Origin of the sequence: Litoreibacter ponti, assembly GCF_003054285.1 — a bacterium.
In the GTDB taxonomy this organism is placed as follows: Bacteria; Pseudomonadota; Alphaproteobacteria; order Rhodobacterales; family Rhodobacteraceae; genus Litoreibacter; species Litoreibacter ponti.
Genome location: NZ_QBKS01000002.1, coordinates 389,118 through 442,648 on the forward strand (window position 1 = coordinate 389,118; position 53,531 = coordinate 442,648).

The 53,531-nt window shown below is 64.5% G+C and carries 64 protein-coding genes (2 of these 64 cut by a window edge); 30 read left to right on the forward strand and 34 right to left on the reverse strand.

Going from position 1 to position 53,531, the window contains the following annotated elements; all coding sequences use genetic code 11:
- Positions 1 to 339, forward strand: partial view of a CE1 family esterase gene (locus C8N43_RS15775; protein ID WP_245913056.1) — the 3' end only. The gene continues 489 nt to the left of window position 1, outside the view; the window shows 339 of its 828 coding nt (coding positions 490-828); its start codon lies off the left edge, out of view; the stop codon is at positions 337 to 339.
- Here C8N43_RS15775 and C8N43_RS15780 read toward each other — a convergent pair.
- Both C8N43_RS15780 and C8N43_RS15785 read right to left on the reverse strand, forming a co-directional pair.
- Positions 311 to 1,072, reverse strand: coding sequence for an ABC transporter permease (locus C8N43_RS15780; RefSeq protein WP_107846717.1), 762 nt, complete (start codon positions 1,070 to 1,072; stop codon positions 311 to 313). The genes C8N43_RS15775 and C8N43_RS15780 overlap by 29 nt on opposite strands.
- Positions 1,069 to 1,998: an ABC transporter ATP-binding protein gene (locus C8N43_RS15785; RefSeq protein WP_107846718.1), complete on the reverse strand. Its 930-nt coding sequence runs from the start codon at positions 1,996 to 1,998 to the stop codon at positions 1,069 to 1,071. The genes C8N43_RS15780 and C8N43_RS15785 overlap by 4 nt, the downstream gene beginning before the upstream one ends.
- A 255-nt stretch (positions 1,999 to 2,253) precedes the next feature.
- Between C8N43_RS15785 and C8N43_RS15790 the strand changes: the two genes are divergently transcribed.
- On the forward strand, positions 2,254 to 2,592 hold the full coding sequence (locus C8N43_RS15790; protein WP_107846719.1) for a hypothetical protein: 339 nt from the start codon (positions 2,254 to 2,256) through the stop codon (positions 2,590 to 2,592).
- Between the two features lie 96 nt (positions 2,593 to 2,688).
- Here C8N43_RS15790 and rpe read toward each other — a convergent pair whose 3' ends face one another.
- Entirely contained in the window at positions 2,689 to 3,363 is a 675-nt protein-coding gene (gene rpe, locus C8N43_RS15795) for a ribulose-phosphate 3-epimerase (RefSeq protein WP_107846720.1), read from the reverse strand.
- 101 nt (positions 3,364 to 3,464) lie between these two features.
- On the opposite strand from rpe, the gene deoC reads away from it, so the two are divergent.
- The gene (deoC, locus tag C8N43_RS15800) at positions 3,465 to 4,451 is read left to right on the forward strand and encodes a deoxyribose-phosphate aldolase (RefSeq protein ID WP_107846721.1); all 987 of its coding nucleotides are present in this window, start codon (positions 3,465 to 3,467) and stop codon (positions 4,449 to 4,451) included.
- Positions 4,452 to 4,711: 260 nt separating this feature from the next.
- Positions 4,712 to 7,012, forward strand: a complete 2,301-nt coding sequence (locus C8N43_RS15805; protein ID WP_107846722.1) for an aldehyde dehydrogenase family protein — start codon at positions 4,712 to 4,714, stop codon at positions 7,010 to 7,012.
- 60 nt (positions 7,013 to 7,072) lie between these two features.
- On the opposite strand, the gene C8N43_RS15810 is transcribed toward C8N43_RS15805, so the two are convergent.
- From C8N43_RS15810 to C8N43_RS15860, 11 genes are all read right to left on the reverse strand, one after another.
- Positions 7,073 to 7,732: a DUF1523 family protein gene (locus C8N43_RS15810; RefSeq protein ID WP_107846723.1), complete on the reverse strand. Its 660-nt coding sequence runs from the start codon at positions 7,730 to 7,732 to the stop codon at positions 7,073 to 7,075.
- A 12-nt stretch (positions 7,733 to 7,744) separates the two neighbouring features.
- Positions 7,745 to 8,014 (reverse strand): hypothetical protein, encoded by a 270-nt coding sequence (locus C8N43_RS15815; protein ID WP_342748730.1) that lies wholly within the window; start codon positions 8,012 to 8,014, stop codon positions 7,745 to 7,747.
- On the reverse strand, positions 8,011 to 9,375 hold the full coding sequence (locus C8N43_RS15820; protein ID WP_107846724.1) for a DUF6638 family protein: 1,365 nt from the start codon (positions 9,373 to 9,375) through the stop codon (positions 8,011 to 8,013). The genes C8N43_RS15815 and C8N43_RS15820 overlap by 4 nt, the downstream gene beginning before the upstream one ends.
- Before the next feature lie 3 nt (positions 9,376 to 9,378).
- Positions 9,379 to 9,615: a hypothetical protein gene (locus C8N43_RS15825; protein ID WP_107846725.1), complete on the reverse strand. Its 237-nt coding sequence runs from the start codon at positions 9,613 to 9,615 to the stop codon at positions 9,379 to 9,381.
- Complete coding sequence (locus tag C8N43_RS15830) at positions 9,612 to 9,923, reverse strand: hypothetical protein (protein WP_107846726.1); 312 nt, start codon at positions 9,921 to 9,923, stop codon at positions 9,612 to 9,614. Before C8N43_RS15830 ends, C8N43_RS15825 begins: the two co-directional genes overlap by 4 nt.
- Entirely contained in the window at positions 9,923 to 10,483 is a 561-nt protein-coding gene (locus tag C8N43_RS15835; protein ID WP_146174238.1) for a hypothetical protein, read from the reverse strand. Before C8N43_RS15835 ends, C8N43_RS15830 begins: the two co-directional genes overlap by 1 nt.
- Positions 10,484 to 10,561: 78 nt before the next feature.
- Complete coding sequence (locus C8N43_RS15840) at positions 10,562 to 11,266, reverse strand: putative phage abortive infection protein (RefSeq protein WP_158269994.1); 705 nt, start codon at positions 11,264 to 11,266, stop codon at positions 10,562 to 10,564.
- 140 nt (positions 11,267 to 11,406) lie between these two features.
- On the reverse strand, positions 11,407 to 13,338 hold the full coding sequence (locus C8N43_RS15845) for an AAA family ATPase (RefSeq protein ID WP_107846729.1): 1,932 nt from the start codon (positions 13,336 to 13,338) through the stop codon (positions 11,407 to 11,409).
- A gap of 37 nt (positions 13,339 to 13,375) precedes the next feature.
- The gene (locus C8N43_RS15850; RefSeq protein ID WP_107847298.1) at positions 13,376 to 14,482 is read right to left on the reverse strand and encodes a hypothetical protein; all 1,107 of its coding nucleotides are present in this window, start codon (positions 14,480 to 14,482) and stop codon (positions 13,376 to 13,378) included.
- A 365-nt stretch (positions 14,483 to 14,847) separates the two neighbouring features.
- Positions 14,848 to 15,924 carry a coiled-coil domain-containing protein gene (locus C8N43_RS15855; RefSeq protein ID WP_107846730.1) on the reverse strand — a complete coding sequence of 359 codons (1,077 nt, stop codon included), beginning with the start codon at positions 15,922 to 15,924 and terminating at the stop codon, positions 14,848 to 14,850.
- Between the two features lie 161 nt (positions 15,925 to 16,085).
- A complete protein-coding gene (locus C8N43_RS15860; protein WP_107846731.1) occupies positions 16,086 to 16,880 on the reverse strand; it encodes an alpha/beta hydrolase in 795 nt (264 codons plus the stop codon).
- A gap of 59 nt (positions 16,881 to 16,939) precedes the next feature.
- On the opposite strand from C8N43_RS15860, the gene C8N43_RS15865 reads away from it, so the two are divergent.
- Positions 16,940 to 17,476 carry an RNA polymerase sigma factor gene (locus tag C8N43_RS15865; RefSeq protein WP_107847300.1) on the forward strand — a complete coding sequence of 179 codons (537 nt, stop codon included), beginning with the start codon at positions 16,940 to 16,942 and terminating at the stop codon, positions 17,474 to 17,476.
- Positions 17,476 to 19,428 carry a vWA domain-containing protein gene (locus tag C8N43_RS15870; RefSeq protein WP_170114430.1) on the forward strand — a complete coding sequence of 651 codons (1,953 nt, stop codon included), beginning with the start codon at positions 17,476 to 17,478 and terminating at the stop codon, positions 19,426 to 19,428. Before C8N43_RS15865 ends, C8N43_RS15870 begins: the two co-directional genes overlap by 1 nt.
- Positions 19,429 to 19,449: 21 nt before the next feature.
- Here the strand turns inward: C8N43_RS15870 and C8N43_RS15875 are convergent, their stop codons facing one another.
- Positions 19,450 to 20,829: a sensor histidine kinase gene (locus C8N43_RS15875; protein ID WP_107846732.1), complete on the reverse strand. Its 1,380-nt coding sequence runs from the start codon at positions 20,827 to 20,829 to the stop codon at positions 19,450 to 19,452.
- Positions 20,826 to 21,494, reverse strand: coding sequence for a response regulator transcription factor (locus C8N43_RS15880; RefSeq protein ID WP_107846733.1), 669 nt, complete (start codon positions 21,492 to 21,494; stop codon positions 20,826 to 20,828). Before C8N43_RS15880 ends, C8N43_RS15875 begins: the two co-directional genes overlap by 4 nt.
- 155 nt (positions 21,495 to 21,649) lie before the next feature.
- On the opposite strand from C8N43_RS15880, the gene C8N43_RS15885 reads away from it, so the two are divergent.
- The 5 genes from C8N43_RS15885 to C8N43_RS15905 all read left to right on the forward strand — a co-directional run bounded on the left by C8N43_RS15885 (position 21,650) and on the right by C8N43_RS15905 (position 28,056).
- Complete coding sequence (locus tag C8N43_RS15885; protein WP_211308628.1) at positions 21,650 to 22,735, forward strand: tricarboxylate transporter; 1,086 nt, start codon at positions 21,650 to 21,652, stop codon at positions 22,733 to 22,735.
- A 70-nt stretch (positions 22,736 to 22,805) separates the two neighbouring features.
- Positions 22,806 to 24,827, forward strand: coding sequence for a tripartite tricarboxylate transporter permease (locus tag C8N43_RS15890; protein WP_107846735.1), 2,022 nt, complete (start codon positions 22,806 to 22,808; stop codon positions 24,825 to 24,827).
- Positions 24,827 to 25,885: an isocitrate/isopropylmalate dehydrogenase family protein gene (locus tag C8N43_RS15895; protein ID WP_107846736.1), complete on the forward strand. Its 1,059-nt coding sequence runs from the start codon at positions 24,827 to 24,829 to the stop codon at positions 25,883 to 25,885. Before C8N43_RS15890 ends, C8N43_RS15895 begins: the two co-directional genes overlap by 1 nt.
- Positions 25,882 to 26,976 carry a 4-oxalomesaconate tautomerase gene (locus C8N43_RS15900; protein ID WP_107846737.1) on the forward strand — a complete coding sequence of 365 codons (1,095 nt, stop codon included), beginning with the start codon at positions 25,882 to 25,884 and terminating at the stop codon, positions 26,974 to 26,976. The genes C8N43_RS15895 and C8N43_RS15900 overlap by 4 nt, the downstream gene beginning before the upstream one ends.
- 111 nt (positions 26,977 to 27,087) lie before the next feature.
- Complete coding sequence (locus C8N43_RS15905) at positions 27,088 to 28,056, forward strand: D-2-hydroxyacid dehydrogenase family protein (protein WP_107846738.1); 969 nt, start codon at positions 27,088 to 27,090, stop codon at positions 28,054 to 28,056.
- Here the strand turns inward: C8N43_RS15905 and C8N43_RS15910 are convergent.
- Positions 28,034 to 29,062, reverse strand: a complete 1,029-nt coding sequence (locus tag C8N43_RS15910) for an AbrB family transcriptional regulator (protein ID WP_245913057.1) — start codon at positions 29,060 to 29,062, stop codon at positions 28,034 to 28,036. The genes C8N43_RS15905 and C8N43_RS15910 overlap by 23 nt on opposite strands.
- A complete protein-coding gene (locus tag C8N43_RS15915) occupies positions 29,059 to 29,700 on the reverse strand; it encodes a GntR family transcriptional regulator (protein ID WP_107846739.1) in 642 nt (213 codons plus the stop codon). The genes C8N43_RS15910 and C8N43_RS15915 overlap by 4 nt, the downstream gene beginning before the upstream one ends.
- 56 nt (positions 29,701 to 29,756) lie before the next feature.
- Here C8N43_RS15915 and tcuA point away from each other — a divergent pair, with 56 nt between their 5' ends.
- Positions 29,757 to 31,154, forward strand: coding sequence for an FAD-dependent tricarballylate dehydrogenase TcuA (tcuA, locus tag C8N43_RS15920; protein ID WP_107846740.1), 1,398 nt, complete (start codon positions 29,757 to 29,759; stop codon positions 31,152 to 31,154).
- Positions 31,147 to 32,238, forward strand: a complete 1,092-nt coding sequence (gene tcuB / locus C8N43_RS15925; protein ID WP_107846741.1) for a tricarballylate utilization 4Fe-4S protein TcuB — start codon at positions 31,147 to 31,149, stop codon at positions 32,236 to 32,238. Before tcuA ends, tcuB begins: the two co-directional genes overlap by 8 nt.
- A 93-nt stretch (positions 32,239 to 32,331) precedes the next feature.
- Here the strand turns inward: tcuB and C8N43_RS15930 are convergent, their stop codons facing one another.
- From C8N43_RS15930 to C8N43_RS15955, 6 genes are all read right to left on the reverse strand, one after another.
- Positions 32,332 to 32,895 (reverse strand): F0F1 ATP synthase subunit B, encoded by a 564-nt coding sequence (locus tag C8N43_RS15930; protein WP_107847306.1) that lies wholly within the window; start codon positions 32,893 to 32,895, stop codon positions 32,332 to 32,334.
- Positions 32,896 to 32,899: 4 nt separating this feature from the next.
- Positions 32,900 to 33,427 carry a F0F1 ATP synthase subunit B' gene (locus tag C8N43_RS15935; RefSeq protein ID WP_107846742.1) on the reverse strand — a complete coding sequence of 176 codons (528 nt, stop codon included), beginning with the start codon at positions 33,425 to 33,427 and terminating at the stop codon, positions 32,900 to 32,902.
- A 90-nt stretch (positions 33,428 to 33,517) separates the two neighbouring features.
- Positions 33,518 to 33,754: a F0F1 ATP synthase subunit C gene (locus C8N43_RS15940; protein ID WP_107846743.1), complete on the reverse strand. Its 237-nt coding sequence runs from the start codon at positions 33,752 to 33,754 to the stop codon at positions 33,518 to 33,520.
- A 70-nt stretch (positions 33,755 to 33,824) separates the two neighbouring features.
- A complete protein-coding gene (locus C8N43_RS15945) occupies positions 33,825 to 34,709 on the reverse strand; it encodes a F0F1 ATP synthase subunit A (RefSeq protein ID WP_245913058.1) in 885 nt (294 codons plus the stop codon).
- On the reverse strand, positions 34,699 to 35,043 hold the full coding sequence (locus C8N43_RS15950) for an AtpZ/AtpI family protein (RefSeq protein ID WP_107846744.1): 345 nt from the start codon (positions 35,041 to 35,043) through the stop codon (positions 34,699 to 34,701). Before C8N43_RS15950 ends, C8N43_RS15945 begins: the two co-directional genes overlap by 11 nt.
- Before the next feature lie 184 nt (positions 35,044 to 35,227).
- Complete coding sequence (locus C8N43_RS15955; protein WP_107846745.1) at positions 35,228 to 36,130, reverse strand: LysR substrate-binding domain-containing protein; 903 nt, start codon at positions 36,128 to 36,130, stop codon at positions 35,228 to 35,230.
- 107 nt (positions 36,131 to 36,237) lie between these two features.
- Between C8N43_RS15955 and C8N43_RS19495 the strand changes: the two genes are divergently transcribed.
- Both C8N43_RS19495 and C8N43_RS15960 read left to right on the forward strand, forming a co-directional pair.
- Positions 36,238 to 36,417, forward strand: a complete 180-nt coding sequence (locus C8N43_RS19495; protein WP_146174240.1) for a hypothetical protein — start codon at positions 36,238 to 36,240, stop codon at positions 36,415 to 36,417.
- A gap of 28 nt (positions 36,418 to 36,445) precedes the next feature.
- Positions 36,446 to 36,769 carry an ArsR/SmtB family transcription factor gene (locus tag C8N43_RS15960; protein WP_107846746.1) on the forward strand — a complete coding sequence of 108 codons (324 nt, stop codon included), beginning with the start codon at positions 36,446 to 36,448 and terminating at the stop codon, positions 36,767 to 36,769.
- Positions 36,770 to 36,942: 173 nt separating this feature from the next.
- Here C8N43_RS15960 and C8N43_RS15965 read toward each other — a convergent pair whose 3' ends face one another.
- From C8N43_RS15965 to C8N43_RS15975, 3 genes are all read right to left on the reverse strand, one after another.
- Complete coding sequence (locus C8N43_RS15965) at positions 36,943 to 37,677, reverse strand: hypothetical protein (RefSeq protein WP_107846747.1); 735 nt, start codon at positions 37,675 to 37,677, stop codon at positions 36,943 to 36,945.
- 10 nt (positions 37,678 to 37,687) lie between these two features.
- Positions 37,688 to 38,554, reverse strand: coding sequence for a DMT family transporter (locus C8N43_RS15970; protein ID WP_107846748.1), 867 nt, complete (start codon positions 38,552 to 38,554; stop codon positions 37,688 to 37,690).
- Between the two features lie 126 nt (positions 38,555 to 38,680).
- Positions 38,681 to 39,562 carry a LysR family transcriptional regulator gene (locus C8N43_RS15975; RefSeq protein ID WP_107847310.1) on the reverse strand — a complete coding sequence of 294 codons (882 nt, stop codon included), beginning with the start codon at positions 39,560 to 39,562 and terminating at the stop codon, positions 38,681 to 38,683.
- Between the two features lie 133 nt (positions 39,563 to 39,695).
- Between C8N43_RS15975 and C8N43_RS15980 the strand changes: the two genes are divergently transcribed.
- The 15 genes from C8N43_RS15980 (at position 39,696) to rimM (ending at position 47,816) form a co-directional block, all read left to right on the forward strand.
- The gene (locus C8N43_RS15980) at positions 39,696 to 40,271 is read left to right on the forward strand and encodes an FMN-dependent NADH-azoreductase (RefSeq protein ID WP_107846749.1); all 576 of its coding nucleotides are present in this window, start codon (positions 39,696 to 39,698) and stop codon (positions 40,269 to 40,271) included.
- A gap of 38 nt (positions 40,272 to 40,309) precedes the next feature.
- Positions 40,310 to 40,660, forward strand: a complete 351-nt coding sequence (locus C8N43_RS15985; RefSeq protein ID WP_107846750.1) for a DoxX family protein — start codon at positions 40,310 to 40,312, stop codon at positions 40,658 to 40,660.
- Positions 40,661 to 40,678: 18 nt separating this feature from the next.
- Positions 40,679 to 41,161 (forward strand): hypothetical protein, encoded by a 483-nt coding sequence (locus C8N43_RS15990; RefSeq protein WP_107846751.1) that lies wholly within the window; start codon positions 40,679 to 40,681, stop codon positions 41,159 to 41,161.
- Complete coding sequence (locus tag C8N43_RS15995) at positions 41,154 to 41,618, forward strand: hypothetical protein (protein WP_146174241.1); 465 nt, start codon at positions 41,154 to 41,156, stop codon at positions 41,616 to 41,618. The genes C8N43_RS15990 and C8N43_RS15995 overlap by 8 nt, the downstream gene beginning before the upstream one ends.
- 150 nt (positions 41,619 to 41,768) lie before the next feature.
- The gene (gene ffh / locus C8N43_RS16000) at positions 41,769 to 43,274 is read left to right on the forward strand and encodes a signal recognition particle protein (RefSeq protein WP_107846753.1); all 1,506 of its coding nucleotides are present in this window, start codon (positions 41,769 to 41,771) and stop codon (positions 43,272 to 43,274) included.
- Between the two features lie 4 nt (positions 43,275 to 43,278).
- Entirely contained in the window at positions 43,279 to 43,611 is a 333-nt protein-coding gene (locus C8N43_RS16005; protein ID WP_107846754.1) for an NIPSNAP family protein, read from the forward strand.
- Positions 43,612 to 44,115: a GNAT family N-acetyltransferase gene (locus C8N43_RS16010; protein ID WP_107846755.1), complete on the forward strand. Its 504-nt coding sequence runs from the start codon at positions 43,612 to 43,614 to the stop codon at positions 44,113 to 44,115.
- Between the two features lie 2 nt (positions 44,116 to 44,117).
- Complete coding sequence (locus C8N43_RS16015) at positions 44,118 to 44,639, forward strand: GNAT family N-acetyltransferase (protein WP_342748731.1); 522 nt, start codon at positions 44,118 to 44,120, stop codon at positions 44,637 to 44,639.
- Positions 44,636 to 45,166: a GNAT family N-acetyltransferase gene (locus C8N43_RS16020; RefSeq protein ID WP_107846757.1), complete on the forward strand. Its 531-nt coding sequence runs from the start codon at positions 44,636 to 44,638 to the stop codon at positions 45,164 to 45,166. Before C8N43_RS16015 ends, C8N43_RS16020 begins: the two co-directional genes overlap by 4 nt.
- Positions 45,166 to 45,768 carry a GNAT family N-acetyltransferase gene (locus C8N43_RS16025; RefSeq protein ID WP_107846758.1) on the forward strand — a complete coding sequence of 201 codons (603 nt, stop codon included), beginning with the start codon at positions 45,166 to 45,168 and terminating at the stop codon, positions 45,766 to 45,768. The genes C8N43_RS16020 and C8N43_RS16025 overlap by 1 nt, the downstream gene beginning before the upstream one ends.
- Complete coding sequence (locus tag C8N43_RS16030; protein WP_107846759.1) at positions 45,761 to 46,057, forward strand: chorismate mutase; 297 nt, start codon at positions 45,761 to 45,763, stop codon at positions 46,055 to 46,057. The genes C8N43_RS16025 and C8N43_RS16030 overlap by 8 nt, the downstream gene beginning before the upstream one ends.
- Before the next feature lie 40 nt (positions 46,058 to 46,097).
- Entirely contained in the window at positions 46,098 to 46,535 is a 438-nt protein-coding gene (gene rpsP / locus C8N43_RS16035; RefSeq protein WP_107846760.1) for a 30S ribosomal protein S16, read from the forward strand.
- Between the two features lie 11 nt (positions 46,536 to 46,546).
- Positions 46,547 to 47,176, forward strand: a complete 630-nt coding sequence (gene bluB, locus C8N43_RS16040; protein ID WP_107846761.1) for a 5,6-dimethylbenzimidazole synthase — start codon at positions 46,547 to 46,549, stop codon at positions 47,174 to 47,176.
- Positions 47,176 to 47,316 (forward strand): hypothetical protein, encoded by a 141-nt coding sequence (locus C8N43_RS19660; RefSeq protein ID WP_158269995.1) that lies wholly within the window; start codon positions 47,176 to 47,178, stop codon positions 47,314 to 47,316. The genes bluB and C8N43_RS19660 overlap by 1 nt, the downstream gene beginning before the upstream one ends.
- A complete protein-coding gene (rimM, locus tag C8N43_RS16045) occupies positions 47,313 to 47,816 on the forward strand; it encodes a ribosome maturation factor RimM (RefSeq protein WP_107846762.1) in 504 nt (167 codons plus the stop codon). Before C8N43_RS19660 ends, rimM begins: the two co-directional genes overlap by 4 nt.
- A gap of 307 nt (positions 47,817 to 48,123) precedes the next feature.
- Here the strand turns inward: rimM and C8N43_RS16050 are convergent, their stop codons facing one another.
- The 7 genes from C8N43_RS16050 to coaBC all read right to left on the reverse strand — a co-directional run.
- Positions 48,124 to 49,071, reverse strand: a complete 948-nt coding sequence (locus tag C8N43_RS16050; RefSeq protein WP_107846763.1) for a 2-hydroxyacid dehydrogenase — start codon at positions 49,069 to 49,071, stop codon at positions 48,124 to 48,126.
- On the reverse strand, positions 49,071 to 49,412 hold the full coding sequence (locus tag C8N43_RS16055) for a tRNA-binding protein (RefSeq protein WP_107846764.1): 342 nt from the start codon (positions 49,410 to 49,412) through the stop codon (positions 49,071 to 49,073). Before C8N43_RS16055 ends, C8N43_RS16050 begins: the two co-directional genes overlap by 1 nt.
- Complete coding sequence (proC, locus tag C8N43_RS16060; protein ID WP_107846765.1) at positions 49,409 to 50,221, reverse strand: pyrroline-5-carboxylate reductase; 813 nt, start codon at positions 50,219 to 50,221, stop codon at positions 49,409 to 49,411. Before proC ends, C8N43_RS16055 begins: the two co-directional genes overlap by 4 nt.
- Positions 50,222 to 50,252: 31 nt before the next feature.
- Complete coding sequence (locus tag C8N43_RS16065) at positions 50,253 to 50,756, reverse strand: type III secretion system chaperone family protein (protein ID WP_107846766.1); 504 nt, start codon at positions 50,754 to 50,756, stop codon at positions 50,253 to 50,255.
- A gap of 179 nt (positions 50,757 to 50,935) precedes the next feature.
- Positions 50,936 to 51,976: a HesA/MoeB/ThiF family protein gene (locus tag C8N43_RS16070; protein WP_107846767.1), complete on the reverse strand. Its 1,041-nt coding sequence runs from the start codon at positions 51,974 to 51,976 to the stop codon at positions 50,936 to 50,938.
- On the reverse strand, positions 51,976 to 52,443 hold the full coding sequence (dut, locus tag C8N43_RS16075; RefSeq protein WP_107846768.1) for a dUTP diphosphatase: 468 nt from the start codon (positions 52,441 to 52,443) through the stop codon (positions 51,976 to 51,978). The genes C8N43_RS16070 and dut overlap by 1 nt, the downstream gene beginning before the upstream one ends.
- On the reverse strand, positions 52,440 to 53,531 hold the 3' portion of the coding sequence (gene coaBC, locus C8N43_RS16080; protein ID WP_107846769.1) for a bifunctional phosphopantothenoylcysteine decarboxylase/phosphopantothenate--cysteine ligase CoaBC. It continues 105 nt past the right edge of the window; only the last 1,092 of its 1,197 coding nucleotides appear in the window; its start codon lies beyond the right edge, outside the window — the gene reads right to left on this strand; its stop codon occupies positions 52,440 to 52,442. Before coaBC ends, dut begins: the two co-directional genes overlap by 4 nt.

Genomic DNA, 53,531 nt, shown 5'->3' on the forward strand with positions numbered 1-53,531 from the left:
ACGCTGGATCAAAGTGAGATCTGCGAGACCGCGCCCGCTGAGATCCGCCATGTCCACGGGCTGAAGGACACGGTGCTCGACTTCCCGTTCGGCCCGGACGGCGACACGACCTACCCCGTGGCGCTCTGGCGCGACCATTTCGGCTGCGGCGATGTGGCGAGGTCGGCGCAATATTCCACGACCGAGAAAGATCACTTCGAACGCTCGGTCTGGGACGGCTGCGCGCGCGAGGGCCGTGTGGTACTTGATGTGCACCCGCGCGGGCATTTCATCCCACGCGGCTGGTTCGCCTACCAGTTGGACGAGCTGCTCAACTCTTCAGCCGATAACCGGTCTTGAAGATCCACCAGATCACCGTCAGGCAGGCCACGGTAAACAGCGCGATGGCAAACAGGCTGACCCCGATCGCCACATCCGCCTCGCCGAAGAACGACCAGCGAAAGCCCGAGATCAGGTAGACCACCGGGTTGAACATGGTCACCGTCTGCCATACCGGCGGCAGCATCGAGATCGAGTAGAACGAGCCGCCAAGGAAAACCAGCGGCGTGATCACCAGCAACGGGATCAGCTGCAACTGCTCGAAATTCCCCGCCCAGATGCCGATGATGAAGCCCAGCAGCGCGAAGCTGAGGCAGGTCATCACAAGAAAGGCCAGCATCGCCACCGGGTGCGCGATGTCGAGATCGACGAAGAAATGCGCGGTGACGAGGATCACGATCCCGATGAACAGCGACTTGGTCGCCGCCGCCCCCACGTATCCGATGACAATTTCCAGGAAGGAGATCGGCGCGGACAGTAGCTCGTACACCGTGCCGATGAACTTTGGAAAATAGATCCCGAACGACGCGTTCGCCGTGCTCTGGGTCATCACCGACAGCATGATCAGGCCCGGCACGATGAAGGCGCCGTAGCTGACGCCCTCGACCGTGTCGATGCGGGAGCCGATGGCCGCGCCGAACACCACGAAATAAAGCGAGGTGGACAGCACCGGGGAGACGAAGCTTTGCGTCAGCGTGCGGAAAAAGCGCGCCATCTCAAAGACGTAGATGGCCTTGATCGCGGTCCAGTTCATGCCGATTGCTCCTCGACCAGTCCGACGAAGATATCCTCCAGCGAGGATTGCGACGTCGCCACATCCTTGAGCGTCAGCCCCGCCTTCGCGACCTCGGAGAGCAGCTTGGTGATGCCCGTCCTCTCGCCCTTGGTGTCGTATGTGTAGATGAGATTGCGCCTTTGATCGCAAAGCCTGAGATTGTACTGCGACAGGGCCTTTGGCACCGCCTCGAGCGGCTCTGACAGCTCGATCCACAGCTCCTTCTGACCCATCTGCGTCATCAGCTCCGCCTTGCCCTTGACCAGCAGGATCTCGCCCGCATTGATCACGCCCACCCGGTCGGCGATGGCCTCCGCCTCTTCGATGTAATGCGTGGTCAGGATGATCGTGACGCCATCGGCCTTGAGACCGCGTACGATCTCCCACATGTCGCGGCGCAGCTCGACATCAACGCCCGCTGTGGGCTCATCCAGAAACAGCACCCGCGGCTCGTGGGCCAGCGCCTTGGCGATCAGCACCCGGCGTTTCATGCCGCCCGACAGCTCCTTGATGCGGGCGTCCTTCTTGTCCCACAGGCTGAGCTGGCGCAGGATTTTCTCCAGATAGGCGTCGTCGCGCCCCTTGCCGAACAGTCCACGCGAGAAGCGCACCGTGTTGATCACCTTCTCGAAGGGCTCCAGCGCGATTTCCTGTGGCACCAACCCGATCAGGCGCCGCGCGGCGCGGTAGTCCGTGGTGATTTCGTGGCCGCCCACGGTGATCCGCCCAGCAGTCATATTGACCATGCCGCAGATGATCGAGATCAGCGTGGTCTTGCCCGCGCCATTGGGGCCGAGCAGGGCCAGGATTTCGCCCTCCATGATATCGAGCGAGACGCCCTTGAGTGCCTGAAAGCCCCCGTCATAAGTCTTGGTGACGTCGCTGGCGGATACGATGGCGGACATGATCTCTCCTGTGTTGACGCCTGATGTAGAGCTCACGGCGCTGTGAGGGAAGGCCGAGTTCTGTGCGCGTGTGCACGGCGATGTGCAAGATAGTGGGTCCGTGCCCCGACCGGACCTGCGAAACAATGCCTCTGGCATCCCAGCATTGTTTCCGTGTAAGTGACCTTAAGGTCAGTTTGTCGCCCGACCGTTGCCCGCGTCCGCCAGCACAGCGCCGCGTCGCATCCCGGGCGGCACGTTAAAAGAGTACCCGGCTTGAGCCTGCAGCAGATCGACACGATGATCGATTTCGCCATCGCGCGAATCTCCCATGGCCCCGAAGGCTACCGTGCCGTCGTCCGCGACATGGCCACTGAGTGGCCGGACGTGACCGGCGCACAGCTGGTTTTCGTGCTGGTCAGCGCCGCGCACGCGGTCGAGCAGGTGTTCGGCGGGGCGCTGGACCCGCGCGCCGAAGTGCAACAGACGTTTCGCCTCGCCGCTCTGCTGGCCTCCGACCTGTTTGCTTTGCAGCAGCAAGGCAATTACGCGCCGACGGGCCGGGATATGACGGCCTATTGGCGCGCCAATGATCCGTATTTCCTAGAGTTATGAGGGGGAACGCGCGTCGACGCGCGTTCGAAAATGCGCCTTCAAAGGCGCATCAAGACGGGATTTGCAAATCCCGTCAGAAAGGCCGTTCGAACGGCCTTACGCGTAAGACGCGCGGATCGCCTTGATATTGGCCCCATAGGGCGCGGGATCAGCGACCGACCCACCTTTGAAGACCGCGGAGCCCGCCACCAGCACATCCGCTCCGGCCTTGACCAGCCCGGGCGCCGTCTGCGGCGTCACGCCGCCGTCGATCTCGATCAGGACCTCGCGGTCGCCGATCATCTCACGCAGCCGGGCCACCTTGCCCTCCAACGGGATGAATTTCTGCCCACCGAAGCCCGGGTTCACCGTCATCACACAGATCAGGTCGGTGAGGTCCAGCAAATGTGCGACCGCCTCCGCCGGGGTGCCAGGGTTCAGCGCCACACCCGCCTTGGCTCCCGCCCCGCGGATCGCCTGCAGGGTCCGATGGATATGCGCGCCGGCCTCGACATGGGCCGTGATCACATCGGCGCCGGCTTCGGCAAAGGCTTCGATATAGGGATCGACCGGCGCGATCATCAGATGTACATCCATCACCGTCTTGATATGCGGGCGGATCGCGCGGCAGGTGTCGGGGCCGAAGGTGATGTTGGGCACGAAATGCCCGTCCATGACGTCCACGTGGATCCAGTCCGCGCCCTGCGCTTCCACGGCCTCGATCTCGGCCCCGAAATTGGCGAAATCGGCGGCAAGGATGGAGGGGGCGATCTTGATGTCTTTGGCGGTCATGGCGGGGCTCCTGATCTTTCCCCTTCCCTAGCCGCGTTGCGACGCGCCGTCAAAGCGTCTGCCGCCTTGCGGTCCGGCTCTTGCGCGATCAAAGTGGGCGTATGGAACAGACCCTCGCGCCCACGACGCAGCTGCCGCAAGTGCACCTGCCCCGCAACCCCGGCACGCCGCTCGATCTGGACTGGGTCGCGCGGGTGCAGGCCAACACCTCCGCCATCGAGCGGCGTGCAGCCACCTTGCCAGGCAGGCGCAGCGTCAAGAAGGACCATCAGGCCGCATGGCTTTTGAAGGCGGTGACCTGCATTGATCTGACCACGCTGTCGGGCGATGACACCGTGGGCCGCGTGCGCAGGCTCTGCGCCAAGGCCCGCCAGCCGATCCGCGCCGATATCCAGCAGGCGCTTGGCGTCAGCGGCATCCAAACGGGCGCAATCTGCGTCTATCACGACATAATCGAGACCGCAGTCGCCGCTCTGGATGGCTCCGGCATTCCGGTCGCCGCCGTCTCTACCGGTTTCCCCGCTGGCCTGTCGCCGTTCCATCTGCGGGTGGCCGAGATCGAGGAGAGCGTCAAATCAGGCGCGCGCGAGATCGACATCGTGATCTCCCGCCGCCACGTGCTGACCCAGAACTGGCAGGCGCTCTATGACGAGATGCGCGCCTTCCGGCAGGCCTGCGGTGACGCCCATGTGAAGGCCATTCTCGCCACCGGCGAGCTGGGTAGCTTGCGCAATGTCGGCCGCGCCTCGCTCATCTGCATGATGGCGGGGGCCGACTTCATCAAGACCTCCACCGGCAAGGAGAGCGTCAACGCGACGCTGCCCGTCAGCCTCGTGATGATCCGCGCCATCCGCGACTTTTTCGACGCCACAGGCTACCACGTCGGCTACAAGCCCGCGGGCGGGATCTCCAAGGCGAAGGACGCGATCACCTATCTGGCGCTGATGAAGGACGAGCTGGGCCATCGCTGGCTGCAGCCCGACCTGTTCCGCTTCGGGGCGTCGTCACTGCTGAACGATATCGAGCGCCAGCTCGAACACCACGTCACCGGCGCCTACTCCGCCTCCTACCGTCATCCGATGGGATAGAAAATTGTTCCGGATTACTAGTTTCGCTGTAGTCTTCTCGTCGCTTTGCCATCCTCTGGCGGCTTCGGAAGGTGATTTCGCTTTGTACAGAAATTCAACATTGGACCCATCATTTCGGATCTACATCGCTTCATTCGATTCTGTAGAAGGCGCACGATACAATTCAGAGAACTGTTGGCTAGCAGCCGAATTGTTCCAAAACCAACCCGGGATCAAAACTCGTTATTGGTGTGAGCCTTCTGAGGCAAAGGAAGACTGAAATGACCGTCAAAGAAATCTTCGAGACCATGGAGTACGGCCCCGCCCCCGAAAGCGCCGCCGAGGCCTTCGCGTGGCTGGACGGCAAATCCCGCAGCTTCGGCCACTTCATTTACGGCGCGTTCACCGATCCGACCTCTGACTTCACCTCCAAAAATCCCGCCACGGGCGAGGTTCTGGCGTCGCTCTCCCAAGCGCGGCCCGTTGACGTAGAGGCAGCCGTGACCGCAGCCCGCAAGGCGCAAAAGGCATGGGCCAAATCCGGCGCCACCCGCGCCCGGTATCTCTACGCCCTCGCCCGTGCCTTGCAAAAGCATTCCCGCCTCTTTGCGGTGCTCGAGACGCTCGACAACGGCAAACCGATCCGCGAGGCGCGCGATATCGACGTGCCGCTAGCTCAGCGCCATTTCTACCACCACGCAGGCTTCGCCCAGCTGATGGAAGCAGAGTTGCCAGACCGCCAGCCGCTTGGCGTCTGCGGTCAGATTATCCCGTGGAATTTCCCGCTGCTGATGCTCGCGTGGAAGATCGCGCCGGCCCTCGCCATGGGCAATACGGTCGTGCTGAAACCCGCCGAATACACCTCTCTCACGGCCCTGCTGTTTGCCGAGATATGCGCGCAAGTCGGCCTGCCCAAGGGCGTCGTGAACATCGTCACCGGCGACGGCGCGGTGGGCGAGATGATCACCGGGTCGGATGTCGACAAGCTGGCCTTTACAGGCTCGACGGAGGTTGGTCGCATCATCCGCCGCGCCACCGCGGGCTCCGGCAAGGCGCTGTCGCTCGAGCTGGGCGGCAAGTCGCCCTACATCGTATTTGATGACGCCGATCTGGATTCAGCCGTCGAAGGCCTCGTCGATGCGATCTGGTTCAATCAGGGACAGGTCTGCTGCGCGGGCTCGCGCCTGCTGGTGCAGGAAGGCATCGCCGAGACGTTCTACCGCAAGCTCAAGACCCGGATGGAGGGGCTACGCATCGGCGATCCGCTCGACAAATGCATCGACGTGGGCGCGGTCGTGGACCCGATCCAGCTGGCGACGATCTCGGACATGGTGGCCTCCAACGACGAGGGCGAGGTGTTTCAGGTGGCCGCCCCCGAGGGCTGCTACTACCCGCCGACGCTGATCACCGGCTTGCACACCGCGTCCCGGCTGATGCAGGAGGAAATCTTCGGCCCCGTCCTCGTCTCCACCACTTTCCGCACACCCGCCGAGGCCGTCGCGATGGCCAACGACACCCGCTACGGGTTGGCCGCAACGGTGTGGACCGAGAACATCAACCTCGCGCTCGACATTGCTCCCAAGCTGGTCTCCGGCATTGTCTGGGTGAACTCCACGAACCTGATGGACGCCGCCGCGGGCTTTGGCGGCGTGCGGGAAAGTGGCTTCGGGCGCGAAGGCGGCTGGGAAGGGCTGGCGGGCTATACCAAGCCCAAGGAGAGGCCAAAACCGCCAAAAGCCATCGAGGCATTCGCTGGTAAAGGCGGGCTCTCCGACCCGATCGACCGCACCGCGAAACTCTATATCGGCGGCAAGCAGGCGCGGCCCGATGGCGGCTATTCTCGCGTGGTCTACGGGCCAAAGGGCGACGCGTTGGGCGAGGTCAGCCTTGCCAACCGCAAGGACCTGCGCAACGCGGTTGAGGCGGCGCACGCGGCCAAAGGATGGTCCAAGACTACGGGGCACCTGCGCGCGCAAATCCTGTATTACATGGCCGAAAACCTGTCGGCGCGCGCCGACGAGTTTGCGAGCCGTATCAAGGACATGACCGGAAAGCAGGGCCGGGACGAGGTCGAAGGCGCGATCCAGACGCTTTTTACCTATGCCGCTTGGGCCGACAAGTTCGACGGGCAGGTCCACGGCGTGCCGATCCGCGGCGTGGCGCTCGCCATGAAAGAGCCCGTGGGCGTCATCGCCGCCCTGTGCGACAGCCGACCCCTTGCTGGCCTGATCGAGGTGATCGCGCCCGCCATGGCGATGGGAAACCGCGTCATCGCCGCCGCGTCCCAACCCTTCCCTCTGGCCGCGACGGACTTCATTCAGGTGCTCGAGACGTCTGATGTGCCCGGGGGTGTCGTGAACCTGCTGACCGGCGATCACAGCGATGTCGCAGGTCACATGGCGGCGCATATGGATGTGGATGCGGTCTGGAGCTTTTCGGACCCGAGCCTGGCCCAGCAGATCGAGGAGGCCTCGGCGAGCAATCTCAAGCGCACCTTCGTCGCGCCCAGTCCGGGAAGCGCGCGCGACATGCTACGGGCCTCGACCGAGGTCAAGAATATCTGGGTGCCCTACGGCGAGTAGGCGGTGCCAAACTTTCCCCGAAAGTTTGGTCCAAAATCTTCATAAGATTTTGGCGCCGCGCTATTTGCGCGGCTTGCCTTTCCACGTATCGAGCCACGCGCGCAGCCCCGTGCGCTTCTCGTCGGCGTAATCATCGACCGCGTCCCAAGTCTCGCCGACGCTCTCGGTGATCGGGTCGATCTTCGATCGCTTGAACCATTGGCTGAGCCGAAACAGGCCCAGCCCAAGTCCCGCCATGATGATCAGGATCAGGATGTTGAACCAAGGGATCAGCCGTGCATCGGGATCATCGGTCGCGCGCACGCCGACGGCATTGGGGAAGATCGACAGGAACTCGTTGCGCCAGCCGTAATGGGTCAGCACGACCCATTGCGGCTCCGCCTTGGGCGAGACGAGATCCGCCGCCTCGGTCTGAAGGTTCGAGCTGTCGAGCTTGAAGTAGGGCGGCCACCCCCAGCCGGTATCCTCGTTGCGGTACACCATCACCCGGCCGCTGTCATGGAGCACCGCGTTGATGAAGCGCACATCGCGGTTCGAGCCCGTTCCGTCCTGTCCCGTGTCCGCCTGCGCCCAGAAGATCGAGTTTTCCCCGAAATCAACCCGGCGCACCTCGGTCTCCACGATGCGCACCACGTCGCGCTGCGGCAAGGTATAGTGCAGGAAGGCCAGCACTAGGGCCACAACGGTCAACACGAGGGTGTATTTGATCCAACGCCACATGAGCGGGGCTCCTTACTGAAAATTCACCACGTAGACCAGCACGCCGATCACGAGGTAAGGGACCACAAAGACCCCGAAAATAAGCTTGCGGCGCAGCGAGCCGTCATATTCGACCAGCCCCTGTTCGATGAAGGCGTCGCGGTCGCCCTCGCGCACCTCTTCGTCCCACTCCTCGGCCAGCTTGCCGCGCCGCACCGAACGCGACCAGGCCGACAGAACGAAATACACCACCAGCATGATGATGAACGCCATTACCATCAGCCGCAACACGCCCAAAATCATCGGCCCCTCCGCACGGCCCCCCACGGGCCTACAACATCCACGATATCACGCTCTTGCGGCGCGTCCTCTTCTTCCTGCATAGGCGCGTCGCCGCTGCCGAACAAGGCCGCGCGGGCGCCTGCTTTATCGACTTGGTACTCGCGCGCCAGAAAATCTGCCACGAAGGCCTTTTTGGCCTCTGGCCAGGTGCGGTAGCGGGCGTAGAACAGCTCCTTGTGGCAGATGAACAGCTGGCGCACGTCCAGCGGCGACAACTCGGCCAGCAGCATATTGACTAGATCGCGATCCTTATGGGGCGCGGCCCGCAGGGTGTAGAAATAGGCCGGGTCTTCCGAGGTCACCTTTGGCCACGCGCCGCCGCCCTCGGCCCAGCGCAGCAAGCGGTTCAGCGTGTGGAACTCCGGCGGCAACAGATCCGCATAGCGGCGGGCCAGCGTGCGCAGGTCGCGGCGGTCCACCTGGGCCACATCGGCCTCCATCGTGGCGGCGACATCCACGATGATGAAATCCATCTTCTGGCGCAGGATCGCCGCCGCATCGACGCCCTTGGCGGTCACGATCGGCTCGACCAGCTCGTTTTGGGCCAGGAATTTCGCGACCTTGTTGCGGTCCTCCAGCGGGATCGCAGGGCGGGTGTCCTCGCCCAGCGGCATCGGCCCCAGATCCTCGCCCGACACGCTCAGCACCCGCGGGTCGTCCACGTCGCGGAACACGTAGAGCCCTCCGAAATGCTCGGTCCAGAAGTTTTCCTGGTCGTACTCGGCATGGTCCAAATGGATCGGGGTGCGGGTCACGTCGCCGGTCTTCTTGGCCAGCGTGATCATGTCGGCGATCAGCACATCGTCCCACCACGCGTCCTCGCGGGCGCGGAACTCTGTGATCAGCCCGTCGAGCTTGCCCGCATCCGCCACCACGCCAGAGGCCGTGTCAGCCTCGATCTTGATGCGGCGGATATCGAGCAGATGCGCGGGCTTGGAGACGGTATAGACCGAGTTCACCAGCTCCCCCGCCACCGCGTCGCGGGCGGTCAGTGCGAAGAGCTGCGCCTCGTTGGCCTCGATGAAGCGGCGCAGGATCGAGCGGGAGGTCGAGAACTTCGCTTCCAGCAGCGGCGCGGTCTTCTGCTCGGTCGACAGCAGGATGAACTGGCGGTTACAGCCTTGGGGGTTGAGGTAGAGATGATCGTCCAGCTCATCGCCGATCTCGGGCGCGTAGCCAGAGATATCGACGTGAAAATCAGTCAGGCTGGTGGTCTTGCCAGTCAGGTGCTTGAGCGCGCGATTATACCTGTCCGCCATGGCGGGTCCCGCCACATGGAACAGGTTTCCATACATCAGCCCCTTTTCGATCAGTCGCATCATGGGCTAGCCCTCCTCCCCGCCACGGCCGCCATGGCGCACCAGCAGCCACGAAAACAGCGCCCCGATCCAGATGGCGATGCAGAACATGATCGACAGGCTGAGAAACATCTCGCCCCAGCCCTCTGTCCCGCCCGCATAGCTGCCCGCGCCGGGCAGCAAAGAGCCGAACAGGTAGGCCGTCACGCCCCAGGCCAGCAGGATCGGGCCCAGCAGGGCCGCGGGGATGAGGTATTTGATCACGTGCGCTGCTCCTTCAGGCCCCGAACAATATAGCAGATCACCATCAAGGGCACCCACAGAAGCGCGGTCAGCGCGGTCCAGTAAAGCGTCCAGCCCGCCAGCGCGGCGATGCCGCCATCGGCCATCATCAGCGCCGCGACCCACGCCATGTGGACCATGAACACCAAGGGCGCGGCGACCATCAGCATATGGATCACATCGCCCCCAAACGCCTTGGGGGTGCCCGCGGGCCTGCGGCCATGCCACAGCCCGGTGCAGATCCCGATGATCCCCGGCACGATCCAGATCAGTAAGAACACGGTCCCCATCAGCTGGCCTCCGCGCCCGCGCGACGCAGGCTCAGCCAACGGATCACCGCGATCAAAGCGACGCCCAGCAAGACCGCGCCGATGACGCGGATTGTCAGCAGCTCGCCCATGACGGCGGAGCCGCCGAAGAACAGCACAAAGGCCATCAGATGCACGCCCACCCGCTGCACGGTGATCCAGCCCCCCGCCCGGCGCGACAGGGCCACATCAAGCCCCCACCACAGCGCCAGCACCATGCCGGGCCAAAAGGCCGACACCCGGGATGAGTTGGTCATCCACGCAAAATCACCGCCGAAGAACCCGAAGGCAGAGATGGCGAGGTGGATGATGTAGGCGAGGTATGACGTCGTCCAAAACGCCCGCCAATCGGGCACCCGGTCCGGCGACAAGGCAAACAGGTAAGCCGGGATCAGCAGCACCGTCGCCACCCAGGCCGAATAGGCCGACAAATGCAGCCAGAATTCCCGCCCCACCGCATCCGGCTCCGTGGCGCCGGGAGGGACGAGGGACAAAGAGCCTGCGTCTTTGAGCATGTATGCCGCGATAAGTGCGGCGGTCATGCCGAGGAGCATGAGGGGCCATGGGAGACGGGTTATGCTTTCTTGTCCCGACATAATTAATGTGAACCAATGTCGTTTTCAGTCATCCGAAAGGCCGTCCCGTGCTGCAGGGTTTTTGTAGTCATGACGGTCTCTCATAGGGTTTGAACCAAAGGCCATAGGGTCGATTTTCTGTGAATGGGAGAAATCCAGAAGGCGAACAGTTGAAAGGGGCTCAAACAGCTTTGCGGTCTTCGCGTATTCCCGAAGCGGTTTTCCTTCGTCACTTATCGCATGGTAAAACGTCAAGAGTAGCTCTTGATCTGAAAAATTGTATCGAACTAACTCATAGTATGGCTCTCGCTCTTCAGTCGGGCGCCTTCCTATGCACCGCAAAATGCTTTCCAAAATCCGGAAATACTGGCTCAGCTCAAGTTGATGTTTATTCCAAAAAAACCGGTAAGAAAGCTCTAGAGAAAGATTATCCGAGTGCCCGGCGTCCAAGCGCTTTCGATAGTCTTTGTTTAGCCGTGTATAAAACACTCTAAAGCAGTCTCTTCCGACGGTCATTCCGTGCTCGCTAGATTGTAGGTCTATATCTCTGAGAGAACGCTCCAAAGCACTGAATAGAGAGAAAAAGGTGGTTTCAAATCGCTGTTTCTCCATATTGTCATTTGTCTTTGCAACTTCGTTGCGTTGTTCTTTGAGTTCCCTAGCTTGGATAATGATTGCGATGAAAGCCAATGCAAACGCTAGGGGGCTGAACACGCCAGCGAGCATGTCCCCCCATTCGTTGGGGTCCATGGCCTTCATTCCACTCAAGAAACTCTCGCAATCATTGGACGCCTTACAATAGTCTGCGTTGATACCGTGAGCTATCGGAAACCCTACGAACAATAAGAAAATCGCTAAACTTCCTAAGAGCTTTGAGCCTTCTGGAAACACTATCCCTTACTCTCCAAATACCGCCGCTTGGCCTCTTCGGTCAGGCCGTACTCGCGGACCATGTTGGCGATGGCGACCTCGTCGCTCTTGTCGGCGTAGCGGAACTCGGAATCCGCGTAGCGGTTGATCTCCTGGATCACCATTTCGACGGTGATGGGCTGGCGGAGTTCCTCGATCATGCCCTTCTTCTCGTCATAGGATTTGAACAGGAACAGCTCGGGCTCCTCCATCCACTCATCGGGCAGCTCGAAATCCATCGCGCGGACCTTCACCGCGTCGGTGATGTTCTTGATCGCGCGGCCGGTGAAGCGGTTGTCGGCCTCCTGGATACCTTTCAGATACGTGCCAAGCTTGGCGAGCGTGTCGAGCGCGCCGATATCCTTGGAGACCCGCTCATAGACCCGGAGCAGACCGTCCTCGTGGGGCTTGCCGTGGCTTTCGAAACTGGCGGCGACGGCTTTCTTGATTTCTTGGGCGGCGAAGGGTTCGAAATCGCCCAAGGGGATGTCGTGGTTCTTGCCCATGAGCAGGTTGAGGATGTCGATATAGTCGTCGCGGGTCTGCGGCCCGTCGACAAGGAAGCGCGCACCGGCCCGTTGGCGCAGCGCGTCGTCGACATTTTCGGGGTAGTTGGAGAACATGCCAAAGGTGCAATTGCCGCGCACCACGGTGTTGGCGCCCGCGAAGCTTTCCATCAGCACGGCGGTGATTTCCAGCTGTCCGGCGGAGGATTGGCGGTCGCCGCGCTTGCCTGCGAGCTGGTCGATATCGTCGATTGTACCAAAGCCGATGACGTTCGGGTCGATGACGTTGTTAATGAAGGCCTTGGCGTTCTGGCCGGACTTGCCCTGATAGCTGTCGATATTGTCGGTCGACAGGTTCTGATAGCGGAAGGCGTAGCCCGCCGTCTCGCAATAGCCGGAGATCAAACCTGCCATCATCTGGATTAGCGTGGTTTTCCCCGTGCCCGGTGCGCCGTCGCCCATGAAGGTGAAGATGAAGCCGCCAAGCTCTGCAAACGGGTTCAGCTTGCGGTCGAAGTCGTAGGCCATCAGCATCTTGGCGAGCTTCATGGCCTGGTATTTGGCAATATGGTTGCCGACGACCTCGTTGGGCTTCTTGAAGGTCATCGTCAGCTTGGTGCCCTTGGCCGCGTGGGCGGGGGTGAAGCCGTTGATCGTCAGGTTGTCCGCCTCGACGCGGTAGCTGGCACTGTGGAAGGCCTGCAGACGGGGGGCGTTCTGGGCGCGCAGGGCGACCTTTTCCATCACCTGCTCGGCGTAGGCGAGCACGGTGGAGATGAGCGTGGGGTCGTCGGTAGCAAACAGCGTCAGGTCCTGGTCAAGCTCCCACAGGGTGCCGTGGAGCGCGAGCTGGGCGTTGTCGGTCAGGATTTCCTCGACCGCGCCGATCTCGACGGTGGCCTCGGTCGCCTGAGAGGCCAGCAGGAAGGAGGTTGCGTTGGCGAAGGCGTAGAGCGTGGCGAGCGCTTCGGCTGCGAGCAATTCGGAGAACTCGGCGCGCCTGTTGTCGGCGACGCGGCCCGCGAGGTTTTCCTTTTTCAGCTCTGCAAGGCCCGTGGCCTCGGAAAATGCCTCCCCCACGGCCAAGGCGATGGCGAGCGCGCGGCGCAAACCGTGCAGCGTCGTGGCCTGCAGGGCCGAGGGCAGCGCGTCCTCGCCGACGCCTTCGACCCGCTCGATCAGGCGCACGCCTTCGGGGCGAGCGGTGGAGCGGGTGACGAGACCCGGCGTGGTCGAGCGGAACCGCCGCCGCGTGCCGATCCCTGCGGATTTCTCCGCCTGCGGGGCCTCCTTGGCCTTGGCGATGCGCGGCGTGTGGTCGAGCCCTTCCAGCATCGAGACCGCAGCGGGGTAGTGCTTGCGGATCTCGTCTTCTCTCAATTCCATCAAATCGGCTGACTGGCTCATATTATCTCCTAGAAATCTGGTGGGCGCGCGGCCCGCCTTACCTGTAGCTCACAACCCGCCCTGCGGGGCTCACCACAAATTTGCGCACATCGCGGAAGCCCGCGGGCTGCTTTTCGGCCAGCACCTGGAACGGGCGCTGCGGCAGGATGATCGCGCGCTCGATCGAGGTGGTCCCCGTCTCCGCCCCGCGCCCGCCAAAGGGGTCGAGCTTGAAAATCTCCCGCTCGACGGAGCCGAACCAGCCCTTCTTTTCCAGCTCGGTGCGCTCGGAATGCAAATCCTCAACCGTCCAGGCCAGCGTCCAGTCGTCGCCCACGGCGCCTTGCGCCTCTTCCAGCACCTCGCGGATCGGACCGCTTTGCATGGTGAATGCCGACGAATACATCGGCCCCACATGGATACGCCGCAAGCGCTTGGGGTGGATGTCGTCAAAATCCCGGTCAAACCCTTGCGCAATGGTCAGCAGTTTCAGCCCCGCAGAGCCCTGCGCCGTCAGGTGTGCCTGCACCGACGGCCAGCGCCGCGCGTCCTTGGGCAGAGCCACATCGCCGGTGTCCTCGACATCCATCAGGTAAATCGTGGGCACGTTCTGCTGGCTGTCATAGACGCCCCAATGCAGCATATAGGTGCGCCGGGCGTCCGTGTTGCCGGTCCAGAGCGCCTGCGCGTCATTGGTGGCCCAGAACAGCTCACCCCTTTGCAGCTGCTCGTAGTACAGCCTCTGGGACATGGCATATTGCAGCTTCGTGGGGATCGTCAGCTCGCCCACGATCTGGCGCACCATTTCGTCTTTCAGCTCCTCAGCGCTGCGCATGCCTGCCAAATGCTTGTCGGCCTGCTGGGCGTCATTGGCCATCTTCATCAGCTCAGCGAAAACCGGAAAGCCACTCTCATGCCGGTCGATGGAGAGCGAGCCAAAGAACACGCCGGTGTCGCGCCCCGTCAGCAGGTATTTGTGGCTGAGCGCGCGAAAGGTGCGCGCGATCCGCGCGACGTAATCCGAGATGATCGCCACGTCCGACTTGCTGAACGTGCGTTCAATTTCCATTTCGCCGGCCACACGCGCCAGATGCCCGGTGATCCGCTCGAACTTCGCGAAATAGCGCCGCGCAGCAAGGTCATCGGTCAGACCCGCGTGGTCCATGGTGAGATCGATGTCTTCAGTCAAGGTCAATGCTCCCGCCCGGTGTGAAACACCGGGCAGCCCCCGACCGCCCCCCTGGGCGGGGGCTTTCAGCCCGACGCCCGCGGTCGGGAACGGCCCTCAACACCAAGTTCACGTCGTCAGGTTGTAAGGCTTTGCCACCAGACCGGTTGGAACCCCTAATTTCCACCATCAGCACCTCGTCCGGTGCTGTCGGCGGCCGAATTCCAAATACCGCCAATGACCAAACAGACCAAAACAAGGAACGCGCCCGGAAAGTAAGCTTGCCAAGCCCAATCTAAGTTGAAAGCTAAGACCATCCAAAGGACGCCGAAAACAAAGCCCAAGAGTAGCTTGTTCACGCATCAAGCCCCGTAGATATTCTTGTCGTGCTTCTCGACGATCTTCTCGAAGCGCCGCGCGAAGCGTTCATCGGCTTTTGCCTTCTGCTCCAGCACCTTGCGGGCGAAAACCATCTGGTCTTCATGGGCTTCCATCATCTCAGCCATGCGCTTGTTGGTGGCCGCCCCGATGCCCGCCATGGCGGATTGGGCCTCTTGGTCGGTTTTCACCCCAATCTCGTTGATCTGGTGGGCGACGTCCTGCTGCTGGGCGGTTTTCAGCGACTTGGTCAGCGCGTCATAGAGCACCACGCGCTGCTTGGTGTCGGTTTCCAGCTTGTTGATCAGCACCATCTGGGTGGCAGCCTGATTTTGCAATGAATCGATCCAGGTTTTGCCCTGTTCGATATAGCGCTCCAGCGTCTGGGACTTGGCGAGCTTGACCTGCTCTGCCTGCACTTTTTCGTTGTAGAGCGTGTTCAGCTCGGCCAGCTCGGTCTCGAGCTTGGTGCGGGCGGCGGCGTCCTGTTCGACGGAGATTTTGTTCTCCAGCTCGATAATTTTCGGGTCCATCGCGACGATCTCGGTACGCAGGGCCTCCAACTCGCCCACGGTAAATTCGCGGTCATCCAAGGTCGACGTCAGGTTCGTCTCGACCTTTTCCTTCTGCTCGTTGAGCAGGTTCAGCTGGCCCTGCAGCAGCGCCACAATGGTGTCGGATTTAGAGATCAGGTCCTGCAGCTTGTCGTCGATCGACGCGGTGCGCATACGCTCCTGACGCAGGCTCTCGGATTTGCCCTTCGAGAAGATGCCAACGAAGCTTTCCCAGCCGGTCTTGTCGCGCATGGCCGAGAAATCCTCGGAAAAGCCCGAGGTCACGTCGTCCAGCCCCATGATCAACTCTGCAATATTGGCATCCATCGCCGCCGTGTGGGCATGCACATCGGCCAGCGAGGCGTTTTCGATGTCGAGGTCAAGCTCCTCGCCCGCTTCCAGCTTGGCGCGCGCGGTCTCGATCTTGCTGGTCAGCTCGGCAATTTTACCTTGCGCTTCAGCGACTTGCTCTTGGCTTTCGCGGACTTGAGCGTCGAAATCGGCCATGTATCAATATCCCTCGTTTCTAAATGTTATTTCTATTCACATATGTGCACTGCGCACGTTTTTAAAGAGTTTGCCACGCGGGCCAGACCCTCGCCACCTAAAAAATCTGCGCATGGCTTTGCCGGTGACATGGCGCGCCATCTTGGCAGGAATATGCGAAATCAGTGGCCAAATGCAGTTTTCAGCATCGGGCTTTGCGCGTCGCGCAAATCGTCGATCACATCGAAATGGTGCCGCCCGGGCAAGACGATGTGCGGCGCGTCCCACGCCTCCGCCAACCACCGGGCTTGATCAAGAAAAACGGGCCGCTCCTGCGCGCCGACGATGACGCTGACCGGCGTCTGCGGCGCGGGGGCGAGCGCCGGGCTTTCGCGCTCCGCCTCTTCCGGGTCGAGACGCAGGTTCTCGTTCATGGTTAATTCGAGCAACGGTCGCAGGTCCGATACGGGCGAGATGCTCAGCACATGTTGCACCCGCGCCAGCACGTCTTCCGGCAGCACTCCGGGCATCGCCATACGCGCCACAAGATGCCCGCCTGCCGAATGTCCGGCCAGCACAATTGGCCCGTCGACCTTCGCTGCGACTGCCGCAATCCCGCGCGCGATGCTGTCGGCAATGTCGGAAATCCGCACCTCCGGGGCCAGTGGATAGCCCAGATGCGCGATGGTCCAGCCCGCCTGATGCGCGCCCTCACCATAGCAGGTCCAATCGTCCTTGTGGCGGCTGATCCAATAGCCGCCATGCACGAAAACGAACAGGCCCTTGGAGATCGTGTCAGGTGCGATCAGATCGTAGGCTTCGCGCGGATGCGCGCCATAAGAGACGTCATATTCGCCGCCCACCCTGGCCCGGAACGCCACTGAGGCGGCTTCCCACCCGTCGGCATAGGCCTGAGCCCCGGGAATAAAACGGCCATTTTCATAAGCCAAATCAATCTCTTCCTGAGTTTTTGACATCTTTCTCAACTTTTTTCCAAGGATTGACGCGGCTGGGGCGTCCTACCATCACTATGCGTATGAAAACCAGCGACGAGGCCTTGGCGCAAGCCGCCAGTGGAGGGGATGCGGAGGCCTTTGGCCTGCTGATCCGCCGCCACTACGACCGGCTGTTCCGGCTGTGCTGGCGGCTCTGCGGGCACCGCGCCGATGCCGAGGACCTGTGCCACGACATCCTTGCCGCCCTACCCGCCAAGCTGCGCGGCTTTCGCGGCGATGCAGCGTTTACAACCTGGCTCTACCGCGTGGCGCTGAACGCCAATACCGACCGCGCCCGAAAGGCGCAGCGGCGGCGGGTGGCGCGCGATGGCTGGGGCGAGGATTTCCAACGCCGCGCGGCCGAAGCCGAAGAGACCCGCGAAGCGCAAGACTGGTTAACAACCGCCATGCGATCCCTGCCGCCCGAGCTACGCGAAACCGTCGCGTTAACCTTGGGCGAGGACCTGACCCAGGCCGAAACCGCCCAAGTCCTGGGCCTGTCCGAGGGCACAATCGCCTGGCGCATGTCAGAGGTGAAGCGCCACCTCAAGGAAATGGCCACAGAGGAGGCCAAGTGATGGATGAACTCGACAAGCTCCGCGCCGCCCTGCAGGGAGACGCCCCGGCCCCGAAGGCCGATGCAAAGACCATCGCCCTGCGAATGGCCGAAGAAAATTTCGCGCGTCTCCAAGAATCCGACCCCGCCGCACGTCCCACAGAAACAGCCCCCCAGCGGGGCGGATTTCTGAAAGGACTATCGCAGATGTTTATGAATTCGAACCTGAAGCCGCTGATGCTGGCCACCTCGTCACTGGTGATTGTCGGGATCGGCGTGGTGCTGGTGGACCCGTTCGCGCGCCCCATGCCGCAGGCCGTCATCGAACCCGTCGTGATGCCCGCCGAGGCGCCCGAAAACCTTGTCGACGACCTCGTTGAGATGGAGATCGAAGAAACCGCGGCGCCCTCTGTCTCCAAACGTCTGCAGCAAGCACCCGCGAACACCGTCGCGCAGCCCCGCCGCTCGACCCTTGGCAGGAACGGCGACAGCGGCAGCAAGGCCGAAAACAGCGTCATGCGCCCCGCCGCCCCCGCGCCAAGCGGCCAACTGCTGCGCGACCGTCTGCCCCAGCCGCAGGTCGCACAATCCGATGACCGCTTCGCCAACGCCGCGACGAACCCGCTCAAGGTCACATCGGAGGAACCGGTTTCGACCTTCTCCATCGACGTGGACACGGCCAGCTATTCCTGGGTCCGCTCCAGCCTGACGCGCGGTCAGCTGCCCGATACGGCCTCCGTCCGGGTCGAGGAAATGGTGAACTACTTCCCCTATGACTACCCGGCGCCCGACGGCGACGCGCCGTTCGAGACCACCGTCAGCGTGTCCGAGACCCCGTGGAACCCCGACACGCAGCTGATGCATATCGCGATCCAAGGCGCGCAGGTGGAAACACGCCCGCCGCTGAATCTTGTGTTCCTGATCGACACCTCCGGCTCGATGCAGGACGCGAATAAATTGCCCCTGCTGGTGCAAAGCTTCCGCCTGATGCTGGGCCAGCTCAACGCCGAGGATCAGGTGGCCATCGTCGCCTATGCCGGCTCCGCCGGCACGGTGCTGGAGCCGACGCCAGCCTCCGCGCGCAGCAAGATCGAGGACGCTCTTGCGCGCCTCTCCGCAGGCGGCTCAACCGCCGGGGGCGAGGGGCTGCGCGCCGCCTATGCCTTGGCCGAACAGATGTCGGATGACGGCGACGTCTCCCGCGTGATCCTCGCCACCGACGGCGATTTCAACGTGGGCCTGCAGTCAGATGCCGAGATGAAGGGCTTCGTGACCGAGAAGCGCAAATCCGGCACTTACCTGTCGGTGCTGGGCTTCGGGCGCGGCAACTTCAATGACGCGCTGATGCAGACGCTGGCCCAGAACGGCAACGGTCAGGCCGCCTATATCGACACGCTGGCCGAGGCGCAGAAGATGTTGGTCGACCAGCTCTCCGGCGCGCTGTTTCCCATCGCCCAGGACGTCAAGATCCAGGTGGAGTTCAACCCCGCCACCGTCGCCGAATACCGCCTGATCGGCTACGAGACTCGCGCGCTGCGGCGCGAGGATTTCAACAACGATCACGTCGATGCGGGCGAGATCGGGGCGGGCCACACGGTCACGGCGCTCTACGAAGTCACGCCCGTGGGCTCCCCCGCCGTGCTGACCGACCCGCTGCGCTTCGGCGCGCCTAAGGCAGAAGGCAGCGAGACCGACCTCGCCTTCCTGCGCCTGCGCTACATAGAGCCCGGCGCTGCCACGAGCCAACTTTTGGAACAGGTCGTCCCCGTCGAAGAGAGCGCGCCGGGTGACGAGGCCCGTTTCGCTGCCGCCATCGCAGGCTTCGGCCAATTGCTGCGCGGCTCCACGGATCTGGGTGATTGGTCCTACGCCGACGCCATTGCGCTGGCGAACGGGGCCAAGGGGGATGATCCCTATGGCTACCGCACGGAGGCCGTTCAGTTGATGCGGCTCGCCCAAAGCCTTCAGCGCTAGACAATAAGGGCAGGGCGGCGCCTAGCCGTCGCCCTGCCCCGCGGCCTGCGGCAGAGTGATCCCCACCCGAAGTCCCGGCGCCCCATCATAAAGCGTCAGGCTGCCGCCGTGCCCCTCGACAATCGCACGCACGATGGACAGGCCAAGGCCGGTCGTGCCGGTCTCGGCCAGTTGCACGAACCGCTCCGTCGCCCGCGCACGATCGGGGTCGGCGATGCCGCGCCCGTCATCGCTGATGGTCAGGTGCCAGCGTGGACCCGCTTCGCTCAGCCGCACATTGATCCGGGACAGATCAGCCCCGCCATGGCGCAGGGCGTTATCGATCAGGTTGACGCAGGCCTCCCGCAGCATGACCGGGTCGCCCACGATGATCGCGGGCTCCTTTGGCAGATCAAGCTCCAGCGACACACCCCGTGCCGCAAGCTCCGGAACCTCAGCAAGCCAATCCCGAAGCGCGATACTCAGGTCGAGCGGCGCGAACTCAACCATCCGCGGTAATGCCTCGGCCCGCTCCAGCAGAAGCAGTTTCTGGCTCAAGTCGGCCGTGGTCTCCGCCGCCTTCAGCAAATCCCCGGCCCGCGCCTTTGTCTGCTCTGGGCTCTTGGCAGAGACGACGGCTTCGGCCAGCGCCAGCACCCCCGCGATGGGGTTGCGTAGCTGGTGGGCGGCGTTGGCGATGAATTCCGACTGCGCGCTCATCGTATGCGAGACCTGCCCGAACAGCCGGTTCAGCGTCGCGACAATGCCCGCCACCTCGTCGGGCACGGCGCGCTTGATGGGCGACAAGTCTTCGGGCGAGCGCTGCGCGATGGCCTGCTCAAGATCAAGCAGCGGGCGCAGGCCGACCCGCACGCCGAACCAGACGAAAAAGCCAAGGGCCAGCAGCAGCGATGACATCACGATCACTGTGCGCAGAACCAGATCACGCACGAACGCCACGCGCACGGCGCGGTCCTGCCAGACGGTGGTGGTGAACAGCCCGGTCACGCCATCAATCTCGCTGCGGGTCTGCAGGCGCACGCCGCTAACGCTGCGGCCAAGATAGATCGCGTCGAAATAGGTGGGCTCCGCCGCTTCGACCCCGGTGCGCGGGATGCCCACGGGCGGCGTGGCGTAGCCTGCGACGATGACCCCGTCGGGGGCGAAGACATGATAGAAGACCAAGCCGCCGGAGGTGCTGGCGAGGATATCGCGCGTGCGCTCCGACAGCGCGTCACCGCCGGAGATGGCCACATCGTTGGACACCGCCAGCGCCGCCGACAGCAGCGAGCGGTTGAACACATCCGCCGCGGTCCCGCGCGCCTGACCCAACTGCCATAATCCGGCGAGCAACGCGACACTCAGCACCGGCAGCAAGATGATGACCGTCAGCCGCGCCCGCAGCGATAGCGCGCGACTCACGGGCCGGTCTCAAGCGCGTAGCCAATGCCGCGCCGCACCGTGATCGACACCCCGTGTGGCCGCAACCGCTTGCGCAGCCGCGAGACATAGACCTCGATCACCTTCTCATCGGCATCCGTCCCGGTGCCATAAACGGCGTCGAGCAGCTGCCCTTTGCTCACGGCGCTGCCCGGTGGGCGCGTCAGGGCGGCAAGCAGCATCAGCTCGCGGCGCGGCACATCCAGCGGGCCTGCCTCACTGCTCAACTGTAGCGGCTCCAGCTCCAGCACCAGCGGACCGAGCGCGACGCTGCGGGTGGGGGCCTGCGTGCCGCGGCGCGCCAGCGCCCGCACCCGCGCCAATAGCTCGTCGATGGCAAAGGGTTTCACCAGGTAGTCGTCCGCACCCGCGTCCAGGCCCGCCACGCGGTCCTCGGTCTCGCCGCGCGCGGTGAGCAGGATGACCGGGCGCGGGTCAGCCCGGCGGCGCAGGGCGCGCAGAACCTCCAGCCCGCTTTGGCCCGGCAGGTTGATGTCGAGGATCACCAGATCGCTGCGCTCGTGGCGCAGAAAATCATCGGCATCCAGCCCGTCGGCAAGGGCATCCACCACGTGGCCTTCATCCTCCAGCCGGTAGGTTAGCCCTTTGCGCAGGCTCTCGGTGTCCTCGATCAACGTGATCCGCATGAGGGCACTTTGTTGCGGCGATGAAGGCTTGATGCAAGCTTTGTGCGTCATTGTGCCGGAATGATCACGGGAGGACCCCGCGATTTCTATGGGATTCGCCCTGTCGAATCCCGATTTGGGAGGAAAACATGAACGTATTAAGAACCACGCGTCGCGTGGCGATGGGCCTTGTGGCCGCCGCCGCTGCGAGCTTTGCAACCTCGGCCACCGCGGGTGGCCACGGGATCGATCTGAGCGGCAAGACCGTCGAATGGGTGATCCCTTTCTCTGAGACCGGCGGCTCCGCCAAATGGGCCAATTTCTACGCCCCGCTTCTGTCCGAGGCGCTGCCCGGCAACCCCACTGTGGTCGTGAAATTCATGCCCGGTGCGGGCTCGACCAAAGGGGCCAACTGGTTCCAGGAGCAGAAGTTCGAGGACAGCGAAGGCACGCTGATCTTCGGCTCCTCCGGCTCCACCCAGTTCCCCTACCTGTTGGGCGATCCGCGCGTGCGCTACGAGTATAACGACTGGAACGTCGTGCTGGCCTCCGGCACGGGCGGCGTGGCCTACCTGCCCCCCGATCTGGCGGGCAAGATGGACGGGCTGGATGCCTCCGGCCTGCAGGGCGAGGACTTCATCTACGGCAGCCAGGGTGCGACCCGTCTGGACCTCGTCCCGCTTCTGGCGTGGGAGATGTTGGGCCTGCAGGTCGAGCCGGTCTTCGGCATCAAGGGCCGCGGCGACGGTCGCCTGATGTTCGAGCGCGGCGAGGCCAATATCGACTACCAGACCTCGTCTTCCTACCTGAAGGGCGTCACCCCGCTGGTCGAGGCCGGCACCGCCGTTCCGATGATGTCCTGGGGCGCGCTGGATGCGGACGGCAACATCGTCCGCGATCCGACCTTCCCCGATATGCCGACCTTCAAGGAGGTCTGCGAGGCCACCGAAGGCTGCGAGACCTCGGGTGAGAAGTGGGATGCCTGGAAAGCCTTCTTCGTCGCGGGCTTCCCGGCGCAAAAGATGGTGTTCCTGCCCGCGGGCGCGTCGAACGACGCTGTCGTGACTTACACGCAGGCGTTTGAGGCCATCAAAGCCCGTGCCGACTTTGCCGAAATCTCCGGGGGCCGTCTTGGCGAGTACCCGCAGATGACCGGCGAAGAGGCCACCGGGGCCCTGCAATCGGCCACCAACGTGCCGCAAGGGGCCAAGGACTTTGTGACCGGCTGGCTGAAAGACCGCTACGGCGTCTCGCTGAACTAAGCCACGACCGAAGGGCGGGAGCGATCCCGCCCTTCTTCGGCCCCAGCGTCCCTTGCAGAAAGCCTGATCCATGGAAACGCTCTCCATTGCCCTGCCCGCGCTCTCGGACGCGGCCAGTCTGATCGCGCAGCCCATCGTGCTGGGATATCTGGTCATGGGGGTCGTCATGGGCCTGTGCATCGGGGTGTTCCCCGGGCTGGGCGGCATCGCGGGGCTCTCACTGCTGCTGCCCTTCATGTTCGGCATGGACCCGGTGCTGGGGCTCGCGCTGATGATCGGCATGGTGGCGGTGGTGCCGACCTCCGACACGTTCGCCTCCGTGCTGATGGGCATTCCGGGGTCATCGGCAAGCCAGGCCACGGTGCTGGATGGCTTTCCCATGGCCAAGAAGGGCCAGGCGGCGCGTGCGCTGTCGGCGGCCTTCGCGTCGTCGCTGTTCGGCGGGCTCGTGGGCGCGGCCTTCCTGACCGTCTTCATACTGGTGGCGCGGCCCATCGTGCTGGAGTTCCGCACGCCGGAGCTGTTGATGATCACCATCTTCGGTCTGTCGATGGTCGGCATCCTCGCGGGCCGGGTGGCGCTCAAGGGCATCGCAGCGGCGGGCCTCGGCATGATGATCGGCACCATCGGCGAGGGCGACAGCGCGGGCGAGCTGCGCATGGCGACCTATGACATGCCCTACCTGGTGGACGGGCTGAAACTGGTGATCGTGGGCCTCGGCATCTTCGCCATCCCCGAAATCGTCGCCCTGCTACGCCAGGACCGCGCGATCTCTGATCGCAAGCCGCTCGGCGGAGGCTGGCTGACGGGCGTGAAGGACTGGTTTGCCAATATCTGGCTGTCGGTGCGCTGCTCGATCATCGGGGTGATCGTGGGCGTGATCCCCGGGCTGGGCGGCTCTGTCGTGGACTGGATCGCCTACGGGCACAGTGTGCAGACCACCAAGGACAAGTCGAATTTCGGCAAGGGCGAGGTCCGCGGCGTGATCGGCCCGGAAAGCTCCAACAATGCCAAGGAGGGCGGCGGGCTGGTGCCAACCCTGCTGTTCGGCATCCCCGGCTCCGGCTCCATGGCGATCTTCATCGGGGCCATCGCGCTGCTGGGCTCCGGCAATATCGAGGTCGGCCCCTCGATGCTGAAGAATAACCTCGACATCACCTATGCCATCGTCTGGCTTCTGGCGCTGGCCAATGTCGTGGGCACGCTGATCTGCATCGCGGCCTCCGGCGGGATCGCGCGGCTGACGACGATCCCGTTCTCGCTGCTGGCGCCCTTCCTGTTCATGATCATCGCCTTCGCGGCGTTTCAGTCCGGTCAGGATATCCTCGACCTGGTGGCGCTGTTCGCGATCGGGTTTCTGGGCATCCTGATGCGTCGCTTCGACTGGTCGCGCCCGGCCTTCCTGATCGGTTTCGTGCTGTCCAACCCGGCAGAAACCTATGCCAATCAGGCGGTGCAGATCGCCGCCTCGCGCTTCCGCCGCAGCATGGAGGAAGGCCTCGACTACATCTTCTCCCCCATCGTGATCGTGCTGATCATCATCACCCTGATCTCGGTCGTCGTGGGCCTGCGGCAGGCCAAGACCATCATGGCCGAGGGCGCGGTCAATTCCGGCTCCAAGCGCGCGCCGCTGATCTTCCTGCTGGTGGTGCTGGGCTACCTGCTGGTGGCCTTCACCAACGCCGCGATGATCCCCGACTACGCCAGCGCCGACCGGGTCTTCCCGCGCTTCGTCTCCGGCGTCGCCATCGTGGCGTGCGTGATCTTGCTGGTGCAGATGATGATCCGCCCGGAGACCCACGCGCTGTTTGCCGACCGCGAGGTCGAAGAAGACAGCCGCCACGGCCTGTGGTCAACGCTGGCGTGGTTCGCGGGGCTATTGCTGCTGACCTACCTGCTCGGCTTCATCCTGGCGCTGGCGCTGTTCCTATTCAGCTTCATCCACCTGCGCGCCGGACGCGGGATGGGCTACGCGGCGCTCTACACTGCCGCCGGGCTCGCCTTCATGTGCGCGATGGCGTGGCTTTTGAACCGCGACTTTCCCGCAGGCCTTCTGCAAGGCGCGGTGGACCTGCCCTGGCCGCTGGGCTGATGGGGGCGCTGCTGCATCTGCTCTGCCTGCCCGGTGATGGCATCGGGCCAGAGATCATGGCGGCCACCCGCCGCGTGCTCGACGCGGTGACCCCGCGATGCACCCGCCCGATCCGGGTCACGGAGGCCCAGATCGGCTTCGCGGCGCTCAAGGCCAGCGGGACCACCCTGCCCGATGATTTACGCACGGCGGCGCGGGCGGCAGATGGCGTGATCCTTGGCCCTGTCTCCCACAATGACTACCCGGCGGTGGCCGAGGGTGGCCTGAACCCGTCCGGCGTGCTGCGCAAGGATCTCGCGCTGTTTGCCAATGTCCGCCCGGCGCGCACCTGGGCCGGGGTACCCCATGCGTCGAAGACCGCGTTCAGCCTGACGGTGATGCGCGAGAACCTCGAAGGCTTCTACGCCGATCGCAACATGCACATGGGCCCGGGCGAATTCATGCCCGACCCCGACACCGCGCTGGCCTTTCGGCGGATCACCCGCGCGGCGTCGATGAACATCGCGCGCGCGGGCTTCGCCCACGCCGCCCGGGTCGGCCATGCCCGGGTGACCGCGGTGCACAAGGCCAATGTCATGCGCGTCTCCGACGGGTTGTATCTTGAATGCTGCCGCGAAGTCGCGGCCAACCACCCGGACCTGCACTACGACGAGATGCTCGTCGACGCCGCCGCAGCTCATCTGGTGCGCGACCCGGCGCAGTTCGGCACGATCGTGACCACCAACATGTTCGGCGACATCCTGTCTGATCTCGCGTCAGAGTTGGGCGGCGGGCTGGGGCTCGCGGGCTCGCTCAACCACGGGGCAGAGCACGCCGTCGCGCAGGCGCAGCACGGCTCCGCACCGGACCTCGCAGGCGAGGGCACCGCCAATCCCGTCTCGCTGATCCTGTCGCTTGCGATGCTTTTACGACACCGCGGCGAAGCCACAGCCGCCGACAGCATCGAGCGCGCGCTGGCCGTGGTTCTGCCAGAGACCCGCACGCCCGATCTGGGCGGCACGGCCAGCACCGACAGTTTCACCGACGCGCTCATCGCAAGTATCGAGGCCACCCCATGACCCAAACCGCGATCCCCTTTCACTTCCTGCGGGGCGGCACCTCGCGCGGGCCGTATCTGAACCGCGCCGATCTGCCCACCGATCGCGAGACCCTCGCGCAGGTCCTGATCGCCATGATCGGCTCCGGCCATCCGCTCAATATTGACGGGATCGGCGGCGGGGCTGCGGTGACCACCAAGGTCGCGATGCTGTCGCGCTCGGACGATGACTGGGCCGATATCGACTATTTCTTCGCGCAGGTCAGCGTCACCGATGGCCAGGTCGACTTCAAGCCAACCTGCGGCAACATCCTTGTGGGCGTCGGACCCGCCGCGCTGGAGATGGGGCTCATCGCGCCCACCGGGCCACGCACCGAAATCCGCATCCGTGCCGTCAACACCGGCGCCCGGGTGAGCGCCATCGTTCAAACCGAGAGCGGCGCGGTCCAATATGCGGGCGAGGCGCGCATCGACGGGGTGCCGGGCACCGCCGCCCCGGTGGAGCTGATGTTCAGGGACGTCACCGGCGGGGTGACGGGGGCGATGTTTCCCACCGGCGAGCGCATTGATGTGATCGACGGCATCGCGGTCTCTTGCATTGACGTCGCCATGCCGATGGTGATCGCGCGGGCCGCGGATTTCGGCCTGACCGGCCTCGAGAGCGCCGCGGAGCTGGACGACAACCGCGACTTCTATGCGCGCATGGAGCCTCTGCGCCAAAAGGCGGGGGCGCTGATGGGGATGGGCGATGTATCAGCCTCGGTCACGCCCAAATTTGGCCTGATCGCGCCGCCAGTCGCGGGCGGCACCGCGCTGACGCGCTACTTCATGCCCCGTAACTGCCACCCAAGCCTTGCGGTCACCGGCTCGCAATGCCTCGCGACCTGCCTGCTTTGCCCCGGCACCGTCGGCGACGGCATCACAGCCGCGTTGCCCGATCACGGCCCGACCACCTTGCACTTGGAGCACCCCATGGGGGTCCTGGACGTCTCGATGGATTATCGCCGTGATGGAGATGCGTTCGAGGTGATCTCTGCCGGGCTTACCCGAACCGCCCGCCTGCTCGCCCGGGGCGAGGTGTTCGTTCCATCCGCGATCTGGCAGGGGAATTGATCCGGTGATCTCTCTGAGAGACACTGACTTGCAGCCCAGCGACACGGAGGCCCCAATGCCGCTAAATCCTTGCCGAACCGCCATACAGGCCGAGCTTGCGGGAATGATTCAATGAAGGTTCACATCCTGGACGACTGGTTCGACACGCTGCGCACTTTGCCCTGCTTCTCGCTGCTCGACGGCCACGAGGTCACGGTCTGGACCGACCACGAGCCCGACCCCGCCAAGCTCGCCGCCCGGGTGGCCGAGACCGAGGCCTTGGTACTGTTCCGCGAGCGCACGCGGGTCGGGTCCGAGCTGCTCGACCGCCTGCCAGCGCTCCGGCTGATCTCGCAGCGCTCCGTCTACCCCCATGTCGATGTCGAGGCCTGCACGCGCAACGGGGTGACGCTCTGCTCGAACATGCACAGCGACACGCCGTCCTATGCCGCCGCCGAGATGACGCTGGCGCTGATGCTGGCAAGCTACCGGCAGATCCCTGAGCAGGTCGCCTCGATCCGCAGCGGCGGCTGGCAGATGGGCGTCGGGCGCACCCTGCGCGGCCGCCGTCTGGGGCTCTATGGCTACGGTCGCATCGCCCGTGCGGTGGCGGCCTATGCCCGCGCCATTGGGATGGAGATTGTCTGGTGGTCCTCAGAGGAAGGCCGCGCGCGGGCGCGGGCGGATGGGGAAGAGGTCGCCGAAAGTCGCGCGGCGTTCTTCGCGCAAAGCGATATCGTCAGCCTGCATGTGCGGCTGAAGCCTGCGACCCGCGGGATCATCACCGCCGAGGACCTTGCGGCGATGGCGCCGCGCGCGCTCTTGGTCAACACGTCGCGCGCGGGGCTCATCGCGCCCGGCGCGCTGGAGGCCGAGATCGCGCGCGGACGCATCCACGCCGCCGTCGACGTGTTCGACACCGAGCCGTTGCGCGACACGGATCATGTGCTTCTGACCCACCCCAACGTGCTGCCGACGCCGCATTTGGGTTACGTGACGGAGGACGAGTTCGACCTGCAATTCCGCGACATCTTCGAGCAGGTCAACGCCTTCGCCGCGGGCGCGCCGATCCATGTGATCAACCCGGACGCCGCGCGCTGAACAGCCGCGCGGCGAGCGGCGCGCCAAGGATCACCACGAAGATGCGCAGCACATGATGCGCCACGACGAAGGCCACGTCCGCCCCGACGACCAGCGCGAGAACGGTCAGCTCCGCCTGCCCGCCCGGCGCGAAGGACAACAACGCCTCCATGCCGGGCGCAAGTTCCAGGCTGTAGATCGCTTCCACGAAGACCAGGGTCAGCAAGATCAAGATCACGCAGAACCCCAGACCCGCGGCCAGATCACGGCGCACCTCGCCCCATGTGATGCCCGCGTATTTGCAGCCGATCCCCATGCCAATGAAGAATTGCGCGGCCCAGATCGCCTCCGCCGGGGGGCGGTGATGCAGCCCGCCTGAGAGGGTTACGATGGCCGCAAGGATCAGCGGTCCAAGGATCGACGCCCCGAACAGGCCGACCCGCTTGGCGATGCGCCAGCCCGCGATGGCGCAGACCGCCATCACCGCCAGCTCCCACAAGGGCAGGCTCGCCGCCGCCTCACCCGGTGGCCGGGTCAGGTCCGCCTGCCAGACGCCGCGCATCAAGAACGGCAGGCTGACCACGATCACCAGCACGCGGGTCGCGTGGATCAGGCTCAGCGCCCGGACATTCGCGCCCGCCTCTTCACCAAACGCGATCATGTCCTGCAGGCCGCCGGGCATCGTCGCGTAGTAGGCGGTCGGCAGGTCATAGCCGCACAACCGCCGGAAATACGGAACACCAATCAGCCCGATCGCCGCCACAAGGGCCGGCACCAGCAACAGGGTCGGCCACATCGCCGGGACACTCGCCAGAACCGTCGGGGTCAGCGTCGCGCCGACGGCAACGCCAAGGATCGTGCGCATCCCTTCGTTGAGCACTGGAATCCCGCCAAGCGGCACGCGCATTAATGCCGCCAGAAGGCAGGCGCAGATCGGGCCAAGCAGCCATGGCAGCGGCAAGGCCAGCGCCATGAAGGCCGCGACGCCGCCCGCGGCCACCGCAAAGGCAACCGCGATGGGGATCACCCGCCCAGCCCCTTCAGGCGGTGCAGCAAAGAGGTTTGCAGATGCGCCTCTGCGGCCGCCCCCGCCGCCTCCGCATCGCGGTCGCGCAGAGCGGTGATGATGGCGCGGTGCTGCCGGACGACCACGTCGATGCGTTCGGGATCGGTGTAGGTCGTCGGGCCAAGCAGGAGCAGCGCATTGGTCAGCGCCCGCGCGGATTCCAGCAAAAAGCGGTTGCGCCCGGCAAGACAAAGCCCGCGGTGGAAATCCTGATTGATCGCGGCGCCCAGCGCGGGATCCTCCCGCTCCGCCTCGATCCGGTCGTTGAGCGCATCCAGCGCGTCGAACTCCGCCGCCGCGCCGTGCTTGGCGGCCATCTCGGCGGCGGTGCGGTCCAGCACCATGCGCATCTCGTAGAGCTCAACCACCTCGGCGTGACTGAGCGCCCGGATAACCGCGCCGACGCGCGGGCGGTGCTCGACGATGCCGTCACTTTCCAGCCGGCGCAGCGCCTCGCGCACCGGCGTGCGCGACAGCGCAAGGCGCGCGCCGACATCCTCTTCGCGCAGCCGGTCCCCGGGCGCGAAGCGGCCCGCACGGATTTCAGCCAGAAGCGCATCATAGGCGTGTTCACCGCTTGATTTGGGGGTGTCCGACATTGGGCTTGCCTTTTGTATCCACTCGGATACAAAATACTTACCCAAGCGTGGACACGATGTCAAAACCTGCAGAGATAAACCTTACCCCCGACATTCTGGTGGTCGGCGGCGGTAATGCCGCGCTGACGGCGGCGCTTTGCGCGCGCGAGGCGGGCAGATACGTCTCCGTGCTCGAGGCCGCGCCGAAGCCCTATCGCGGCGGCAACTCGCGCCACACCCGGAACTTCCGCTGTATGCATCGCGGCCCTTTGGGCGTGCTGACCGGCAGCTACGGCGAGGATGAGTATTTCGACGATCTGCTGAAGGTCACCAAGGGCGACACCGACCCTGCGCTGGCAAAGCTCGCCATCGCCGCGTCTGAGCGGGCCTATTGCTGGATGGAGGCCCATGGCGTGCGCTTCCAGCCCTCCCTCTCGGGGACCCTGTCCCTGTCGCGCACAAACGCGTTCTTTCTGGGCGGCGGCAAGGCGCTGGTAAACGCCTACTACGCCCAGGCCGAGGATGCCGGGATCGATCTGCATTACAACGCCCATGTCGATCACCTTAGCGTCAGCGACACCCGGATCACCGAGGTGACCGCGCGTCTCGACGAGGTCGCGTATCGCTTCACCCCCGGCGCGGTGATCGTGGCCTCGGGCGGCTTTCAGGCCGATACAAACTGGCTCGCCCGCGCGTGGGGGCCCGCCGCCAAGAACTTCCTGATCCGCGGCACGCCCTACAATCGGGGCGTGGTTCTGAAAGACCTGCTCGATCAGGGCATGGAAAGCGTGGGCGACCCGACCCAGTGCCACGCCGTGGCCATCGACGGGCGCGCGCCCAAATTCGACGGCGGCATCGTGACCCGGCTGGATTGCGTGCCCTTCTCGGTCGTGGTGAACCGCGATGCGGAGCGGTTCTACGACGAGGGCGAAGACATCTGGCCCAAGCGCTACGCCATCTGGGGCCGTCTGGTGGCCGCCCAGCCCGATCAGGTCGCCTATGTCATCATCGACGCGACGTCGCGGGAGCTGTTCATGCCGTCGGTGTTCCCCCCGGTGGAGGCCGACACGATCGAAGGTCTGGGCCAGCAACTTGGCCTGCCCGGCGCAAAGCTGCGCCAGACCATCGACGCGTTCAACGCCGCCTGCCGCCCCGGCACCTTCCATGCAACAGAGCTTGACGGCCTCGCCACCGAAGGCCTCACGCCACCCAAGACCAACTGGGCGCGGCCCATTATCGAGCCGCCCTTCTACGGCTACTCCCTGCGCCCCGGCGTGACCTTCACCTATCTCGGCCTCAAGGTCGACGAGACCGCGCGGGTCACCGGCGCGGGCGGGCGCATGGACAACCTCTGGGCAGCGGGGGAAATCATGGCAGGCTCGATCCTGGGCCAAGGCTATCTGGCGGGCTTTGGCATGACCATCGGCACCGTCTTCGGACAAATCGCAGGCGAGGAGGCCGCGGCCCATGTATGATGACACCCCCGATCTCGCGACAGGCACTCCCCATGACGAGGCCCGCCGCCAGCTGCAGATCTGCAATGCCTGCCGCTATTGCGAGGGCTACTGCTCCGCCTTCCCGGCCATCACACGGCTGCGCGCCTTCGCCGATGGCGACATCACCCAGATCGCGAATCTTTGTCACAACTGCTGCGGCTGCTACTACGCCTGCCAATACACCGAGCCGCACGAGTTCGCCCTGAACCTGCCGCAGGCGCTGGCGCAGGTGCGCACACAAAGCTGGCAGGACTACGCGTGGCCCGCGCCGCTTGCCCGGCTGTTTCACCGCCACGCCTACGCCACGGTGGCTGCCACCTTGCTCGGCATTGCTGCGCTCTTTCTCCTGATCCAAGCCGTGCCCGCCCCCGCGAGCGGCACAGGCTTCTACGCTGTGCTGTCCCACTCCGCGATGATCGCGCTGTTCGCGCCGCTCTTCCTGCTGCCTCTGGCCGCGCTGGCGCTCGGTCTGCGCCGCTACTGGCGCGACGTCGGCGGGGCGCGCCCGACGCTGGCGCAGTGGCGGGATGCGCTGGCCCAGGCCGCACAGATGAGAAACCTGAAAGGCGGGCACGGCGAAGGCTGCAACTTCGAGGAGGGCGCGCGCTTCACCCCCGCCCGCCGCATGGCCCACCACGCGGTGATGTACGGCTTCCTGCTGTGCTTCGCCTCGACCAGCACCGGCACGATCCTGCATTACGGCTTCGATATGCCCGCCCCCTATTCCCTTTGGTCGCTGCCCAAGCTCTTCGGGATCACCGGCGGGCTGCTGCTGACGGCGGGCTGCGTGTGGATGCTGGCGCTGAAGGCCCGTGCCGAGGCGCACCTGTCGGACCCAGAGACCACCGCGGCCGATACCGCCTTCGTCGGCCTGCTCGGCATGGTCGCGGCCAGCGGTCTCGCGCTCTACGCGCTCGGCCAGACCGTCGCAATGCCAGCCCTGCTCGCCCTGCATCTCGGCGCGGTGGCAAGCTTCTTCCTGCTCACACCCTACACCAAGATGGCCCATGGGTTTTTCCGGCTCGCAGCGCTGCTCAAAGACGCGCAGGCCCGGGGCGTCTGAGCCACGGCCCGCCACGGGCGCCAGATCAAGAATGTAGAAAAGCCCCGGGACCGTCAGGCACCGGGGCTTTGCAATTTGGGTGAAGCGGCGTCGTTAGTGCAGCTTGGAGCCGACCTGCTCAATGGCGTCGTCGATCAGGCTGTTCTGATCGGCGGCAGAGGTCTTGGCGGCAATCACCTCCGCAGCAGCGGCGATGGCGACGGAGACGGCGCGGTCGCGCACTTCCTTAACGGCTCCGGCCTCGGCGCTGGCGATCTGATCCTCGGCGGCCTGCACACGGCGCGCAATCGAGGTCTTCAGATCCTCCTTCGCCTGCTCTGCGGCAGCTTCGGCGTCGCGCTTGGCGTCTGCCACAATGCGCTCTGCCTGCTCGGCCACTTCCTTTTGCTTGCGCTCATAGGAGGCGAGCAGCGTCTGCGCCTCTTCGCGCAGCGCCTTGGCCTCGTCGAGCTCGGCCTGAATGGTCTCGGCCCGCTTGTCGAGCATGCCGCCCAGCAGGCCCGGCACCTTGAAGTAGAACAGCACGGCGATGAACAGCAGGAAGGCCAGCAGCACGATGAAGTCTGTATTGGCCAGCGAGAAGAACGGCTTGTCGCCTGCGGCCAGCGCGGGGGCGGGCAGCACCGCAACGAAGAAGAGGGGGAGCAGTCTGGTCATCATTCTACCCTTTCATCTTCGCGCTGACAGCGGCGGTGACCGTCTTGGCGTCAACCTTGGTCGGCGACACGGCGCTGACGATGTCCTTGGCGATGTCCTTGGCGACAGCTTCGGCGCTTTCGGCCGCGCTTTCACGGATCGCCGCGATCTTTTTTTCGCCTTCGGCGGTGCGGGCCGCGATTTCTGCGTCTGCCTCGGCGATGGCCTTGTCCAGATCGGCTTGAATGGCCTGCTTGGTCTCGCCAACGATCCGGCCAGCCTCGGCGCGGGCGTCAACAAGTGCCTTGTCATAGGCGGCTTCCGCCTCGATGGCTTTCTGCTTGAGGTCTTCGGCCGCGGCAATGTCATTGGTGATCGTGCCCGCCCGCTCGGCCAGAACGGAGCCGATGCGCGGCAGTGCGACGCGCGACAGCACGAAGTAGATGACCACCAGCGTGATCACCAACCAGACGATCTGATTGTCGAAGGTCGAGAAATCCAGCTGCGGCATGCCCGCGCTTTCTTTCGCTCCTTCAGCGGTTTCAGTTGCCATGATGGCCCCTCGGAATGTCAGTGTTGGGTCTTACATCGGACGGGCCCAACCATAGGGCCCGCCCGACCGTAAGGATAGTCGTCGGTCTGCTTAGACGGCAAACATCAGCAGAAGCGCCACGAGGAACGAGAAGATCCCCAAGGCTTCCGCGAATGCGATGCCGATGAACAGAGTGGCCGTCTGCGAAGCAGCGGCGGAGGGGTTGCGCAGGGCGCCGGCCAGGTAGTTACCTGCCACGTTGCCCACACCGACGGCTGCGCCGCCCATGCCGACGGAGGCCAGGCCTGCGCCGATGAATTTACCCATTTCTGCGATATCGCCTTCCATGTCTTTATCTCCTTACGATGGAATTTTGGTGATGCGGTCGTAGGGTGGGTCGTCGCGACCCACCGCTGCGTTAGTGATGCGGGTGAAGCGCGTCCTTCAGGTAGACACACGTCAGAATGGTGAACACGTAGGCCTGGATCGCTGACACCAGCACCTCCAGCCCGTACATGGCGGTGACGGCCAGAACCGACAGCGGCGAGATGGCGGCAATCGCGGCGAAGCCTGCGAACACTTTGATCACGGCGTGGCCTGCCATCATGTTGCCGGCGAGACGAATGGAGTGGCTGACCGGGCGCACGAAGTAGCTGATGACCTCGATCAGGGCCAGGATCGGGCGCAACGCCAGCGGCGCGGAGGACACCCAGAACAGGCTCAGGAAGCCCGCGCCGTTCTTCACGAAGCCCAGGATCGTCACCGCCAGGAACACCGCCATGGCCAGCACTGCGGTGACCGCGATGTGGGACGTGGTCGTAAACGCCATCGGCAGCAGGCCAAGGAAGTTCGAGACAAGGATGAACATGAATAGCGTCATGATGTAGGGAAAGTACTTGAGGCCTTCCTTGCCGCAGACGTCCTCCACCATCTTGTGCACGAAGCCGTAGATCAACTCTGCGATGGATTGGCTCCGGGTCGGCACGATGGCGCGGCGCGAGGTGCCGAAGACCAGCAGCAGCACAACCGCCACGATGGCCAGCGCAAACCACAAGGTCGCATTGGTGATCGTGAATGCATTGACTGTCTGCAAGCCCAACTCATACAGGCTGATTTTCACGTTTTCGCCAGCTTCAAATTTCGAAATCTGATCTGCGGAGAGATTGACGGTCTGCCCGCCCGACAGCGTCCCAGTGCCGCCATCAACCGAAACGACTTGACCGTACTCGGGGAACAGCGGCTTCACGATGAACTGGTCCATCGGGTGGAATTCCAGCGCGCCGCCTTTTGCTTCATCCGCCATGTGTGTCGTCCTTCTCGCCGCCCGCGTCCCGGGCAAAATGTTCGTTTTGGACCTCTTTGGCGGTGCGCATCATAACGTTCACCCCCGCCCCGAAGCCCAGCAATGTGAAGAGCAAAAGGAAGATCGGCAATGTGCCGAACAGCCAATCGAGGCCGTATCCCAAGCTCAGGCCGATCAGAAGACCCGCCACCAGTTCCGTCACCATCCGCCAGCCCTGCTGGGCCCCCGAAAAGTGCTCATCCCCCCGCGGTGCCTCGGTCGCAGCCGAGCGTTTCAGGTCTTCAATCCGTTCGCTCAGCGCGTCGAGCTGCGCCTTTTCTGGATCATCGGACATCAAAAACACCCCACGGGCAGGTTTGGGCAGTGGATACGGCGCGCAGGCGGCAGAGTCAACGGCACCCAACAGGGACCATGTAGACCACTAATTCATTGTTTCTAAAATATATTTCCAATATTACACCGAGGCGGGACAGCACGCCGCAGGCACCACACGCGCAACAGGCAGGCAAAAGCGATATTCAACCATTTGGTTGATATTCATCCACCCGGTACGGCGCGGTAATATCGATCAGCCAGTCCCGGAACGCCCGCGCCGGGGCCCTGCGCCGTGCACCCTCCCCAAAAACCAAGTGGTAGCTGCCCGAGTGTACGGCATAGGGCAGGCATTGCACCAGATGCCCGCGGGCACACGCATCCGCCGTCACTTCCCCCGTGCACAAGATCACGCCGTGCCCGGCCAGTGCCGCATCCAGCGACAGCATGGACCGCATCCTCCAGTCCGGGGCCGGAAACAGCGCCGGATCGAGCCCGGCCTGCGCGGCCCACTGCCCCCAGGGATTGCCATGGCGATCCTGATAGCGGCGGAATTGCAGGACCTGCTCCGGCGCGTCCAGCCCCTTGCCCACCAGAGACGGCGCGCCGTAGACCCGCATCGGCGCATTGCTGATCAGCTCGCTCGCCTGCTCGGGCTTGCCGCTCGCGATCGACCGGATCGCCAGATCGGCCTCGTAGCGCGCAAGATCGGCCAATTCCTGGCTGGCCTCCAGCCGCAGCTCGACCTCCGGATGCGCGGCCTCGAACTCCGCCAAGCGCGGGATCAGGAACTTGATCGCAAATGTCGGCTCCGAATTGACCACCAATCGCCCGCGCGGGGTGTCGTGGAAGGCTTCCGTCGCCTCGGCGATCACATCGAGCGCGGGCGTCACTTGCGCGAGGTAGCGCGCGCCCGCCTGTGTCAGGGCAACGCCGCGCGAGGCCTCCCGGAACAGCTGCACCCCCAGCCGATCCTCGAGCCCGCGCACGTGGCGGCTGATGGCCGAATGGCTGACATGCAGCTCTTCGGCCGCGCCGGAGAAGCTCTGATGTCGCCCGGCCGCCTCAAAGGCACGCAGGGCATTGAGCGGAGGCAGGGTGCGGGACATGCAAACACTTGTGACTTTTTGAGACAAGTCCTGTCAAGCAATGGCGTTTGAAACCGTGCGCGCCACGGGCGATATTTCAAGAAATCCTGAATTTATGGAGGTGCACCATGGTGCTTTTCACGCGTTTGCGCGCCCGGCTTTCCTTTCCCAAATGGCACAGGAAGCCTGCGGGTCGTCTCGACCATATTCCCCGCGACATTTCAGATCATCTGGCCCGGGACATCGGCCTCACCGCCCATGATCTGGAGCGAATACGCCATCAGACGCCCAAGCGCCCTTTGCTCTAGGCGCGAAGCCCTGCTAGGCATCGGGTCGATGACAGACCCGCTCGACACCACTTTCGCGGCCCTTGCTGACGGCACGCGACGCGCGATTCTAACTATGTTGTTGGAAGATGATATGGCCGTGACCGACGTGGCCGAGCCGTTCGAGATGTCGCTGGCGGCCATCTCGAAACACCTCGCCATTCTGACCCGCGCGGGACTGATCACGCAGGAAAAGCGCGGCCGGGTGAAATGGTGCAAGCTGGAGCCCGACGCCATGCGCGCCGCCATCGTATGGATTGAAAGTTTCGGGCAGCTCGAGGCGCTGAACTTCGACGCCTTCGAGCGATTTTTGGACCGCGAGCTGAAGCCCTGACGGGTCAGATCAGACGATGCCGGCCAACCGCAAGACGGCCAGAACGACGACGATCAGGCCGATGATGTAGATGATATTGCGCATTGATGAGGCTCCTTGCCTTAATATGTGGCACGCGACAATCGCGATAGCGGTTAACGCATGACATAGGCGATGGTTCCCGGTGGGCCGCGCTAGCCCTCCACCCAGTCCCAGGAGGCCAGATCAAAAATCCGCCCGTCCGGCGCGCGAAAACGCCGTTGCGCGCTCAGCATCGGGTCGGTCTCCAGCGCCTTGACCCAAGGCGTCGCCTCGATCTGCTCAAGCTGGTCGAGCACATTGGTCACGGCCTCTTTCGTCACCTCCCCGACCATCTGCTGTTGTTCCAGAAGCGCCTGAAGATTTTGGAAAAAGACGTTCTTTTCCTGCAAGACGTCGCGCTGCTTTTTGAGCTCTTTCAATAGTGTCGTCTCGGCGGCGCGCGCAAAGGCAGGCAACCCCAGCGAGCTTGGCACCTCCGGCAAGTCCACCAATTGCAAGCTCAACGGCCCCTTCATCTCGTCCGCCTGCTCGGAGAACGCCTCGAAATGGCCGATCGCGTAATCCGCATCGAAGGCCGCGAGCTTGGCCTGCAGATAGCCCGCGTCAATCGCGCGCTGCGCGTCCGCGACCTTGGCATTCAGGGCATCCCGCTCGCCCTCGAGCGCGGCAATCTCATTGGCCAGCTGCGTGCGCTGCGTGTCGAAATAGCCATTGGCCCAGGCGGTCACGAGCCCCACAACCGCCAGCACGATAGGGGCCATCCCGCCCAGGTAGCCCGGCCGCTTCCACCAGGCCAGCCGCGCCTGATCCACATCGGCGCGCATCTTCTCGACCTCAAGCCGCTTCAGCGCCAGCTCCAGCTCGTCCATTTCGCTCTCTTGCGTCATGGGGCCGAGCCTAACCCTGCTTGAGCAACAACACCAAGGCCAAAACCGTCAGCGCCACGCCGCCCAGCACCAGCGCGGGCGGGCCCGCGCCGCCCAGCGCCAGCTCCCACAGGATGACCCAACTAGGCACGAGGTAAGTGTAGGCCATGACCTTCGACGACGGCAGCCGCATCGCCGCGTATTGCAGCAGCACGAAGGTCATCGCAGAGGCGGCAATGGAGACATAGAAGATCGTGATCCACACGATCGCGGGCAACGCCGCCCAATCCGTCGCGCGCAGATCGCCCCACCCCCAGATCATCAGCACGCCTAGCCCACCGGCAAGCGTTAGCAAGGAGAACACAAGCGGGCGCTCGCCCCGGTTCAGCTTGCGCACCAGTGGGGTGTAGATCGCATGGGCCGCGCAGCCCACAAGGTAGACCAGCTCCCCGCGCCCCACCTCGAAAGCGGCAAGTGCCGCCAGATCCGCGCGAAAGATCACCCAAAGCGCGCCGGCGGCGCCCAAACCCAGCGCCAGTGCCATGCGCGGCGTCGTCACCTGCCTGAGCAGCCCGTATCCTGCCACCGCCGACAGGACCGGCGTCAGGGTGAAAACCGCAGCGGCGCTCACCGGCGGCGCGGTCTTGAGCCCTTCGAACATCAACACGAAATAGCTGGCAAACAGCCCGCCGAGGATCAGGTAGCGCCACGGCGCGTGCAGCGCGGTTCGCGGCATCCCGCCCGTGGCCCAAACCGCCGCCCCGATCACCATCCCCGCCAGCGCGAAGCGCACCGCGTTCAGGGCGGCAGGCGCGATCTCGCCCGCCGCAAGGCTTCCCAGCGAAAACGACCCCGCGACAAGCACGGAAAACAGCAGCATGGCGCCGTGGCCGCGCATGGCTTCGTTTTGGCTCAAATACTCAACTCCACCCGCGGGGCCAGCGCCATCGCCGCCCCCTCGGGCTCACGCACGCCACGGGTCCCAGTCATGTCGCGCGCGGCCGCAGGGCGCACTCCGCTTGGCTTAGAGATCGACCCAGCCCTTGGCCTCTTCCTTCAGGAAGGTCACGAACGAATGCACCTTCGCCGTGCGGTGCAAATCCACATGGGTGACGCACCAGAAGGTCGACCACCAGCTTGGGTCCGGCTCCATCACTTCGCGCATATCCGGATGCTCATGGCCCATGTAGGACGGCAGGAAGCCGATCCCGGCCCCCGCGATCACCGCGTCCTGCACCGTGTTCGTGTCGGAGCATTTGTAGACCACGTTCTCCTCGGGCACATGCTCGCCGATCCATTTCATGAATGGCGCGCGCGGGTTCAGGTTCGACACGCGGCAGAAGCGGTGGTTGGGAATATCGTCGATCCCGCCCAGCGGGCCGTGTCGGAAGATGTAGTCCTTATGGGCAAACAGCCCCATCGGCAGCTTAACCAGCTCTTGCACGATATTATCCAGATCATCCCCCGGCGCGCCCGCGCGCAGCGCGACATGGGCCTCGCCATATTCCAGCCGCAGCGGGCGGGTGTCCACGATCAGCTCCGCCCGGATCTCCGGGTGATCGATCTGGTATTTCGTCAGCGCCCGCGCCATCAAGGGCGACATCTGCGGCAGGCAGGTGATGATCAATTCGCCCGACACGCTCGCCCCGCGCCCGTGGATGCGGCCCGCAAGCTGGGTCAGCTGATCCTCGGTGGCGGAGGCCACGGTCAGCAAATCCTCGCCCGCCTCGGTCGGCGTGTAGCCGCGCGCGTGGCGCTGGAACAGCTTCGCGCCCAGCTTGCCTTCCAGGCTGTCGATATGGCGGATGACCGTCGCGTGGTGCACGCCCAGCACCTCGGCCGCGGCACTCACCGTGCGCAGGCGAGCCACCTGATAGGCGGTGCGATATTCATCCCAATTGTCGATCTCCATCAGCTCCAAGCCTTTCTTGTGTGCATTTGCGCGCAGCGCCTCCCACATAATCGGCGTTGCGTTCAATTTTGCAAGTGCCAATCTTCTCTCCAGCAACAAAACGCACATGCATCCAAGGACACACGCTATGACCATTCTGCAAATCGACAGCTCCGCCCGCCGCACCGGCTCCGTCACCCGCGACCTGACCGCCAAGCTCGCCCACGCATTGGGCGGCCAAGTGGTCCACCGCGATCTTGCCGCGACGCCCCTCCCCCAGATCACCGAGACCTGGGTCGGCTCCAACTTCACCCCCGCCGCCGAGCGCAGCCCGGCCCAGCGCGAGGCATTGGCGCAATCCGACGCGCTGGTCGCGGAGCTGCAGGCGGCAGACACCATTATCATCGGCCTGCCGATCTACAATTTTGGCGTCCCCGCCGCGCTGAAGGCGTGGATCGATCTCGTCGCACGCGCGGGCGTCACCTTCAAATACACGCCCGATGGTCCGAAGGGCCTGCTGGAGGGCAAGCGCGCCATCGTGGCCATCGCCTCTGGCGGAACGAAATCGGGCAGCGAGATCGACTTCGCCACGCCTTACATCAAGCACGTGCTGGGCTTTATCGGCATCCATGATGTCGAGGTGGTCGCCGCCGATCAGTTGGGCGCGGATGCCGAAGCCAAGCTGAGCGCCGCCCAGTCGCAGATCGACGCGCTCGCCGCCTGACCCTTGCCATGGCGCGCGGCCCGGCTAGGTGGCGCGCCATGCAGACACATGCCCTCACCGCCCTCAAGGCCGTCCTCTCTATCGCCTTCCTGTATTACGGGCTGCAAAAGCTCGGGGGCTTTGCCCCCGCGGTCGAGATGTATGAGCGGCTGGGCTACGGTCAGGCCCCGCGTTTCATGACCGGCAGCGCCGAAACCCTCGGCGCGCTGCTTTTGTGGTGGAAGGGTCGCGAGGTCTACGCCGCGATCCTGCTTACGGGCACAATGGTGATCGGAATGTCGGCGCTTTTGATCTATCTCGGGCCGCCCTATTTCCCGGTGCCCTACCTTTTAGCGGCCTGCGGCTTTCTGATGTACGCCTACCGCCACCAGCTTCCCCGTCCCGCCTGAGCTTGCTAACGCGGGGACATGAGGATCACCCGCAACATTCCGGCGCAGCTTATTGTAGAACACAAGCCTTTGGGGCCTTTGGCGATCGCGGCCGTTGGCGCCTTTATCTGCTCTGTCATGTGGTCGGGCCGCATGTTTCAGGGATCGCAGGACGCCTACTACTGGCTCGCCGCTGCAGGCGCCTGCGCGGTGGCAATGCTGTTCTTCGCGCGGCGGCGGCAGACGATGTTTCTGCGCGACGAGGGCCAGGTGGTGCTGCGGCTGCGCACGGTGTTTGGTCACACTGAAGAGGTCCGCCCGCTTTCCGACGCGCTGATGACAATCGTGGAAGAGCGCATGAACCAGGATATGGAGCTCAAGATGCGCCTGCTTTTGCTCTGGCGCGAGGGCTCCGGCTTTGAGCCCTACCCGCTAGCGCTCGATTTCGAGACGCCGGTGGGCCACAAAGAGGAAGCCGCCGAGATCAACGCCTGGCTGGATGCTGCCACGCGCCATGGCTGATCTAGTCGAGAACAGCCGCGGGAGGCTGGTGATCGACCAAAAGCCCGGCAAGATCGCGTGGTTTCTGGGCGGCTTCGTGATCTTCTGGCTCTACATCTCGATCCAGACCCTGCGCGAGAGCGACCCGATTGGCGGCATCTTTCTGGCCGCGACCGCCCTGCCGCTGTTGTTTCTCAGCTTGGTCGAGCGGCAGACGCTGGTCTTTGATGCCACCGACCGTGCTTTCACCATCACCAAGCGCACCGTGTTTGGCCGGAAGGTAAAAGTTTTCGAGCTGGGCGAAGTCGGTCGGGCCAAGACCACATCGGTGCGCGGAAAGGACCGCCGCTTTAAGCAAGTGGTGCTGCAGGCGGGCGGCGAAGAGATCATCGCGGCGCGGATGCTGACCAAATTCAAGGCCCTGCAGATGATGGACCAGATCAACGGCTGGCTTGACTCAGGCCCGCCGAAGGCATAGTCCGCGCACAACATCCGGAAGCACCAGACTTCCGGTCCCGGCACGGAGCCGGGATCGCCCCCCATCAGCGCGTCGCGCCCATGGGGGCGAAACTCGTTTGGAGCGGCCCTATATTGGGTCAGGTGAAACCGTTGAAGGAGGCCCGAGGGCATGTTTGAAAATCTATCCGAACGCCTCTCTGGCGTCTTCGACAAGCTCACCAAGCAAGGCGCGCTCTCCGAGGATGACGTCAAGACCGCCCTGCGCGAGGTGCGCGTGGCCCTGCTGGAAGCCGACGTATCGTTGCCCGTGGCACGCGACTTCGTCAAAGCTGTGCAGGAAAAGGCCACCGGCCAAAACGTCGCCAAGTCGGTCACCCCCGGCCAGCAGGTCGTCAAGATCGTCCATGACGAGCTGCAGCATGTGCTGGCAGGGGACAACGAAACCCCCGGCGAGCTGAAGATCGACAGCCCGCCTGCGCCGATCCTGATGGTGGGCCTGCAGGGCTCGGGCAAGACGACGACCACCGGCAAGCTCGCCAAGCGCCTGACCGAGAAGAACAACAAGAAGGTCCTGATGGCCTCGCTCGACGTGAACCGCCCCGCGGCCATGGAGCAGCTGGCGATCCTCGGCAAGCAGATCGGCGTCGACACCCTGCCGATCGTGCCGGGCCAGAAGCCGGTCGATATCGCCAAGCGCGCCAAGCAGCAGGCAACGCTGGGCGGCTACGATGTCTACATGCTCGACACCGCCGGGCGCCTGCAGATCGACGAAGTGCTGATGCAAGAGGTCGAGGATGTCCGCGACATCGTCTCCCCGCGCGAGACCCTGCTGGTGGTCGACGGCCTGACGGGTCAGGTCGCCGTCGAGGTGGCCGAAGAATTTGACGGCAAGATCGGCATCTCCGGCGTCGTGCTGACCCGGATGGATGGCGACGGGCGCGGCGGCGCGGCGCTGTCGATGCGCGCGGTCACAGGCAAGCCCATCAAGTTCGTGGGTCTGGGCGAGAAGATGGACGCGCTCGAGACCTTCGAGCCGGAGCGCATTGCGGGTCGCATCCTAGGCATGGGCGATATCGTGGCCCTCGTCGAGAAGGCGCAGGAAACCATCGAGGCCGAGCAGGCCGAGCGCATGATGAAGCGCTTCCAGAAGGGTCAGTTCAACATGAACGACCTGCGCAACCAGCTCGAGCAGATGCTCAAGATGGGCGGCATGGAAGGGCTGATGGGCATGATGCCCGGCATGAAGAAGATGGCCGGTCAGGCCAAGGAAGCGGGCTTGGACGACAAGATGCTCAAGCAGCAGATCGCCCTGATCCAGTCGATGACCAAGAAGGAACGCGCCAACCCGCAGATCCTGCAGGCGAGCCGCAAGAAGCGCATCGCGGCGGGCGCGGGCATGGAAGTGTCCGATCTCAACAAGCTTCTCAAGATGCAGCGCCAGATGGGCGACATGATGAAGAAGATGGGCAAGATGGGCAAAGGCGGGATGCTGAAGCAGGCCATGAAAGGCATGTTCGGCAAGGGCGGCATGCCCGACATGAACGACCCCGCCGCCATGGAAGCCGCCGCCAAGCAGCTGGGCGCGAAGATGCCCGGCGGCATGGGCGGCATGCCCGGTCTGGGCGGCGGTGCGCAGCTGCCCCCCGGCCTGTCCGGTTTTGGCAAGAAGAAGTAGCGCCATGATCACCTGCACAGTGCGCTACGAACTGGACCCGGCCAAGCTCGACGCGTTCGAGACCTATGCCCGGTTCTGGATTTACAAGATCCCCGCCATGGGCGGCACCCATCACGGCTATCACATGCCGTTCGAGGGGCCGAATGACATCGCCTATTGCCACTTCTCCTTCCCCTCACTGGCCGCTTACGAGGCCTACCGCGCCAAAATGTGGGACGACGAAGAGTGCCAGCGCGCCTATGCTTTCGCCGAAGATGCGCAATGCATCCGCCGCTACGACCGCTCCTTCACCCGCCCCGTCCTCGACGGGGCCACGCCGCAGGAGCTGGGTCTCTAGATGACACCCCCCACCCTGCATACCGAGCGCCTGACGCTGCGCGCGCCGACCATGGACGACTGGCCGGCCTACAAGGCGTTCTACGCCTCGGACGCCACGCGTTTCACCGGCGGGCCCTATGATGCCAAGCAGTCGTGGACACTATTTGCGGGGGACCTCGGGCATTGGGGCTTGATGGGCTTCGGCTGGTTCATCCTTGATGACGGCACCGGCGCCGTGGGCGCCTGCGGGCTGCACCACCCGCCCCACCAGGCGGATCCAGAGATCGGCTGGAACACCTTCCCCACCGCCCAAGGCAAAGGCTACGCGACAGAGGCCGCGCGCACGGTGCTGGACTGGGGCTGGACCACGCTCAAGCCCGCGCGGATTGTCAGCTATATCGACCGGGGCAACATGGCCTCCAAGGCGGTTGCGGCCAAGCTGGGCGCTACCTTTGCAGGCGACATGGCCGCCCATGACCCCGCGTGCGAGACTTGGGTCCATTCTCAGGCGGAGGCGGCATGAACATGATCGCCTCAGTCCCCACCATCGAGACAGAGCGCCTGCGCCTGCGCGCGCTGAGCGAGGCTGATTTCGGCCCGCTGGCCGCGTTCTACGAAGATGACCGCTCGCGCTTTGTGGGCGGCCCCAAGCGCCGCGATGAGACATGGCGGATGCTTGCCACCGAGATCGGCCATTGGTCGCTGCGCGGCTACGGCCGCTTCGGGGTCGAAGAGCGGGACACCGGCGCCTTTGTCGGCGTCATTGGCCCTTGGAACCCCCATGGCTGGCCCGAGCCTGAGCTGGGCTGGGACCTGATGAACGGCTTCGAAGGGCGCGGCTACGCGACCGAGGCCGCCCGCGCAGCGCGCGACTATGCCTACGGCACGCTCGGCTGGACCACGGCGATCAGCCTTGTGGCGGATGGCAACGATGGCTCCGCCCGCGTGGCAGAGCGTTTGGGGGCCGTGCGTGAGCGCCATATGGACCACCCGATGTTTGGGCCGATGAGCGTCTACCGCCACCCGGCCCCGGAGGCGGCTGAATGAGCGTTCAATTCGCCACCCCCACGCTAGAGACCGCGCGGCTGACCCTGCGCGGCTTCCGCGCGTCCGATGCCGAGACCTTCGTCGCGGCCTTCGGGCATGACCGGATGCAATATGCGGGCGGGCCGATGACCCCGAAACTGGCGTGGCGGCATTTCGCCTCCAACATCGGCCATTGGGTCGTGCGCGGCTTTGGCATGTTCATCGTGACCGCCAAGGGATCGGACACGCCCATGGGCATCGTCGGGCATTGGTTCCCCCATGGCTGGGCCGAGCGCGAAGTGGGCTGGGTGCTGTTTAACGCCGAAGACGAGGGCAAGGGCTACGCGTTCGAGGCCGCTGATGCTTGCGTCGATCATGCGTTCGGGGCCTTGGGCTGGGACACGGCCGTCAGCTACATCGCGCCGGAGAACGCAGGCTCGATCAAGCTGGCTGAGCGCCTTGGCGCGACGCTGGACCCGGATGCACTGCTGCCCGAGACCACGACGCCCTGCCTGATCTACCGCCACCCGCATCGGAGGACCGCGTAATGGGACATCGCGACATCCCCGTCATCGAAACAAAACGGCTGGTCCTGAAAGGACCGGAGTCGGAGGATTACCCCGACTTCAAGGCGACCTTCACCAGCTTCCGCGCCCGCTACATGGGCGGGCCGCTCAACCCGTACGAGGCGTGGATGCTCTATGCGGCCGAGATCGGCCATTGGGAAATCCGCGGCTTTGGCATGTGGATGATCCACGACAAGGACAGCGGCGAAACGCTGGGCATGGCGGGCGGCTGGCAGCCGGCCATGTGGCCCGAGCGCGAGCTGGCCTGGATCATATGGCCCGACGTGGCTGGCAAGGGCTACGCGTTGGAGGCCGTCGATGCCGCGCGGCGCTACTTCTACGCCAACGGGTGGGAGGGGGCTGTGAGCTACCTCGACCCCTACAACCTTGATTCCGTGCGTCTGGCCGAACGGCTGGGCTGCGTGAAAGACAAGGGCGCGCAATCTATCGGGCAAGATGATGCGGTGTGGCGGCACCCGTCGCCCTCTGCGCTCGATGATACCCAGCTGGCCCATGGCATCGCCCTGGAGATCAGCCACTATCACGACCCCGCCTTCAAGCCGAAAGGGTTTGCACTTGACTGATGTTGTCTCGAAAGCCGCAGAGTTGCTCAAAGAGCATCGCGCCTCCATCGACCGGTTGGATGCGATCCTCGTCTACACGCTGGGCGAGCGGTTCAAGCACACGCAGGCCGTGGGCAAACTGAAAGCCGAGCATGATCTGCCGCCATCCGATCCCGATCGGGAGGCCAAGCAGATCGCCCGTCTCGAGGACCTGGCCCAACGTGCCGACCTCGACCCCGAATTCGCCAAATCCTTCCTGAATTTCATCATTCGGGAAGTCATCCAGAACCACAAGAAAATCAAAGAATAACCGGCACATGCCGGTGCAGCCATCTTAAGGAGAAAACACAATGGCAATGAAAATCCGTCTGGCCCGTGGTGGGTCCAAGAAGCGCCCCTTCTACCGCATCGTGGCCGCCGACTCGCGTTTTGCGCGCGACGGCCGCTATGTCGAGAAGCTGGGCACCTACAACCCGCTGCTACCCAAAGACAGCGAAGAGCGCGTGAAGATGGACATGGAGCGCGTGCAGTACTGGCTGGGCGAAGGCGCCCAGCCCACCGACCGCGTGTCCCGCTTCCTGGAAGCCGCTGGCGTTCTGGAGAAGAAAGAGCGCGCCAACCTCAAGAAGGGCGAGCCGGGCAAGAAAGCCCAGGACCGCGTGGAAGAGAAGGCCGCCAAAGCAGCCGCTGCCGCCGAGGCCGCTGCTGCGCCTGCGGAAGAGCCTGCCGACGCGCCCGCAGAAGACGCACCGGCTGAAGAGGCCGCTGCCGAAGAGACCACCGAGTAATCGGTGGGATCATGCGAGATTTCTCCCGCGATTTTCGGGATGAATTCTACGAGTTGATGCGGTGGCGGCGCGATGTGCGCCACTTCCGCACCGACGCGGTGGACGAGGCAGTGCTGGCGCGCTGCCTCGACGCCTTTTCCCTGGCCCCCTCCGTGGGCCTGTCGGAGCCGTGGCGCATCCTGCGTGTAGACAGCTCCGAGAAGCGGGCACTGGCCCGCGCGAATTTCGAAGACACCAACGCGGACGCTTTGGCGCGCTACGATGGCACCGCCCGCGACAGCTACGCGTCGCTGAAGCTTGCGGGCATGGACCGCGCGCCGGTGCATCTGGCGGTGTTCTGCGACGAGGCGACCGTGAAAGGCCGCGGCCTGGGCGCGGGCACGATGCCCGAGATGCGCCGCTATTCGGTCGTGTCTGCCGTAACGCTGTTCTGGCTCGCTTGCCGGGCCGAAGGTCTGGGCTTGGGTTGGGTGTCGATTTTAGACGCCCCGCGGCTGTGCCGCGATCTGGGCGCGCCGGAGACTTGGGCGCTGATCGGCTATTTCTGCCTGGGCCATCCAAAGCGTGACGACGACACGCCCGAGCTAGAACGCGCAGGCTGGGACGAACGGGCGTCCAAACTGGAAATCGAGGTGGTCTGATGCGCAAACTCATCACGCTGGTGTTGATGGGCGCAGCCTTCTATGGCGGGCTGCAAGTGGAACGCGTCCTGTCAGAGGGGCGCTGCCAAGCGGGCGGCGGCACCTATCTGGGCGGACTGTGCCGGGGGATCGCACCATGAGCGACCAAATTGTCGTGGGGGTCATCGCGGGCGCGTTTGGGGTCAAGGGCGAGGTGCGGCTGAAGAGCTTCTGCGCTGTGCCGGAAGATATCGCCAACTATTCGCCGCTGACGGGCGAGAACGGGGTGGACTACACCATCAAGATCACCCGCACCGTCAAGAACGGCTTCGCCGCGCGCCTGTCAGGCGTGCGCTTCAAGGACGAGGCCGACGCGCTGCGCGGCGTAAAACTGTCGGCAGATCGTGCGCTGCTGCCGTCCCTGCCCGATGACGAATACTACCACGCCGACCTGATCGGCATGGATGTATTCGACACCGGCGGGGTCGAGATCGGGCGCGTGGCGGCGGTGCAAAACCACGGCGCGGGCGACATCCTGGAGCTGCGCGGGCCGAAGCTGAAAGGCTCGGTTCTGCTGCCGTTCACGCTGGACGCCGTACCGACGGTCGACCTGTCCGCGCGTCGGATCATTGCGGACCCGCCCGAAGGTCTATTGGACTAGAGGTTTTGCGCCTGCCTTTCGGCAGTCGCCACGCGGGGGCGCTGCCCCCGCACCCCCGCCCGTATTTCCGGAACAAAGAAAGAGGAGTGGGTTCTCTGGTGGGCTTGTGGTCGAGACTGACCACGGGGGGTTTACCTCCCCCGGGCCTTTTGCGCGGCAGGCGGTGCCTTGGCCCAATACGTGTGGGGGCTGTCTTCGGCACCTGATCTGCTCTGGGTGTGCCCCGTTTGGTGTGACGGGGCGGGTGGAGCTCCGGTGCGGGGTTCTACGCGAGGCTCGTTAAGGGTACGTTAGGCCTGCGGGCGGTTCAGACCGGATTTGGCAACGGCGCGCCCTTGGCGAAAGCGCGGAGATTGTCGAGCGCCATCATCCCCATATCCGTGCGGACCTCTTCGGTGTTGGTGCCGAGATGGGGCAGCAGGGTGACGTTTTCCATGGCGATCAGCGCCTCGGGGACCTGCGGTTCGAACTCGTAGACATCGAGCCCCGCACCGCCGATTTGGCCGGCCTGAAGAGCGGCGATTAGTGCTGTCTCGTCCACCACGTCGCCGCGGGAGATATTCACGAAGATCGCGTTAGGGCGCATGGTGTTGAAGACGTCCGCCCCGATCAGATGGTGGGTCGCGGGGCCGCCGGGGGTGGCGGCGACCACGATGTCGCTGGCCTGCGCGACATCTTCCATCGAGGCGAGCTGGGTCGCGCCTTCGACCTGTTTCTCAGAGCGGTTGGCGAAAACAATCTTGCAGCCAAAGCCGAGGCGACAGCGATCCGCGATGGCCTGACCGATGCGGCCCATGCCGATGATGCCGATGGTCTTGCCCGTCAGGTGCAGGCCAAGCATCTGCGTGGGCTGCCAGCCGGTCCATTGCCCCGCGCGCACAAGCCGTTCGCCCTCGCCCGCGCGGCGGGCGGTCATCAGCATCAGCATCAGCGCGATATCGGCGGTGGCGTCGGTGACGGCACCGGGCGTGTTGGTGACGGCGATGCCTTGCTCGCGGGCGGCGTCGACGTCGATATGGTTAAATCCCACGCCGAAATTGGCGAGCAGCTTTGTGCGCGGCGCATTTGCCGCGCGAATTGCGGCGCCGGTGAACTGGTCGCGCAGGGTGGGCAGGATCAGGTCGTAGCTGCCGAGCGCCTCGGTCACCTCGGCCTCGGTCATGGGATCTGATGTGTCGCGCAGGGTGACGTCGAACTCGGCGCGCGCGGCTTCGAGCACGGCCTGCGGGAGTTCGCGGGAAATGAGCAGCTTCATCAATATAGCCTTCCGCCGATGGCCACGTCTTTGTCGGGGGTGAGCAGGACCACCTCGCCGTCTTCGTCGGGCACGCCGAGCACGAGGATTTCGGACATGAATTTACCAATCTGGCGCGGCGGGAAATTGACCACGGCCATCACATTGCGGCCGGGCAAGTCCTCAGGCACGTAGTGCTTGGTGATCTGGGCGGAGCTTTTGCGCTCGCCCAGATCGGGGCCGAAATCGACCCAAAGCTTGATCGCGGGTTTGCGGGCCTCGGGGTAGGGCTCGGCGCGGGTGATCTGGCCCACGCGGATATCGACCTTCAGGAAGTCGTCGAAGGTGATCTCCGGCGTCATTTGCCCAGCTCCCTGCCGCGCTCTGTGGCGGCTTTGACAGCTTCCGAGAGCAGATGCGGGAAGCCTGTGTCTTCGTCCATCAGGACGTTGAGCGCAGCCGCGGTCGTGCCGCCGGGGCTGGTGACGTTGATACGCAGCTGTGCGGGGTCCTCGGTCGCTTCCTCTGCCAATGCGCCCGCGCCCGCGACGGTGGCCTTGGCCAATTGCATCGCCATATCTGGCGGCAGGCCCTGGGCCGCGCCCGCGGCGGCGAGGGTTTCGATCAGATGGAAAACGTATGCCGGGCCGGAGCCGGAGACGCCGGTGACCGCGTCGATCTGGTCCTCGGAGCTGAGTCGCACGACCTGCCCCACGGCGCGCAGCAGGCCGTCCGCCATATCAAGATGGGCGGGCGTCGCGTGGGCGTTGCCGATGATCGCGGTGATGCCGCGCCCGATGGCGGCGGGCGTGTTGGGCATGGAGCGGATGATAGGGGTCCGGTCGCCCAGAGCCTGCTCGAAATGGTGAATGGAGGTGCCTGCGGCGATGGAGAGGAACAGCGTTTCGCCATTGCCGAGCGCGCGCATCCTTGGCAGCGCCTCGCCCATCATTTGGGGCTTGACGGCGAGCAGGCAGATGGCAGGATTTTCGGGCAATTGCCCATTGATCTGAACGCCTTGACCTTTGAGCCATTCGGATGGCGCGGGATCCAAGACATGCACGGACCCGGCGTCGATGCCGCCCTTCAACCAGCCTTCGAGCAGGGCGGAGCCCATCTTGCCACAGCCCAGCAGCACCAGCCCGCGTTGGTTAATTTCAGTGAAATCCATGCTGCCCCCGGGCGTTGTTCCGGGGCGGAGGTTATGCGCGCCCGTAGGCTTCCGCAATGGCAACATCCATCGCCTGCTTCGGCGAGCGGTCGCCCCAGCACACCAGTTGGAATGCGGGGTAGAAGCGCTCGGACGCCATGACGGCGGCGCTGAGCATCCGGTCGACCTGATCGGCCCCTGCGCCAAGGCCGCCCGACAGGATCAGCCCGTAACGGTAGACCATCAGGCGCTGCGCCTCCCAGTAGGTGAATGCGCCGGTCCAGCAGGTGTCGTTGGCCCGGTTCAGCATCTCGTAGAGCGCGGGCAGTTTCTCTTCCGGCGGCTCCATCTCGAAGGTGGAGACAAGGCGCAGGGTCTCGTCATGGTCCGACCATGCGAGCGTGATCGAGTAGGTCCGCCACTGGCCCTCGATCGCCATGGCGATCTGGTCCTCGGCGATGCGGTCGAATTCCCAGTCGTGATGGGCCGCGAGGGTTTCCACCAGGTCGATCGGGTGCAAATCCTCGGTCTCGAAGTAGTGCTCTAGGCTTGACATGCTCGGTCCCCTGTCCAAATCGCGCATTGGGGGATGCCTATTCCCAATGGGCTGGGTTCCTCTCAATGGGTCGTCTGCGTGGCGCGACCCTTGCCTAGATGTTGTGATTTTCGGGACTCCCTGTAAAGGGTTTATTTCGGGTTACCCACAACAGATTGTGGTCCTGTGGGGCAATGCGCCTATTTTCCAAGCTGTCCACAGACCGCGCAGTCGGGATTGCGGGGGGCGTTGATCAGCCGGGTTTCCGCGTAGAGCGCATCATAGATCAGCATCTGGCCGCGCAGCGGGGCGCCCGCGCCGGTGACCTCTTTGATCGCCTCGACCGCCATCATGGAGCCGATGACGCCCGGCAGCGCACCCATCACGCCCGCCTCGGCGCAGGACGGCGCAAGACCGTCGGCGGCGGGGTTGGGGAAGACACAGGCGTAGCAGGGCCCGCTGGCGGCGGGGTGGAACAGGGACAACTGCCCTTCCCACTGGGTGATCGCGCCGGAGATCAGGGGCTTGCCCAGCTCGACGGCGACCTGATTGACGAGGTAGCGCGTCTCGGCATTATCGGAGCCGTCGAGGATCAGGTCGTAGTCGGCGAACAGCTCCGCCGCCATATCGGCCTGCAACCTGCGGTTGTAGGGCAGCACGCTAACGAAAGGGTTTTGCGCCTTCAGCGCCTCTTGGGCGGAGAAGACCTTGGGCATGCCGGTGCGCCCGTCCGTGTGGATCACCTGCCGCTGCAGGTTCGAGACGTCCACCACGTCGTCGTCGATCACCCCGATGGTGCCGATGCCCGCGGCGGCCAGGTATTGCAGCGCAGGCGCGCCAAGGCCCCCTGCCCCGACCACCAGAACGCGGGCGTTCTTCATCTTCTTCTGCCCCGGACCGCCGATCTCGCGCAGCACGATGTGGCGCGCGTAGCGGTCAAGCTCTGCCGAGGTCAGCTTGCTGGGGTCGGTGGGGGGGGGTTGGTCTTCGACGGGGCCTTGGCGCAGACGGGACAGCACGGCACGGTAGCCGAAAATGATCGCCGCAAGGCCCGCCAGAATGGCCCAGCTGGACAGATTGCCGGTGGCGTCCTTCACCGGGTTGCCGTCGGGCAGGGTCAGCTGGAAGAAAAGCACCAGCGCGAAGAGCGCGACCAGCGCCATGCCTTGTGCGCGTTGGGGCAAGCCCAGAAACCGCCCGGCGAGCAGGATGCCCGCCGCGATGATCAGCACCAAAGCCATCAGCCCCGCCCGGTGGAGCCGAAGCCGCCCGCCCCGCGCGCGGTGTCGCTGAGCGTGGTGGCGATCTGGAACTGCGCCTGCACGACGGGGGCCACGATCATCTGCGCGATGCGGTCGCCATGGGCGACGGTGAAAGCGTCCTGCCCGAGGTTGATCAGGATCACGCCGAGCGGTCCGCGATAGTCGCTGTCGATGGTGCCGGGGCTGTTGGGCAGGCTAATGCCATGCTTGAGCGCAAGGCCAGAGCGGGGACGGATCTGCACCTCGAACCCTTGCGGGATTTCCACCCGCAGGCCGGTGGGCACCAGCGCGCGCACACCGGGGGCCAGCGTCAGGCCGCTGTCGCGGTCCTTTGGCGGCAGGTTCGCGCGCAGATCGGCCCCGGCGGCGCCAGGCGTCTCGTAGGCGGGCAAACCCAGTGTATGGTCCGCGTCGTCCAGCCATTGCATCGCGATGGTTGGCGTCATGCAAGCGCCTCGGCGATTTTGGCGGCGAGCTTGGCGGCAACCTGATCCTTGCTCAGCCGCGGCCAGCTGTCGGCGCCCGCGTCGCTGATCACGGTGACCGCGTTTTCCGAGCCGCCCATGATACCCGTCTCGGGGCTGACATCATTCGCGACGATCCAGTCGCAGCCCTTGCGGGCGCGCTTGGCAGTAGCGTTGACCTCGACATCGTCGGTCTCGGCCGCGAAGCCCACGACCAGTTTCGGGCGGTTCTGCTTCAGTTGGGAGACGCCAGCGAGGATGTCGGGGTTTTCCGCGAATTCCAGCGTGGGGGCATTGCCTGAGCCGTCTTTCTTCATCTTCGAGCCGGACGCATTTGCCACGCGCCAATCGGCGACGGCGGCTGCAAAAATGGCGGCATCTGCGGGCAAGGCAGCCTCGACCGCGTCTTTCATCTGCTGTGCCGTTTGCACGTTCACGACATTTACGCCTGCGGGCGGCGGCACATCGGCGGGGCCGCTTATGAATGTCACATCCGCCCCCAGCGCCGACAGCGCGCGGGCGAGTGCCGTGCCCTGCGCGCCGGAGGAACGATTGGCGATGTAGCGCACGGGGTCAATTGGCTCGTGGGTGGGGCCGGAGGTCACGATGATGTGGCGGCCTTTCAGGGGGCCATCGTGAAGTGCCGCCTCGACCGCATCGACGATGGCGAGCGGCTCTGACATGCGGCCGGGGCCGTGTTCGCCGCAGGCCATGTCGCCCACATCGGGGCCCACGACCAGCACGCCGTCGCCCTGCAAGGTGGCGAGGTTGCGCTGCGTGGCGGGATGTTCCCACATGCGGACATTCATGGCGGGCGCGATCAACATGCGCTTATCGGTGGCCATCAGCAGGGTCGAGGCCAAATCATTGGCGAGCCCGCCCGCCATCTTTCCCATCAGGTCGGCGGTCGCGGGGGCGACGACGACGAGATCGGCGGCGCGGCTGAGCTCGATATGGCCCATCTCGGCCTCGTCGGTCAGGTCGAACAAGTCGCGGTAGACCTTGTTGCCTGCGAGTGCCGAGGTGCTTAGCGGCGTGACGAACTCTTCGGCCGCGCGGGTCAGCACGGG

Bases quoted from the DNA above. Each gene is read 5' to 3' on its own strand.
- C8N43_RS15780 (WP_107846717.1), bottom strand. From the start codon at position 1,072: ATGAACTGGACCGCGATCAAGGCCATCTACGTCTTTGAGATGGCGCGC.
- C8N43_RS15785 (WP_107846718.1), bottom strand. From the start codon at position 1,998: ATGTCCGCCATCGTATCCGCCAGCGACGTCACCAAGACTTATGACGGG.
- rpe (WP_107846720.1), bottom strand. From the start codon at position 3,363: ATGACCGCCAAAGACATCAAGATCGCCCCCTCCATCCTTGCCGCCGAT.
- deoC (WP_107846721.1), top strand. From the start codon at position 3,465: ATGGAACAGACCCTCGCGCCCACGACGCAGCTGCCGCAAGTGCACCTG.
- C8N43_RS15805 (WP_107846722.1), top strand. From the start codon at position 4,712: ATGACCGTCAAAGAAATCTTCGAGACCATGGAGTACGGCCCCGCCCCC.
- C8N43_RS15810 (WP_107846723.1), bottom strand. From the start codon at position 7,732: ATGTGGCGTTGGATCAAATACACCCTCGTGTTGACCGTTGTGGCCCTA.
- C8N43_RS15815 (WP_342748730.1), bottom strand. From the start codon at position 8,014: ATGATTTTGGGCGTGTTGCGGCTGATGGTAATGGCGTTCATCATCATG.
- C8N43_RS15820 (WP_107846724.1), bottom strand. From the start codon at position 9,375: ATGATGCGACTGATCGAAAAGGGGCTGATGTATGGAAACCTGTTCCAT.
- C8N43_RS15830 (WP_107846726.1), bottom strand. From the start codon at position 9,923: ATGGGGACCGTGTTCTTACTGATCTGGATCGTGCCGGGGATCATCGGG.
- C8N43_RS15835 (WP_146174238.1), bottom strand. From the start codon at position 10,483: ATGACCGCCGCACTTATCGCGGCATACATGCTCAAAGACGCAGGCTCT.
- C8N43_RS15840 (WP_158269994.1), bottom strand. From the start codon at position 11,266: ATGGACCCCAACGAATGGGGGGACATGCTCGCTGGCGTGTTCAGCCCC.
- C8N43_RS15845 (WP_107846729.1), bottom strand. From the start codon at position 13,338: ATGAGCCAGTCAGCCGATTTGATGGAATTGAGAGAAGACGAGATCCGC.
- C8N43_RS15850 (WP_107847298.1), bottom strand. From the start codon at position 14,482: ATGGACCACGCGGGTCTGACCGATGACCTTGCTGCGCGGCGCTATTTC.
- C8N43_RS15855 (WP_107846730.1), bottom strand. From the start codon at position 15,924: ATGGCCGATTTCGACGCTCAAGTCCGCGAAAGCCAAGAGCAAGTCGCT.
- C8N43_RS15860 (WP_107846731.1), bottom strand. From the start codon at position 16,880: ATGTCAAAAACTCAGGAAGAGATTGATTTGGCTTATGAAAATGGCCGT.
- C8N43_RS15865 (WP_107847300.1), top strand. From the start codon at position 16,940: ATGAAAACCAGCGACGAGGCCTTGGCGCAAGCCGCCAGTGGAGGGGAT.
- C8N43_RS15870 (WP_170114430.1), top strand. From the start codon at position 17,476: ATGGATGAACTCGACAAGCTCCGCGCCGCCCTGCAGGGAGACGCCCCG.
- C8N43_RS15880 (WP_107846733.1), bottom strand. From the start codon at position 21,494: ATGCGGATCACGTTGATCGAGGACACCGAGAGCCTGCGCAAAGGGCTA.
- C8N43_RS15890 (WP_107846735.1), top strand. From the start codon at position 22,806: ATGGAAACGCTCTCCATTGCCCTGCCCGCGCTCTCGGACGCGGCCAGT.
- C8N43_RS15895 (WP_107846736.1), top strand. From the start codon at position 24,827: ATGGGGGCGCTGCTGCATCTGCTCTGCCTGCCCGGTGATGGCATCGGG.
- C8N43_RS15900 (WP_107846737.1), top strand. From the start codon at position 25,882: ATGACCCAAACCGCGATCCCCTTTCACTTCCTGCGGGGCGGCACCTCG.
- C8N43_RS15905 (WP_107846738.1), top strand. From the start codon at position 27,088: ATGAAGGTTCACATCCTGGACGACTGGTTCGACACGCTGCGCACTTTG.
- C8N43_RS15915 (WP_107846739.1), bottom strand. From the start codon at position 29,700: ATGTCGGACACCCCCAAATCAAGCGGTGAACACGCCTATGATGCGCTT.
- tcuA (WP_107846740.1), top strand. From the start codon at position 29,757: ATGTCAAAACCTGCAGAGATAAACCTTACCCCCGACATTCTGGTGGTC.
- tcuB (WP_107846741.1), top strand. From the start codon at position 31,147: ATGTATGATGACACCCCCGATCTCGCGACAGGCACTCCCCATGACGAG.
- C8N43_RS15930 (WP_107847306.1), bottom strand. From the start codon at position 32,895: ATGACCAGACTGCTCCCCCTCTTCTTCGTTGCGGTGCTGCCCGCCCCC.
- C8N43_RS15935 (WP_107846742.1), bottom strand. From the start codon at position 33,427: ATGGCAACTGAAACCGCTGAAGGAGCGAAAGAAAGCGCGGGCATGCCG.
- C8N43_RS15940 (WP_107846743.1), bottom strand. From the start codon at position 33,754: ATGGAAGGCGATATCGCAGAAATGGGTAAATTCATCGGCGCAGGCCTG.
- C8N43_RS15945 (WP_245913058.1), bottom strand. From the start codon at position 34,709: ATGGCGGATGAAGCAAAAGGCGGCGCGCTGGAATTCCACCCGATGGAC.
- C8N43_RS15950 (WP_107846744.1), bottom strand. From the start codon at position 35,043: ATGTCCGATGATCCAGAAAAGGCGCAGCTCGACGCGCTGAGCGAACGG.
- C8N43_RS15955 (WP_107846745.1), bottom strand. From the start codon at position 36,130: ATGTCCCGCACCCTGCCTCCGCTCAATGCCCTGCGTGCCTTTGAGGCG.
- C8N43_RS19495 (WP_146174240.1), top strand. From the start codon at position 36,238: ATGGTGCTTTTCACGCGTTTGCGCGCCCGGCTTTCCTTTCCCAAATGG.
- C8N43_RS15960 (WP_107846746.1), top strand. From the start codon at position 36,446: ATGACAGACCCGCTCGACACCACTTTCGCGGCCCTTGCTGACGGCACG.
- C8N43_RS15965 (WP_107846747.1), bottom strand. From the start codon at position 37,677: ATGACGCAAGAGAGCGAAATGGACGAGCTGGAGCTGGCGCTGAAGCGG.
- C8N43_RS15970 (WP_107846748.1), bottom strand. From the start codon at position 38,554: ATGCGCGGCCACGGCGCCATGCTGCTGTTTTCCGTGCTTGTCGCGGGG.
- C8N43_RS15980 (WP_107846749.1), top strand. From the start codon at position 39,696: ATGACCATTCTGCAAATCGACAGCTCCGCCCGCCGCACCGGCTCCGTC.
- C8N43_RS15985 (WP_107846750.1), top strand. From the start codon at position 40,310: ATGCAGACACATGCCCTCACCGCCCTCAAGGCCGTCCTCTCTATCGCC.
- C8N43_RS15990 (WP_107846751.1), top strand. From the start codon at position 40,679: ATGAGGATCACCCGCAACATTCCGGCGCAGCTTATTGTAGAACACAAG.
- C8N43_RS15995 (WP_146174241.1), top strand. From the start codon at position 41,154: ATGGCTGATCTAGTCGAGAACAGCCGCGGGAGGCTGGTGATCGACCAA.
- ffh (WP_107846753.1), top strand. From the start codon at position 41,769: ATGTTTGAAAATCTATCCGAACGCCTCTCTGGCGTCTTCGACAAGCTC.
- C8N43_RS16005 (WP_107846754.1), top strand. From the start codon at position 43,279: ATGATCACCTGCACAGTGCGCTACGAACTGGACCCGGCCAAGCTCGAC.
- C8N43_RS16010 (WP_107846755.1), top strand. From the start codon at position 43,612: ATGACACCCCCCACCCTGCATACCGAGCGCCTGACGCTGCGCGCGCCG.
- C8N43_RS16015 (WP_342748731.1), top strand. From the start codon at position 44,118: ATGATCGCCTCAGTCCCCACCATCGAGACAGAGCGCCTGCGCCTGCGC.
- C8N43_RS16020 (WP_107846757.1), top strand. From the start codon at position 44,636: ATGAGCGTTCAATTCGCCACCCCCACGCTAGAGACCGCGCGGCTGACC.
- C8N43_RS16025 (WP_107846758.1), top strand. From the start codon at position 45,166: ATGGGACATCGCGACATCCCCGTCATCGAAACAAAACGGCTGGTCCTG.
- rpsP (WP_107846760.1), top strand. From the start codon at position 46,098: ATGGCAATGAAAATCCGTCTGGCCCGTGGTGGGTCCAAGAAGCGCCCC.
- bluB (WP_107846761.1), top strand. From the start codon at position 46,547: ATGCGAGATTTCTCCCGCGATTTTCGGGATGAATTCTACGAGTTGATG.
- C8N43_RS19660 (WP_158269995.1), top strand. From the start codon at position 47,176: ATGCGCAAACTCATCACGCTGGTGTTGATGGGCGCAGCCTTCTATGGC.
- rimM (WP_107846762.1), top strand. From the start codon at position 47,313: ATGAGCGACCAAATTGTCGTGGGGGTCATCGCGGGCGCGTTTGGGGTC.
- C8N43_RS16050 (WP_107846763.1), bottom strand. From the start codon at position 49,071: ATGAAGCTGCTCATTTCCCGCGAACTCCCGCAGGCCGTGCTCGAAGCC.
- C8N43_RS16055 (WP_107846764.1), bottom strand. From the start codon at position 49,412: ATGACGCCGGAGATCACCTTCGACGACTTCCTGAAGGTCGATATCCGC.
- proC (WP_107846765.1), bottom strand. From the start codon at position 50,221: ATGGATTTCACTGAAATTAACCAACGCGGGCTGGTGCTGCTGGGCTGT.
- C8N43_RS16065 (WP_107846766.1), bottom strand. From the start codon at position 50,756: ATGTCAAGCCTAGAGCACTACTTCGAGACCGAGGATTTGCACCCGATC.
- C8N43_RS16070 (WP_107846767.1), bottom strand. From the start codon at position 51,976: ATGGCTTTGGTGCTGATCATCGCGGCGGGCATCCTGCTCGCCGGGCGG.
- dut (WP_107846768.1), bottom strand. From the start codon at position 52,443: ATGACGCCAACCATCGCGATGCAATGGCTGGACGACGCGGACCATACA.